The following is a 51,164-nucleotide window of genomic DNA, read 5'->3' on the forward strand; positions in this document are numbered from 1 at the left end:
GGCCATAGGTGTAAAGGCAGCAATGTCATAGCCGAGTGGTACTAATAATCCGTAAAGCTTGATGCGATTCCTGTTATCCCGCAAGGGATAACGGGAGCTTGAATGCTTACCGCAGTGTATCGTTATTTTTTGTTTCTTAAATATGTCAACTTATTAGAGTAGGTAGTTGTAAGTAAAAGAGTAAGCGGTAATAACTGCGAACTTATAGACTGTAAACTTCATACTAAAGATTTAAGGTGGTTATGGCAACGGGGCTCACCTCTTCCCATTCCGAACAGAGAAGTTAAGCCCGTTAGCGCAGATGGTACTGCTATTTGTGGGAGAGTATGTCACCGCCTTTTTTTTAAAGACCCTTACATTAAGTTGTAAGGGTCTTTTTTTTTTGCCTGGAAAGTAAATAAATTGAGATCGTTAAACTCAGTATCGGAAATATGGAGCTTATAAAAGCATTAAGAATTGGTTCAAAATGTTTTAAAATACATATACATCGCTCTTAAGTCTTCTTCTTTTATATTTTTAAAGTTTTGCCAGGGCATAGGTGGTAAAAGGGTACGCCCATTTTCCTGGCCTTTATACTTTCCTTCAACCATGGCTCTTTTAAATTGGTTAAAATTCCAGGAACCTAATCCAGTATCGTGCGGGGTTAGATTAGCGGCATAAGAAACTCACCAGGGACCTATAAAGGCTGTCAAGTCTGAATTCATTAACATCCAGCCCTTCTCTAAAGTTTCTTTATTAAGTTCTGGTAAATTCTTGTTTGCCTGGTATCCTGAAAAGGCTAATTCTGAAATTGCTTCAGGGCCTTTTGCTCCTATTTTCTTAGGAGAATGGCAATCATGACAACCGATTATCTCTACAAGATATTTACCACGGTCTTCATATTCCTTTTTGCTGAACTTTTTCGCTTTAGGTGTTTGTGCAATAAAATCTTTTTCTATGTTTTTTTCCTTCTTTTCCTCACAGGAATTTAAAATGTATACCATTAGGGCAAACATACAAATATGTGTTGCAATTGTTTGCGGACTTAAATTTGATTTTAATAATTTCATAACGCTGTGTTTTATACTATCTAATTTATAGAATCAATAGGATGCAAAATATGGGGCTAACTAGGTATTTTTGATCCTTGAGATGTAGTGGTAGATCAATGATCTAATATGGTATATGTATTTATTAATTTTTCCTTGGATTATTCTAGGGCTATAAATAATAACCAATCCTGGATGCTCCTGGTGGAAATAGATCAAGATATTGGCTGTAACTTTAATAGGTATTATTATTCTACAATTTCCTACAATTGTTGTAGAATATTTTAACAATTGTCTCATTAGTCTACACATTATTTTAAAAGATAGAGAATAGTTCTTTTTCGCCAAAGTCTGTTTGATCAGGATGTTATAGTCTACTTCTTTCTTTTAATAAAAAATTAAGAAATTTTGGGACGTTTCGTGCGTTATTATCTGGGAAATTTGGTAGCCAAAAAAGGGATTAACTACCGCTTCAAATTGAATTATTAAATAAAATGATTAAACTATGTTAAAAAAGAATTTAAACAAATTAGCTTTACTATTAGGTGTTGTATTATTTGCTTCTTGTTCAGAAGATGATAGTATTGATAAATCAGATAACAGTGCTGGTGAAGAAACTTCAGTTTATATTACCGACTCACCCGTAGATCAAGCTAATGTTAAAGCTGTTTTTATAACGGTATCAGAAGTTAAATTAAACGGGAAAGCTATTGAAGGTTTCCAGAAATCTACAATCGAAATTAGTAGCTTAACTAAAGGGAATACAGAAATGTTAGGGAAATTGAATCTTGATGCCGGAACAACTTCCAGTATAGAACTTGTATTGGCAGATTCTGACGATAACAATAATGCTCCAGGTAACTATTTAGTTACTAAAGGTGGTACAAAGCAAGAACTTTCGGGTGCTACTCAGATTCAACTTAACGACCAGGTTGAGATCATAGAAGGTACAAAAAACGATATAGTGCTTGATTTTGACCTTAGGAAAAGTATTAAACAAGAGGGTGATCAGTATACTTTTGTATCTGGTGGTAAACTTCAAAACAGCTTAAGGGCGGTAAATACTTCTAATGCCGGGATACTTAAAGGTAATGTTGAAAATACTTCTGATGCTAATGCTGAGTCAGTAATTGCATATGCATATAAGAAAGGTGAATTCAACGACTCAGAGAAAGAAGGTGACCAGGGTGTAAGGTTTAATAATGCCGTTAGTAGTTCGGTTGTTTCAGAATCTAATGGTGATTTTGAAATTCATTTTCTTGAAGAAGGTGACTACGAGATGTATTTTGCTTCTTACTCAGACGATGATCAGGATGGGAAACTAGAGTTTTCTGGTTTGGTTAATGCTGAAGCTATTGGGGGACTTGACCTCAATGGAGTTTCTGTAGAAGCTAATACTACAGTAAACCTTGAAATTACTTTTAAAGGGATATTAGATTTATAAAAGAGTTAATTAAAGATCATTGAATACTTAATCGGGGTATATACGCCCCGATTTTTTATTTGAAGAATTTCAACCGAAAATATTTCGCACTATTTTTCTTATAAATTCAGGTAATAGAGAAGTCTAAATAACTATTATTTAAACTTCTCTATTTATACTTAAAACCGGTAGTGCATAGTTATTAATTATTTCTTCAGTAATACTAGGGCTAAAGATGGTATCAAAACCTGTACGATGATGGGTGATACTTGTAAAAAGATCGGGTTTTAATTTATTGAGCGCCATACCTATTCCCCTGGCTTCATTGTTTGCATTTAAACATTGTAGTTTTAATTCCTTAATTTCGATTTCGGCTAAGAATTCAATAGCTATATTATCTATTTGGTCAGTTTCTCTAAAATTATATGGGGTGTTTATATAAACTAGTTCTAATCCAGTTTTTAACTTTTCCAGGATTTTATAAACGTGCTTAAACGCTTTTTGAGATTCTTTTTTTAGATCTGTTGCAATTAGGATCTTCTTTAAATCTTCCAAATCGAATTTATGTTTTATAGCTATAACAGGCACTTTTGAATGACGTATAAGTTTTTGAGTATTCGACCCCATTATTTTTTCAAAACCCTTGGCCCCATGTGTTCCCATAACAACTAATTCGTAGTTCTCTGGCTTAACAAAATTTACAAGTTCGTCCATAGCAGTGTTGAAAATTAAGCTATAGTCGGCCTCAACCCCTTTTTTAATCGCTTTTTTCTCCCATTTTTTTAATTGATCTGTGGTATTATTAATCCTTTCTTTAGTTTCAGGGTATTTTTTTTCATCCTGTAGATTTAATTTGCCCCAGTCTACTGGAGTGGGCACACTATGCAGAAAGCGTACAGGAAACTGCAAAGTTTTTGCCATTTGAATCGCAAATTCTGAAGCATTATTGGCAGATTCAGAGAAATCGGTTGGTACGAGTATATATTTCATGACGCTTATTTTCTATAAAGTTAAACTCCATCGGTACAATTTAAAATGATAAATATCAGGTTTAATTCAGGAGGAATTCCGCAGAAAGATTAATTCTATTATTTTTGAAGCACTTATGAAATTAGATAATTTAGAACAGGGTTTTTTTGGAATTGGAATACAAAACGGAAAAACTCCGGAGAATTTGGGCGTGCTTTGGAGATCTGCCCAAAATATGGGAGCAAGTTTTATTTATACTATTGGTAACCGTTATGCCAAGCAGGCTTGCGATACCCATAAAGCGGTAGGTGCAATGCCGTATTTTCATTATGAAACCTTTGAAGATTTCTATGTGCATTTACCAAAAGGAGCTATGTTGGTTGGCGTGGAGCTTACTGATGAAGCCGAACCTTTAGAGACGTTTACGCATCCAAGACGTTGTGTTTATTTGCTGGGTGCAGAAGATCATGGCCTTTCAAAAGAGGCTATTGAAAAATCTCATTTTCTGGTGAAATTTCAATCAACTTTAAGTTTAAATGTTTCAGTTGCAGGGAGTATTATAATGTATGACCGTAGCAGTAAAACCAAATTTTCTACCTGATTTCTGGTCTATTATATTAAAGCTTCAATTTATCAGGGATTATTAAACAGTTTGGTTAAATTAGCAGCAATTATAAAAAAATTTAAAGGAATGAGATACTTATCCAGAGCTATGCTTGGCCTGGCGGTTGCCGGTTTGTTTACTACCGGTACTAAAGCACAGGAGGTTGTGGAGAACAACCAAAAAGATTTTAATGAATTTATGAATCGCAGTGGTAACATGTACCGCGCAGCTTCAGGTAAACCGGGCCCGGAATATTGGCAAAATGAGACTGATTACAAAATTGAAGTAAGCTTAAATGATGAAGAGCATACTATAAAAGGGCATATTGAGCTAACCTATACTAATAATAGTCCGCAAGAGTTAGATTTTATATGGATGCATTTGGAGCAAAACCGTTTTACCGAAGATTCCCGGGGAACATTGACCACACCAATTCAGGGGAACCGCTACAATGGTGATATGGATGGAGGTTATACTATTTCTAACCTGAAAGCTAAAGTAAAGAGAAGTTCTTCTTCCGAATACTTAATAACCGATACCCGCATGCAGGTTTTCTTTGATGAACCCATTCCCGCCAATGGTGGAGAGGCTACGGTTTCTATGAATTTTGAATATAAGATCCCGGTAGATGGTATGGATCGTATGGGAAGACTTGATGTTAAAGATGGTACTATTTACGCTTTAGCACAATGGTTTCCAAAAGCAGCAGTCTTTGATGATGTTGAAGGCTGGAATATAGAACCATATCTAGGTGCTGGTGAGTTCTACTTAGATTATGGAGATTATGACTATAAAATTACTGCTCCTGCAAGTCATATTGTAGTAGCATCAGGAGAACTGCAAAACCCAAAGCAAGTATTATCCTCTAAGGTAAGAGATAGAATGGACAGAGCTTCTAAAAGCGATTCTACTGTTTATTTAATTAAGCCTGAAGAAGTAAACGATATGTCTTTGCGTGCAAAACAGGAGGGTACGCTTACCTGGCATTTTAAGATGGAGAACACTCGTGATATAGCTTTTGGCTCTTCTAAAGCATTTATATGGGATGCGGCTAAAATAGATTTGCCTAGCGGAGAGAAAGCTATGGCGCAATCTGCTTATCCTATAGAGAGCGATGGTCAAGGTGCCTGGGGTCGTTCTACTGAATATTCTAAAGCTTCTGTGGAACACTATTCTAATAAATGGTTTGAATATCCTTATCCCGTGGCTATAAATGTTGCTGCCGATATTGGGGGAATGGAATACCCGGCATTAAATTTCTGTAGTTGGAAAAGTGAAGGTGCTTCTTTATGGGGAGTGACCGATCACGAATTTGGACATAACTGGTTTCCAATGATTGTAGGAAGCAACGAAAGAAGATATGCCTGGATGGATGAAGGTTTTAATACTTTCATTAATTATTACAGTACAGTAGCTTTTAACGATGGGGAGTACCCTGCCAGATTAAATAAAACCAGGAATATGACGGGCTGGTTTACCAGTGAGCAACGTGAAGGTATAGATACTTACCCAGATGTTTCTAATCTTAGAAATCTTGGAATGATAGCTTATTATAAGCCTGCCATTGGCTTATTATTACTTAGAGAGTATATTCTGGGCGAAGAGCGCTTTGACAATGCCTTTAAGTCTTATATTGAAACCTGGGCCTATAAGCATCCGCAACCGGCAGACTTCTTTAACCATATGGAGAATGTTTCGGGAGAAAATCTTTCCTGGTTTTTTAGCAAATGGTTCTATGGTACCGGTAATATAGATTTGGGTATAGAAGGAGTAAGACAGTATGAAGGGAACTATATAATTTCTGTTTCAAACGCTGGAGAAATTCCAATGCCTGTTAAAATGGAAATTACTTATGGAGATGGTTCATCAGAAGAAGTTACACTTCCTGTTGAGATATGGCAACGAGGAGATTCCTGGAACTACCAACATCGTACCGATAAATCTATTGAAAGCGTAGAATTAGATCCTAATAAAATTCTACCAGATGTAAACTCAGGCAACGATTCCTGGCCTAATTCTTTTTACCAGGATTAATAATATTCTAAAAAGGAAAAAAGCCGTTTGAAGTTCATTCAAACGGTTTTTTTTATTCTTTCTATTTCCCTTTAAAAAGTGATTTCTCTTTAATCATTTTGGAGGTGCTCTCCGGAAGCATAGATTCCCAGCCTCCTTTTCCTTCTCTAATCATTTCATGAACCTGTCTTGAATGAATATCTAAACTTTCAGGGTCATAATCTTTAATATCTACCACCCGGCCATTATCTTTAAAATATTGATAAAGCTCCTGCATTCTAGGATGAACTTTTAAGTTCTCACTGGTTGTTATTTCGCCTGTTTCCTCGTTTTTTAGGGGGTAAAGGTAAATTTTAAGGCTTTTAAAGAATAATTTTCCAAATGCCTCCAAAATTCCGCCACTTAGGTGACGATAATATCTTTCGTCAAAAATATCCTGTAGGGTGCTAACTCCCATAGTAAGCCCCATACGTTCTTTGGTGTGTTGCCCAAAATATTCTACAACCTTATAATATTCCTGAAAATTAGAAAGCATTACCGTTTGTCCAAGAGAGCCCAACAAATCTGCTCTATCCAAGAAGTCCTGTTCATCTATTTCCCCTTCCCCTTTAAGGTTAGAAAGGGTGATTTCAAAAATAACCACTGTTTTATCTTCATCTACCTTCCTTTCATTTAAAAAAAGCTTGAGCGATTTTTCGTACATCGCCATATTCACTTTGGTAACCGGTCTAAAACTTCCGCGAAGCGTTAAAATATTTCTTTTATAAAGAATACTGGCTGGTAATACATTATTGCCATCTGGAGCGAACATAATGGCTTCGGTGATGCCATTTTTTACCAGTTCTAAGCTCATTAAACGATTATCTACGTTTTTAAAAGCAGGTCCTGTAAAATTGATGGCGTCAATTTCAATCTTGTCGGTAGAGAGGTGATCAAATAGATGTTTTAGTAGGTTTTTGGGATCGTCATGATAGTAAAATGCGCCGTAAATGAGGTTTACCCCCATAATACCTAAACTAATTTGCTGGTGAACCGCATTGTTTTCGTGAAATTGAACGTGTAGAACAATCTCATTATAATCTTCTCCCGGTGCGGTTTGGAATCTAATTCCCAACCAACCGTGCCCTTTGTATTTTTTAGCCCAATCTATAGTGGCTACGGTATTTGCGTAGCTAAAAAAAAGTTTGTTTGGATGCTTTAGTCGGGAAATACGTTCTTCTATAAGTCCGGTTTCATAGCGCATCATACTGGTTAAGCGCTGTTCTGTAACGTAGCGGCCATCATCCTCAATCCCGTAAATAGCATCACTAAAATCTTTGTCGTAAGCACTTAAAGTTTTTGCTACAGTACCAGAAGCATTTCCCGCCCTAAAAAAATGACGCACAGTTTCCTGCCCGGCACCAATTTCAGCAAATGTTCCGTATATATTTTCATTAAGGTTAAGGCGCATTGCCTTGTTTTGTACGGACGTTATTTCTTTAAACTCCTTTTCTCCTTCAGAAATTATAGACATCGTGTGTGTTTTAGTTGACTATAAAGTTAAGAAACTTAAGCTTTATCTACAGCAACTTTATAGGTAGGATCTTCCAGAATATTTACTTCAATAATAGCATCTGCATTACTTAATAGGCTCCTACAATCTTCACTTAAATGTCTTAGGTGTAATTTCTTGCCTTGTTTATGATACCTTTCGGTAAGTTTATTTAATGCCTCAATTCCCGACATATCTACCACACGACTTTCAGAAAAATCTATAATAACTTCTTCTGGATCTTTTAAAACATCAAATTTATCATTAAACGCCTGAACAGATCCAAAGAAAAGTGGTCCATAAATTTCATAATGCTTTATACCTTCTTCATCTATGCGTTTTCTGGCACGAATACGTTTGGCGTTATCCCAGGCAAATACGAGAGCTGAGATAATTACACCCACAAGTACGGCCAATGCCAGGTTATGCAGAATTATGGTTACTAAAGTTACTAAAACCATGACCAAAACATCAGATTTTGGCATTCTTCTAAAGGTTTTTAAACTAGCCCACTCAAAAGTTCCAACGGCCACCATTATCATAACACCCGTTAGGGCAGCCATTGGTAATTGTTCTATAATATTTGCTCCAAACATGATAAAAACCAAAAGCATAATTGCGGCAACAATTCCCGAAAGTCTAGCTCTTGCACCAGAAGAAACGTTAATTAAACTTTGGCCAAGCATGGCGCATCCGCCCATACCAGAGAAAAAACCGGAAAGCATATTGGCAGTTCCTTGTGCTACGCATTCTTTATTTCCGCTTCCACGGGTTTCGGTAATTTCATCTACAATATTTAAGGTCAATAAACTTTCAATTAATCCAACTCCGGCCATAATTCCTGCATAGGGAAGAATAAGCATAAAGGTGTCCAGATTAAATGGAACCATTGGAATATGAAAAGGAGGGAAACCACCACTAATAGATGCGATATCGCCAACCGTTCTGGTGTCTATTCCAAAACCTATAACTAAACCAAATACGGTTAAAATGGCAACTAAAGAAGAAGGTATAACTTTAGTTAATTTAGGTAAAAGCCAAATAATTAGAATTGCAGTAATAACAAGACCAAGATAAGTATACAAGGGTGCACCGGTCATCCATTCTAAAACACCATTATCATTACGCACTTTAAATTGATCCAACTGAGAGGTGAAAATTATAATTGCCAGCCCGTTCACAAAACCAAAAATTACAGAATGAGGTACAAGCCTAATTAGCTTACCAAGTTTTAAAACTCCTGCAAGAATTTGTATTAAACCGGCAAGTACTACCGTAGCAAAAACATATTCTGGCCCGTGGGAAATTGATAGTGCAACTATAACTACTGCCACGGCTCCTGTAGCTCCTGAGATCATACCGGGTCGGCCGCCTAAAATAGCAGTTATTAAACCCATAACAAATGCGGCATACAAACCGGTAAGAGGTGAAAGTTCAGCAATTAATGCAAAAGCAACCGCTTCTGGAATTAAAGCTAAAGCTACAGTTAGTCCCGCTAAAACTTCGGTTTTGTAATTTACTTTTTGTGAAAAATCAAACAGATTGAAGATTTTTTGCATCAGAATATAATTTTAATAAATTTTGGAAGCGGAATATTTTCCGCAGAAAATAATGTTGGAATATAATAAATGTAAAATCTTAACTACCTAGGGCGGAGTAAGTGGAGACGAATTTTTGTTTATTCCTTGTTTCATAAGAGGCGGCAAAATTAGCCAATTATTTTTAATAGAAAAGTTTAGGGCTACTTAAGTGATAATTTTTAGTGCTTTGCGAATATGAAGCTGCTTGATTATCAATTTAATAATTAATTTTGATAGAGGATTGGGAGAAATACCTTTTTAGAAATAATTTGAACCAAAAGAAGATAACTATTACCTAATCGTCTTACCTTTGCAGCATAAAAATTATTAAAATGGCACATAAAGCAGGATTTGTAAATATTATAGGGAACCCAAACGTAGGGAAATCTACCCTTATGAATGCTTTTGTAGGTGAAAAGCTTTCTATTATAACTTCTAAAGCTCAAACCACCCGCCACCGTATATTGGGAATTGTAAATGGTGAAGATTTTCAGATGCTTCTTAGCGATACCCCGGGAATTATAAAACCGGCGTACGAGTTGCAAGAATCTATGATGGGTTTTGTTAAATCTGCTTTTGAAGATGCCGATGTTTTGATCTATATGGTAGAAATTGGTGAAAAGGAACTCAAGGATGAAGCCTTTTTTAATAAAATAATTGCTACCGATATTCCTGTTATTTTACTGCTGAATAAAATTGATAAATCTAACCAGGAAGAATTGGAAAGTCAGGTGCAAATGTGGACAGAGAAAGTACCTAATGCTGAAATTTTCCCGGTTTCTGCACTTGAGGGATTTAATGTAGCCGAAGTTTTTAACCGAATTATCGAATTGTTGCCTGAATCTCCTGCTTTTTACCCAAAAGATACGCTTACCGATAAACCTGAACGTTTCTTTGTGAATGAAATTATTCGCGAAAAGATTTTAATGCACTACAAAAAGGAAATTCCATACGCTGTAGAGATCGATACGCAAGAATTCTTTGAAGAAGATAAAATTATTAGAATGCGAAGTGTTATTATGGTAGAGCGCGAAACACAGAAAGGAATTATCATTGGGCATAAAGGTGCCGCTTTAAAGCGGGTTGGGGTAGAAGCCAGAAAAGACCTTGAGAAATTCTTCGGGAAACAAGTTCATTTAGAACTTTATGTGAAGGTGAATAAGAATTGGAGAAGTGATCAACGCCAGCTGAAGCGTTTTGGATATAATGACTAACTTTTTATGAATTAGAATTTTAAAGCTTGTTTACAGGGAATTTAATTTAAAAAAACTTCAATTTTCTGTTTAGGAAACTTCCGTTTTCTAAGTATCGGGTAAACCCGAATTTTTACACTAATTTTGCAAACAAATAAAAAAGCCTGGTAGAAAAGTCTTGTTATCGTCAAGCTGAGCTCGTTTTAGCTTCTAATATCTTTATAATTTTAAGAAATTAGATCCCCGAATAAATTTCGGGGCAGGCTCTGAAGTAAATTCAGGATAACGATTAGAATACTTTTTTGATTAGTCTTATAGTTTAGGAATCATATACATTTTCTGAATGTATTCAGGGAATAAAACCTCAATGAGGTATTAAAGAATAAATATTATGGGCAATATTGTAGCCATTGTAGGAAGGCCAAATGTAGGGAAATCTACCTTTTTTAATAGATTGATTCAACGCCGTGAGGCGATTGTAGATTCGGTTAGTGGGGTAACCCGTGATCGTCATTATGGAAAATCTGATTGGAACGGGCGTAATTTTTCTCTTATAGATACCGGTGGTTATGTTGTAGGAAGTGACGATATTTTTGAAGCCGAAATAGATAAGCAGGTTGAACTCGCTATAGATGAAGCTGATGCTATAATTTTTATGGTAGACGTTGAGAGCGGTGTTACTCCAATGGATGAAGATGTGGCACAATTGCTTAGAAAAGTTGATAAGCCTGTTCTTTTAGCTGTAAATAAGGTAGATAATAATAAAAGACTGGAAAATGCAGTTGAGTTTTATTCACTAGGTCTTGGAGAATACTTTCCTATTGCCAGTACCAACGGTAGTGGTACAGGAGATTTATTGGATGCTTTAATTGAAGCCTTACCGGTAAATGAGAATGAAGCAGAAACAGAATTGCCAAGATTTGCTGTAGTAGGGCGCCCTAACGCAGGAAAATCTTCTTTTATAAATGCATTAATTGGGGAAGAACGTTATATAGTAACAGATATAGCAGGAACTACCCGGGATGCTATGGATACCAAGTATAATAGATTTGGTTTTGAATTTAATCTTGTAGATACTGCCGGGATTCGTAGAAAAGCCAAGGTTAAAGAAGACCTTGAGTTTTATTCGGTAATGCGATCTGTTCGTGCCATTGAAAACTGTGATGTATGTTTGGTGATTTTAGATGCTACCCGCGGATTTGACGGTCAGGTTCAGAATATTTTTTGGCTGGCACAAAGAAACCGAAAAGGAATCGTGATTCTAGTTAATAAATGGGATTTGGTTGAAGATAAGGAAACCAATACCATGAAAGAGTTTGAAGCAATGATTAGGCGTGAAATAGAACCTTTTACAGATGTGCCTATTGTTTTTATGTCGGTTCTTACCAAGCAGCGTATTTTTAAAGCTATAGAAACTGCTGTAAAGGTTTTTGAGAATCGTAGTAAGAAAATTAAAACCCGCGAGCTTAACGATATAATGCTTCCAATAATTGAGCAAACTCCGCCGCCGGCTTATAAAGGGAAATATGTAAAGATCAAATTTTGCACCCAATTACCAACGCCGCAGCCGCAATTTGCGTTTTTCTGTAATCTTCCTCAATATGTGAGAGATCCTTATAAACGTTTTATAGAGAACAAGTTGAGAAAAGAATTCGATCTTAATGGTGTGCCTATCTCAGTGTATTTCAGGAAAAAATAGTTTCTTCGTTAAACTTTAGAACAAATCAGTAGTCTAACTATCAATATAGTTTGCGAGACATGCTATTGTCTTGGTTTATTCACAGTTTAACATCTACACTCTAAATGAGAATTCTTTTATCGTTTGCCTTACTTTTCCTGGTGGGAAACCTAACAGCTCAAAATTTTGAAATTAATGGAATAGTAACCAGCCCAGAGGGTGAACCCCTGGAGTCAGCCACGGTTTACCTTGAAAAGCCTGCAGACAGTAGTTTGGTTACGTACACTATTTCAGATAAGTCCGGTAGCTTTCAACTTGCCGGAAAAGGCAAGCCTGAACTTATTAATTTACTCATTTCTTATGCCGGGTTTAAAACTCATAGCCAGAAGGTAGAAATTGCTGAAGAACTCAACCTGGGTACAATAAAAATGCAGGTGGCCGATAATGCTTTAGATGAAATAACAATTACTTCTTCCCGGGCTCCAGTAACAATTAAAAGAGATACCCTGGAGTTTAATGCTGATTCTTTTAATACCCGGCAGGATGCAAATTTGGAGGAGTTAATGCGAAAACTACCCGGCGTAGAAGTAAGTAATAATGGTGAGATTACCATAAATGGCAAGCCGGTATCAAGGATTCTTGTAAACGGAGAAGAATTTTTTGGTGACGACCCTAAAATTGCTACTAAAAATCTTCCGAAAGAAATTATTGATAAAATACAGGTAACCGATACTAAAACCCGTTCAGAAGAATTTACCGGGAAAGCTGGAGATCCAGATAATAAGACCGTAAATATAACCGTAAAAGAAGATAAGAATAAGGGGTATTTTAGCAGGGCAACTGCCGGCGGAGGAACTAATGAGCGTTATGAACTTAGTGCAATTGGCAACTATTTTAAAGATAATCTTAGATTAAGCGTATTAACAAGCTCAAATAATATTAATAGCTCAGGATTTAGTTACGATGAAGTTTATGGTATGATGGGCCGTAGCTCTGGAAGGAATGTTTTTGGCAGCAATGGAGGTGGCATAACAAAAGCCGAAACAGCAGGGCTTAATTTTGTGAATAAATGGGATGATAAAATTAAATTAAGTGCTGATTATTTTTTTGGGAAAAACGATACCGAAAGACGCACTTCAGTTCAGCGGGAAAACATTCTGCCTGATTCCCGATATTTTACTAATTCTAATCAAGAGAGTAATTTAATTAATAACAGTCATCGGGCTAATGTTCGTTTTGAAGTTGAGTTTGATTCGCTTACAAGGCTTTCTATAAGGCCGAATTTCAATATTAATTCAGGGAATTCGTTGCGTAATAGCTTTACAGAATCTTTGGATGGAGACCAGAATCTTATAAATAATACCGAGACTTTTGATAACGAAGAATTACAAAGTGCAAATTTTAATAATGGGATAGATTTTATTAAACGTTTTGGTAGTAGGGGCGCATATCTTCAAATGGAGTTCTCTAATAATCATAGCAGGCAGGAGAATGATAATTTTTATTATTCAGAAAGTGTATTCTTTGAAAATAACGAAGAAGTTACCGAAATTCAAGATCAGTTTATAGACGAAGATCAAGATAGGAACTCCTATAATTTCGAGGCTAACCAACGTAGCGTTTTAGCAGATCAGCTATTTTTCGATGTTTCTTATGATTTTGAATACGAGAACGCAACTAATAAGCGCTATGTATACGAATCTGAAGGAGCAGTGGGAACTTATAATTCTCTTAATCAGCTTTTAAGTAGTGATTTTGAAGTAATCAGTAGAAGGCATATTCCTAGCCTGGGTTTAAATTATGAAGGAGAAACCTGGCGAATTAATACCAATTTTGGCCTATTGCATACCAGTCTGGAAAATAACAATTTTTTAGAATCCACTACTTTTGAGAATACTTATGATAATTTATTTATGCGCGCTGAAGTTCGCTATGAGATAGAACGTTCAAAAAGCTTGTCTATACGGTATGATACTGATGTGAATATTCCCTCAATTAACCAGTTGCAACCGGTAGTAAACCGAACGAATCCTTTAAATATTATTGTAGGTAACCCCGAGTTAAGTCCTACCTATGAGCAAAATATAAGGCTGAATTATCGAAATTATAATTTTGCCACACGAACGGGTGTTTTTAGTTGGCTAAGGGCCAGTTTTACTAATAATAATGTAGTTTCTGTTACAACAATAAACGAAGATTTAGTTAGAAATACCACTTATACCAATGTAGATGGAGCTGTAAATTTAAATCTTGGTTCTTTTTATAGTAAACAATACAAAGTAGATGGCCGGGAGTTTAGGTACAGAGCGGGATTAAATGGTAATTATAATAAAAACATAGGTTTTACCAACGCAGTGCAATATAAAGCAGAGCGTTATTCTGTAAGTCCCAGTATTCGTTTAACCTATGGCATTGAAGAGTTATTTGACCTTAATCCAAGTTACGAACTAACCTATAATAGCACTAAGTACGATATTAATGCTAATAGAAATGAAGATTTTATAAATCATCGTATTGGTTTTGAAGCCACTTCCTATTGGCCAAAAAATGTGGTTTTTGGAAACGATATTTCCTATAATTATTTCGGAAATGTTTCTCCGGGTTTTGATAATACTTCGCTTTTATGGAACATGAGTCTGGGGTACCAGTTTCTAAACGATGATGCTACTTTAAAAGTAACTGTTTTTGATGTTTTAGATCAGAATATTGATACGCGACGCACTATAGGAGACGATTTTATACAAGACTCCAGCAGTCTTATACTAACCCAATATGCAATGCTGAGTTTCACTTACAAGCTTAGCAATTTTGGAGGTGGTAGTATGCCTAACAGTAGAATGAGAAGAAGGTAGAGTTATATATAATTGCTCCCCTCCTTGCAAGGAGGGGAATAAATTCAGCAGCGCTGAAGAAAGGGATGGTTCCATATTCCAATTTGGAATTCCATACGGCTTTTTTAGGAAGTTATTCCTCCAGCCTAGGGCTTCCTCCCTTTGAAAAAAGGGAAGGAGCTTTATGAAATTCTAAATTGAATTTGAGGAAAATTACTTTCCGATTATAACCTCACTAAATTGTAGGACTGAGAACTGCCTATTGGCTTCACACTGCCAACTGAATTACTGCTAACTAAAACTACCAGCTTCCACCGGCACCGCCGCCGCCAAAGCCTCCGCCGCCGAAACCGCCACTAAAGCCGCCTCCACCGCCAAAACCTCCACCAGAGCTGCCTCCGCCAAAAGTACCGCGCCCTAGAGAGCTTAAGATAATAGCATCTAGGAAAGTGTCTCCTGCGCTTCTTCGGCCACCGTTACGACCACCGCCGCCACGCCGTTTAAAAAACGAAATAATAATGACCACAAAAATAATTAGCATAACAATTCCTTGGAGGGGAAAACCTCTTTCTGAATTTTGCGCTTGCGGTGTGCCTTTAAAAGTGCCTGATAATACCTGGAAAATAGCAGTAGTTCCTGCGTCCAGGCCGTTGTAATAACTGCCGTTCCTAAATTCAGGAAGAATTACCTGTTCAATTATTTGTTTACTGCGAGCATCAGTAAGATATTCTTCCAGTCCATATCCTGTGGTAATCCAAATTTTACGGTCGTTCTCGGCAACCAGTACTAAAAGACCGTTATCTTTTTCATTTTGTCCAATTCCCCATTCCTGCGCCCATTCTGCAGCGTAGACACCTTCATATTCGCCTTGTAAAGACGCTATTGTAGCGATTACGATTTGAGTTGAAGTGGTATCGGCATAGTTAATTAGCTTTTGTTCTAACTGTTTTTCTTCAGAAGAAGATAAAATATCGGCTCCATCGTAAACACTGGTTTCTTCTGCCGGTTTAGGTGGAATATCGCGCTGTGCAAATATAAAACCCGAAAAAACGAGGAAAAACAGAAATAGTACTTTGAATCTTTTATTGAAATGTGGCATTTATCCTTTTGAAATTTCGTTGGAGAGTTCGTCTCGGGTGTCATCACTATACGGAAAATGTTTTTTAAGTTGCTGGCCTGCGGTTAGAATACCATTTACCAGGCCTTGCTTAAATTCTCCCTTTTTAAATTTATCTACAATGGCATCTTTGGTGCTTTCCCAAAAATCGTCTGGAACTACATCATTAATACCTTTATCGCCATAGATCACAAAATTGTGATCTTCTACAGCAACATAAATAAGCACGCCATTATCGTGCTTGGTATTATCCATTTTTAGCATATGAAAAACTTCCATAGCGCGATCAAAAATATCTTTTTCGCCGGTGGTTTTTTCCAGGTGAACCCTTACCTCGCCAGAGGTGTGGCTTTCTGCTTTCCTAATGGCTTCAATGATTTCTTCTTCGTCTTTTTTACTTAAAAAATCTTCAACTTTACTCATAGCAATTAAAAATCAAATTCAACATCGGGGGCGTTTTCTGCACCTTCTTCTGCTTCAAATGGTGCTTTTCTTTCAAAACCGAACATTCCGGCAAAAATATTATTCGGGAATTTTCTAATATAGGTATTGTATTGTCTTACCGCTTCGTTATAACGATTTCTCGCTACACTAATACGGTTTTCGGTTCCTTCTAATTGTGATTGTAATTGAAGAAAGTTTTGATTCGATTTTATATCGGGATATCTTTCAACAGAAACTAAAAGTCTTGATAAAGCTGAAGATAATCCGCCTTGTGCCTGCTGGAATTGCTGAATTTGTTCAGGATTTAAATTTCCGGCATCAACATTTACAGAAGTGGCTTTAGCACGGGCTTCAATTACATCGGTAAGCGTCCCACGTTCAAAATCGGCTGAACCTTCTACGGTACTCACCAAATTCGGGATAAGGTCACTTCTACGTTGATAGGCATTTTCAACATCAGCCCAATTCTTTAAAACACTTTCTTCATATTCTACTGCGGTGTTATTTACGCCTGCGGTAAGGCTGTAAACTATAATACCCAGAACTACAATAACTATTACAGGAATTAACCATTTTTTCATTTTATAACTGATTTTTAAGATTGATTAGTTTTGCTTTTACCCCTTCTAGCTTTCGAATTATCTCGAAGTTGCTAAGGGTTTTTTGTTTTTCTTCTTTTAAATGTGTTTTTGCACCTTCCAGGGTAAATCCGCGTTCTTTAACCAGGTGATATATAAGCTCTAAATTCTTAATATCCTCGGGGGTAAATTTGCGATTTCCCTTGGCGTTTTTTTTTGGTTTAATTACATCAAATTCCTTTTCCCAGAAGCGAATTAAGGAAGTGTTTACCTTAAAGGCTTCAGCAACTTCGCCAATTCCATAATATCTTTTATCTGGTAAGTTAAGGTGCATTAATCTAGCGATTGGTTTTCTTGTTGTGCTTTTTCCAGAACCTTGTCAAACTCTTCGGGAGAAAGATGGCCATAGTAAAAGTTAATCGGGTTAATTCGGCGGTCATCCTTAAAGATTTCATAGTGCAAATGTGGTCCCTGGGACCTGCCGGTACTACCTATATAGCCTATAATGTCCCCACGTTGTACGCGTTGCCCAACCCTTACATTATATTTGTATAAATGGGCGTATAGGCTGGTGTATCCATAGCCGTGGTCTATTCTTATATGATTTCCATATCCGGTAGATCTATTGTCGGCTCTGGTTATACGGCCATTTCCGGTAGCATAAATGGGTGTGCCCCTAGGAGCAGTAAAATCCATCCCATGATGAAATTTCCTTACTTTTGTAAACGGATCGGTTCTCCAGCCGTAACCGGAAGCAATCCTGCTTAGATCTTCATTTTTTACAGGCTGTATTGCTGGAACGGCAGATAATAAACTTTCTTTTTCTTTAGCCAATTCGGCAATTTCATCTAAAGATTTAGATTGTACTACCAACTGCTTGCTAAGAATATCCATTCGTTTGCTGGTCTCAATAATCAATTTAGAGTTGTCAAATCCTTCCAGGTCTTTATAGCGGTTTATCCCACCAAACCCTGCAAGCCTTTGCTCTTCAGGAATAGGATTCACTTCAAAATATACCCGGTAAATATTATTATCCCTATCTTCAATATTGGCAAGTACATTCTGGATCTGACTCATTTTTTTATTAAGCAAACCATATTGTAACTCCATATTTTGGAGTTCTCGTTTTAGTGCTTTTTCTTTAGGCGTCTCAATCTGCGGAATATTTAAATAAATAACCAGTAATAGAAAACCGGCAAGGAAAGATCCTAACACACTAAGCAATACAATCCCTATTCGGCGGCCTTTTCGGCGTTCAATTTTTCTGTAGGATTGCGTCTCGCTATCGTAATGATATTTAACCTTCGACATGAGTCAAATTTATGCTATTTTTGCCAACAATACTAAGCAATTACCGTGCTAAGTTAAGTCTGGTAAACGAACAAATATAGGAAATTGTTGCAGCACCAACACAATTAATAATTTAAGATTAGATTAAGTAGATGAAATCTCAGGAAATAAGAAGCCAGTTTTTAGAATTTTTTAAGTCCAAATCTCATAAAATCGTTCCTTCGGCGCCAATGGTGCTAAAAGACGATCCTACGCTTATGTTTACCAATGCTGGGATGGTTCAGTTTAAGGAGTATTTTCTGGGAAATAGTAAGCCTTCCAGTTCTCGTCTTACCGATAGTCAAAAATGCCTTCGTGTAAGCGGGAAACATAACGATTTGGAAGAAGTTGGGATGGATACCTACCATCACACAATGTTTGAGATGTTAGGAAACTGGAGCTTTGGCGATTATTTTAAGAAGGAAGCTATACAGTGGTCCTGGGAATTGTTAACCGAAGTTTTTAAAATTGCTCCAGAAAATCTTTATGTTTCTGTTTTTGAAGGAAGCAAAGAAGATAAATTAGGTTTAGATACCGAAGCCCTGGATCTTTGGAAAGAAATTGTTCCTGAAGATCGTATTGTATATGGGGATAAAAAGGATAATTTTTGGGAAATGGGAGACCAGGGACCCTGCGGGCCTTGTTCTGAAATTCATATTGATATTCGATCTGAAGCTGAAAAAGCTAAAAAACCTGGAAGAGAATTGGTGAATGAAGATCACCCGCAGGTAATAGAGATCTGGAACCTGGTTTTTATGCAATATAATAGAAAAGCCGATGGTTCTCTGGTAGAATTACCTGCTAAGCATATTGATACCGGGATGGGCTTTGAGCGTTTATGTACCGTCTTACAGGCAAAACAATCTAATTACGATACCGATGTTTTTACCCCGTTAATTGCTGAACTTGAAAAAATCACCAACTCCCCATACGGAAAATCAGAAAAAACCGATATCGCGATTCGCGTGATTGCAGATCACGTGAGAGCGGTAGCTTTTTCTATTGCCGATGGCCAGCTGCCTTCAAATACAGGCGCAGGCTATGTAATTAGAAGAATTTTAAGACGTGCCATTCGCTACGGATTTACGTTTTTAGATACTAAAGAGCCTTTTATTTATAAGTTGGTAGCAGTGCTAAGCAAACAAATGGGCGAAGCATTTCCTGAACTTAAATCTCAAAAAACCTTATGTGAAAACGTAATTAGGGAAGAAGAACAGTCTTTTTTAAGGACATTAGATCAGGGTTTGATTTTACTGGAAAATATAATTTCAGAAACCAAAGGAAAAACCGTTTCTGGGAAAAAAGCATTTGAGCTTTATGATACTTTTGGTTTCCCTATAGATCTAACTGCGCTGATTTTACGTGAACGCGGATTCGATCTTGATCAAAAGGAATTTGAAGTTCAACTTAAAGAACAAAAAGACAGGTCTCGTGCGGCAACCCAGGTTACTGCCGGAGATTGGGAGGAAATAAATCCGGTAAATGCTGATGCATTTGTGGGTTATGATCATTTAGAAGCAGAAGCCCAAATTGCACGATACCGAAAAGTGGAAAGCAAAAAAGGGGCATTATATCAGATTGTACTTACGCAAACTCCGTTTTACCCGGAAGGTGGCGGCCAGGTTGGAGATAAAGGTTTCCTGGTAGATAGTGAAAACAATAAGATTGAAATTACTGATACTAAAAAGGAAAACAACTTAATTGTTCATTTTGCTAAATCGCTTCCTAAGAATCCAAAAGGTAAATTTAAGGCGGTTGTAAATTCAAAAAATCGTGCAGCTACGGCGGCTAATCATACCGCTACGCATTTACTGCACCAGGCGCTTCGTGAAGTTTTGGGAACTCACGTAGAGCAAAAAGGTTCTCTGGTTAAAGGAGATTATTTGCGTTTTGATTTTTCTCATTTCAGCAAGGTTAACAAAGCTGAACTTGAGCAAGTTGAAAAACTCGTAAATCAGCGTATTAACGAGCAATTGCCTTTAGAAGAGCATAGAAGTATTCCATTTAAGGAAGCTGTGAACCAGGGCGCTTTGGCGCTTTTTGGTGAAAAATACGGGGATGCTGTTCGTGCCATTCGTTTTGGAGAATCTATGGAGCTTTGTGGTGGGATTCATGTAAAGAATACTTCAGAAATATGGCATTTTAAAATCACCTCTGAAGGCGCTGTAGCTTCTGGAATTAGGAGGATTGAAGCGATTACAGGGGAAGCTGTAAAAGATTATTTTGCTAACCAGGATGAGGTTTTAGAGGAAATAAAAACGCAACTTAAAAATGCAAAAGACCCGGTAAAAGCGGTAAATACTTTACAGGACGAAAATGCAGCATTAAAAAAGCAGGTGGAAGCTTTGCTAAAAGATAAAGCCAAAAACCTAAAAGCCGAATTAAAGTCTGAAATTTCTGAAATAAACGGAGTCAATTTCCTGGCTAAAAAGGTTGATCTTGATGCCGGTGGCATAAAAGACCTTGCTTTCCAGTTAGGGGATGAATTTGATAATTTATTTTTGTTATTTGGGACCGAGCAAAATGGAAAAGCACTTTTAAGCTGCTATATTTCTAAAGACCTGGCAAAAGAAAAAGACCTGCACGCAGGGAAAATCGTAAAAGACCTGGGCAAATATATTCAAGGCGGTGGCGGTGGCCAGCCGTTTTTTGCAACTGCGGGTGGTAAAAAACCGGAAGGAATTAATGAGGCTTTGCAGGAATCGCAGGTTTATGTAAAATAAAGCACGAGGATGTCTGAAAAGTCTATTTTCGTCAAGCTGAACTTGTTTCAGCTTCTAACATATTTTTTGATTACCAGTACGTTAGATCCCCGATAAAAATCGGGACAGGCTATGAAATAAATTCAAGATGACGGTTTTTATACCTTTTCAGACAGGTTCTATATAAATTCTATGGAATTCAGGACCAAAATACCTATAAACGAGGCTGAACCTAAGATAGATTATAAGTCTAAGATCTTTCTTATTGGTTCCTGTTTTGTAGAGAATATTGGAAAAAAACTGGACTTCTATAAGTTACAAAATTCACAGAATCCCTTCGGTATTTTATTCCATCCTTTAGCTATTGAAAAGTTTTTTAAGAAGCTTAGTGAAGACGAGCTTTATACTGAAAGTGATATTTTTGAATATCAGGAACGTTGGCATTGTTTTGATGCTCATTCTTCCTTAAGTGATCCTGATGCTGTGGTTTTACTGAAGAACCTAAATTCAGCATTAAAGAACGCTCTTGAATTCTTAAAACAAAGTTCACATTTGATCATTACTTTGGGTACGGCCTGGAGTTACTATCATTTGGAAAGCAATCAGAGTGTAGCTAATTGTCATAAAGTTCCTCAGAAGAAATTTAGGAAGGAACTACAGTCAGTGGAAGAGATAGAAGTTTCTTTGAGTAATATTATATTCTTCCTCGAAGAAATTAATCCTACAATTACTGTGATTTTTACAGTTTCTCCGGTGCGGCATATCAAAGATGGGTTTGTTGAGAACCAACGAAGCAAGGCGCACTTAATTACCGCAATCCATAATCTATTAGAAAATAAAAAATCAATTTTCCCTTTGGGGATTAGGGAGCTTTATTTTCCATCCTATGAACTGATGATGGACGAGCTTAGGGATTATAGGTTTTATGCTGAAGACATGCTGCATCCTTCACCAATGGCCATAGATTATATTTGGGAACGATTTATACAGACCTGGTTTTCTAAAAATTCTTTTGCAATTTTAAAAGAGGTGAGAAACATTCAAAATGGCCTGGCGCATCGTCCATTTAACCCTAATTCTAAAGCGCATTCCCGCTTTTTAGAGAAATTAAAATCTCAAATTTCTATGCTTAAAAAGCACTACCCTCATTTGGATTTCTAGATTAAATTCGTTAAAAAAATTCTTTAATATTATTTTTCTCTTGACTTTGTATAGAAATATTTTGTATTTTTAATTAGAATTTAAGGTGTAAGTCCTTGAAAATTAAAGGCTGAAAAGTCTGATTTTATTGGATGAATATCTTAATTCGTTTTCTAGAATTTGTTGGGGTAGATTTTAGAAATTTTAAAAACTTATGGACGGGTGGGGCCGTCCATAAGTATTTTATATAGATAAGGTTTTCTTCAGAAACCCCAAAATTTGCAATCTTTGTACCTTTAGAAAAAATTGATAAATGAGAAATTTTCTTATTGGAGCTTTTCTGGTATTACTGGTTGTTTTCGGCTTACGTTATTGTGAAAATAGAAATCAGGAACGGGATGAATTAGAAGAAAGCACCGCCTTGTTACAGCAACAAATAAAAAATGTTGGTAAACTAGTAGTGACTGAGGGTACTTTTTCGCAGGTATATTCCTACAAAAATTCAAAAAAGTTTTATCTCGATATCTTTTCGGCTAGAAAGAAGGCACTTATTATTGTAAATGCAAGCGTAACGGTAGCTTACGATCTTAGTAAGTTGAGGACTGAAATTGATGAAGAAAATAAGATTGTGCGTATTACCGCTATTCCTAAAGAAGAAATCACAATAAACCCCGAGATTAAATATTATGATGTTACCCAGGATTATTTAAACCAGTTTGATGCTGAAGATCATAACAAAATTAAAAACCGAATAGATAAATCTATCAGGGAAAAGGTAGAAGCATCTTCATTGAAGTCTAATGCTAAAAATAGGTTGATTAGTGAATTGCAAAAGATCTATATTTTAACCAATTCTATGGGCTGGACACTGCAATACAACGATCAGAGATTTAATGATTCAGAAGAATTGGAAAAGATAAAGCTTTAACTACTCGATAATCGAGATTAAATTCTATTAGATAATTGATTGAGCCTTCAAATTTTATGGGATCAAGCTTATTTCACCAGTTCTGCATCAATTAGATTAACTCCCCCATCAATTAAATGCGAAATATCGGGTCTCCGGGATTTTACATTCTCTAAATTTTGTAATGCTTCTTTCGCGAGTTTTTCATCTTTTCCTACTGCTAGTTCATAAACTTCAACAGAGAGCAACCAATCTTTTGGATGCCCTTTTTTTACAAGCTCTAAAGCAGCATCCAGAGAGAATTTAGCATTCTTTCCCTCTCTAATATTTCTAACCGAAGCGTACAGAGAAGCAAGTTCTTCACGCTCTGGGGTTACTTTACTCTTAATTGTTGTACTGGAAGTTTTATGCGTAATCAAATCGAACGAAAGACTATCGGCAGGTCCCGCAAATGCCGAAATTACTTCTTTTCCAATAGCCATATCGTACTTGCCCCATTCGGGTTTAAAAAGAACTTCATCGCCATAAGTGACTGTGCAATTTTTAAGACTTATAAGGATTATTTTTCCCTGCAGGTTCCTGGTGCCGGTAATAATTTCTCCAGTTACATTTATACCTCCTTCAAACTCCAACGCTATCTTTTTTCCTTCATAAATTCCATAAGCGCTAAGATCGCGCGGACTCATATCTTCAATGGCTAAATTGATTCCTTTTAAAGCACCAATTGGAGAGCCAAAGCCTTCTTTATGATTTTTTATACCGTGTCCAACCAGTTCTTTTTCCCGGTATGAAAGAGCTGTCTTTCCTGAAGTTTGGATGTAAATAGGCTTGCCTTCATGTTCAATGACTTTAGAAAAATCTCCCGAAATTTGCAAACCAGTACTCAATTCTATAGAGCCAAGATTTTTAGAATTTATCAATTTTTGAATTCCTTCTAATCCGCCCTTTCTTAAAGCCATTTTATTTGCAAATTCTTCTAAAACTAAACTTAAATGAGCAAAATCTGGCGTTACATATAGTTGAGGTTGAGGTTTGGTAATGTCAAACTCCTGTTTGCACGCATCTATAGAATATGGGATTTTCTTCACCTTATCTGTCATGCACCAGGCACTTTCTCCAATAGAGGATAGTAAACCTGCACCATAAATTTTAGGATTTTCAAGTGTACCAATTAACCCGTACTCAACCGTCCACCAGTGCAGATTTCGTATTTGCGCCATTTCACTGAGTTCGGCGATTTCATTTTGAAGTTGATCCACCTTTTTCTCTGCTGCTTCAATTTCTTGTTGCGGTGTATCTTCAGCTTCTTTAATGATAGAAAGATGCCTTATGGCTTCATATATTTCATAATCCCTGGCGCTAGAAATTGCTTTGCAGCCAATTTCACCAAAACGCCTAAGATATTCGGCATATTCGGGATTGGCAATAATGGGTGCGTGGCCTGCACCTTCGTGAATAATATCGGGTGCCGGGGTATATTCTATATGCTCTAGCTGGCGAATATCGCTGGCAATTACCAAAACATTAAACGCCTGAAACTCCATAAAAGCAGCCGGTGGAATAAAACCATCTACAGCTACAGCCGCCCAGCCAATTTCTTTTAAAATTCGGTTCATTCCATACATATTTGGAATATGATCTATAGAAATCCCGGTTTGTTTTAAGCCTTCCAAATAAGATTCGTGAGCAACTTTACTTAGGTAATCAACATTTTTGCGCATTACATAACGCCAAACTGCGTGATTAATAGGGGAATAATCATCGTAATTTTGTGGTTTTATATATTGCTGAAGATGGGCCGGCAAGCGGTCTAAAATAGGATTAGATTCGATTTTATGAAGCATAATTATAATTAACTAAAATTCAATATAAAGATAGGGAATTAAGCTGAAATTCGTAAAATGATAACTAAATGTGCTTAAAAATAAAAACACCCCTGTAAAAGGGGCGTTTTTGTAAAAAAAATCTGTTGGGTTATTTGTTCATTTCTGGAGGATACTTTTCTAGTATTTCCCGAACAATCTCATTTATTCTTTCTTGTTTTTTATTAACGTTGCTTGCTAAAGCAGCAGTACCCATTCCCTGCCAAACCAGTTCTTTTCCTTCAGCATCAATAAGATCTATATAAAGAGTGCCTTCGCTGGTGCGGTTTACGGTATTAAAGCCGGAGCCCCAGTACCATGGGTGCCAACCCCAACCATAACCCCAGCCCATCATGTTGTTCTGGTAGATATTTATATTTTCATTCGTTTTTGTAAAAATACTAACCAAAAGATCTGGATTCTCTGATTTGGTAAAACCTTTACGCTGCATCTCGGATTCTATAGCTCTAAGGATTCTTTTTTTATCCAAATCTGAAATTTCGGCTTTGTCTATTCCGGGTTTAAAGAATGCGTAGCTTTCATATTGGTTAAAGTTTACTTCCCTGTCATAATCTGAAGCAACCCTTACGCTACTACAGGAAGTTAGCAGTATAGCCAACAGTAAGAAAACCGGAGTAATTTTTAAGACTTTCATAAAATATAATTTTAGGTGTTAATGTCAAAAAGAGCTGGATCTACCAGGTTTGGGATTGTTATTTTTAGTTTTGGTTCCATTTGCATAGCCCTTTTTGCAGTGAAAACCGCTTCTTTATTTCGGGCCCAGCTTCGGCGGGCAATTCCATTGTTCACATCCCAGAAAAGCATAGATTTTAAACGCTGCTCTGATGCTTTATTTCCTTCAAGAATCATACCAAAGCCACCATTAATAACCTCGCCCCAGCCAACGCCACCACCGTTATGAATGCTTACCCAGGTAGCACCTCTAAAGCTATCTCCAATTACATTTTGTATAGCCATATCGGCTGTAAATTGAGAGCCATCATAGATGTTTGAGGTTTCGCGGTAAGGGGAATCTGTTCCGGAAACATCGTGATGATCGCGGCCTAAAATGACAGTTCCAATTTCACCTTTACCAATAGCATCATTAAAAGCTTTGGCTATTTTCATGCGGCCTTCAGCATCGGCATAGAGGATCCTGGCTTTAGATCCTACTACCAGTTTATTTTCACGCGCCCCTTTTATCCATTGAATATTATCGGCCATTTGCTGCTGAATTTCCTCCGGTGAATTCTTTTTAAGTTCTTCTAAAACCTGAGTTGCGATCTTATCGGTTTTATCCAGATCTTCTTCTTTTCCTGAAGCACAAACCCACCTAAAAGGCCCAAACCCGTAATCAAAACACATGGGTCCCATAATATCCTGTACGTAACTCGGGTATTTTAAATCCTTGCCGTTTTTAGCTAAAATATCAGCTCCCGCACGTGAAGCTTCCAGTAAGAAAGCATTTCCGTAATCAAAGAAATAGGTTCCTTTAGCGGTATGTTTATTAATTGCCGCAGTTTGTCTTTTTAAACTTTCCTGAACTTTTTCTTTAAATTTTTCAGGCTCCTCAGCCATCATAGTATTGGCCTCTTCTAAACTTAAGCCTGACGGATAATAACCACCGGCCCAGGGATTGTGCAGTGAAGTCTGGTCACTTCCTAAATCGATATAAATATTCTCTTTCTCAAAATATTCCCATACCTCTACAATATTTCCCTGGAAAGCGATAGAAACTACTTCTTTATTGGCTTTTGCTTCCTGAACTCTTTTGGCAAGTTTTTCTAAATCAGAGATCACTTCGTCTACCCAGCCCTGGCTATGTCGGGTTTTTGTTGCTTTGGGATTTACCTCGGCACAAACCGTAATACAACCGGCAATATTTCCGGCTTTGGGTTGCGCACCGCTCATTCCGCCAAGACCGGAAGTCACAAATAATTTTCCTTCCAGGCCTTCTCCCGATCTTGATATTTTTCTTCCGGCGTTTAAGACTGTAATCGTGGTTCCGTGAACAATTCCTTGCGGACCAATGTACATATAACTTCCCGCCGTCATTTGCCCATACTGAGTTACTCCCAGGGCATTAAATTTTTCCCAGTCATTGGGTTTTGAATAATTAGGAATCATCATTCCGTTAGTGACAACTACTCTTGGGGCATTTTCATGAGAAGGGAACAAGCCCATTGGGTGGCCGGAATACATCACTAAAGTCTGATCGTTTTCCATTTCGGCTAAATATTGCAAAGTGAGTAGGTATTGTGCCCAATTTTGAAAAACTGCACCGTTGCCACCGTAAGTAATCAATTCATCGGGATGTTGCGCTACTTTGGGATCCAGGTTGTTTTGAATCATTAACATAATTCCTTTTGCCTGAGTGCTATTTCCCGGATATTCTTTAATATTTCTAGCATGCATATCATAGTCCGGCTTCAGGCGATACATATAAATTCTCCCGTATTTCTCTAATTCCTCTTTAAACTCGGGCAGTAATACCCGGTGATGTTTTTCTTCAAAATACCGCAGGGCATTTTGAAGCGCTAATTGTTTTTCTTCAGCATTTAAAATAGCCTTGCGTTTAGGTGCGTGATTTACCGAGGAGTCATATTCTTTTTTGGGAGGGAGTTCATTGGGTATTCCCTGAAGTATTTTCGCTTTAAAATCCATTTAATTTTTGTTTGCAATAGAGTTCAATATTAGTAAGAAATGTTAAATTAAGAAGTTTTAAAATTCATTTTCTATAAATTTAGTACTCTTTTTTAGATTAAAATTGCGAATGTCTAAAATGAGTGTTTAAAATATCATGACTGTCGTTAACCGCTTTGATATACCAAATCAATAATTTATCAACTTTTATATAGATGAAAAGCCTTATACTGTTACTCGCTGTTTTTTGCTTTATTTCCTGTAAGGATCAAGAGAAAACTCCAGAAAATAATTCGTTAGAAAGTTCTGCGGAAAAAATAGGCACTAAGCCAGATAATGCCCATAATTCTCGAAACTCGCTGGATTGGGGCGGTGTTTATGAAGGTGTTTTACCTTGTGAAGATTGTGATGGCATTGAAACCAGCATTCGGTTAAAACAGAATTTAGATTATGTGTTATCTCAACATTATCTGGGAAAAAAAGAAGCTGAAGAAAGCAACATTAATCAAACCGGAAAATTTGAATGGAATAAGCAGGGGAATACCATTAGTCTGGGAGAGCGGCAAAAACTATATTTTCAGGTAAGTGAAAATTACCTGTTACAGGTTTTTAAAGATGAATCTAAAGTTATGGGAGATTCTGCAATTAAATACAGACTCACCAAGGTGAATAGTTTATGAGTGCTTTCCGGTTTTTTTATTGAAACCATAAGGACAATGCCGGCAACCACTCTCACAGCAATAACCGCGTTTTAAATGATATTGTTCGGTAAAACAACGGTAGCCTTCAGGAGTGGTGTAGTAATCTCCATCCTCTAGCGGAACTCTTTTTTTGAAAAAACTCATAGGGCAAAAATACAATTTCTTAACTTCCACGCATGATTCTAATTGTTAACAAATATCTGCTGGGAAAATCTTTTAAGGGGGTAAGTTTATGGCCTTTTGTGATCTTAAAAAATCCGGAACTTAAAAAGGACGAAACTTTTATAAATCACGAAAAAATTCATCTTAGGCAACAAATAGAGCTGCTTATTATCCCATTTTACCTGTGGTATTTAATAGAGTATCTTTTGCGTTTAGTACAATATAAAGACCGTTTTTTAGCTTATAAAAATATTAGTTTTGAGCGGGAAGCTTACACCCAGGAAATGAAAGAGAATTATATACAGGAGCGTAAATTTTGGGCATTTTTACAATTTGTATAGGTGGTTATTCCTAGAATTTAGACCTTTGCAATATGCCAAAATCCTTAAATTTTAATGCTGAAATTTCTTCGGAAAATCAATTTATAGCTGAATTTCCCAATGAAATTTCTCTTTACTTAAAACGAGAAGATTTACTCCATCCTGAAGTTTCCGGGAATAAATTCAGGAAGCTTAAATACAACATTTTTGAAGCTCAAAAACAGGAAAAGGATACTTTACTAACTTTTGGAGGGGCTTATTCCAACCATATTGCAGCTACTGCAGCCGCGGGGAAACTTTCGGGCTTAAAAACTATAGGAATTATTAGGGGGGAAGAATTGGGAGGAAATCTAGAGAAAACTTTAGCTCAAAACAGAACTTTAAATTTTGCCCATTCCTGCGGAATGCAATTCAGTTTTGTTTCCAGGAATGATTATAGGGAAAAAGAAACCCTGGCGTTTCAGCAGAAACTAACTGAAGAATTTGGAGAATTTTATTTGGTTCCAGAAGGAGGCACTAACAAATTTGCGATAAAAGGATGTGAGGAAATTTTGAGTGAGAAAGATAAAGAATTCAATTTTATAGCCGCTTCAGCAGGAACGGGCGGCACACTTTCGGGCTTGATAAATGCTTCTGCCAAAAACCAGAAAATACTTGGTTTTCCTTCTTTAAAAGGAGATTTCCTTTCCGAAGAAATTAAAAAATACGCATTTAAGAATAATTGGGAATTAATACTAAACTATCATTTTGGCGGTTATGCTAAGATAGATTCGCAGTTGATCAATTTTATTAATAAATTCAACGAAAAATATCAAATTCAATTAGATCCGGTATATACGGGAAAGTTAGTTTTTGGTATTTTTGACCTCATAAAAACTGGATATTTTCCTCCCGGAAGTAAGATCCTGGCAATACATACAGGAGGTTTACAGGGAATTCCGGGAATGAACAGCGTTTTAAAAAAGAAAAATTTGCCTTTAATCAATTAATAAGATGAGACTTAACCGGTTTTTTATTTTGTTTTTCTGTGCATTATTTGCGGTTTCCTGCGGGAGCAAGAAAAAAGTGGTCACCAGTAAAAAAGAAGGAATTATTACCGAATCTTCCGGAAACAGAGAGATTGAGGGCGTAAAACCGTTGGAGGGAGCACCAATATTACCACCTGTAAATCCGCGTTTATACACCGTAGAAGATTATATTAGGGATTTTGCCGCAGTTGCCATGGAAGAAATGCGACTTTACGATATTCCTGCAAGTGTAACTTTGGCACAGGGAATCTTAGAATCTGGCGGAGGGAAAGGCGATCTAACCATGCGCGCTAATAATCATTTTGGAATAAAATGTCACGACTGGAAAGGAGCCCGGGTTTATCACGATGATGATGCTCGTGATGAATGTTTTAGAAAATATAAGGATGCCAGATATTCGTATAGAGACCATTCTCTTTTTCTAACCGAAAGAAAACGCTATGCAGCACTTTTTGATTTAGATAAAGACGATTATAAAGGCTGGGCAAGAGGTTTAAGAAAAGCAGGTTATGCTACAGATAGAAGATATCCAGATAAATTGATAAGCTTAATAGAGCGTTACCGGCTTTATCAATTTGATGCCGATGTTTTAAAAAGGCCATCTCCAAGTTACACTTACACTCCAGAAGAGCCGGAATCTGTAACTTACAGGGTTAAAAAAGGAGATACCTTGTATGCAATTGCCAAAAAACACAATACAACTGTAGAAGAGTTACAGCGATTTAATAATTTAAGAGATACCAATATAGCCGTTGGGCAAATGTTGGTAATTATCTCTCCAGAATAAAAAAATATGATCTATAAGAGAAGTAGCGAATTGTTCGCTTTGGCACAAAAAGTAATTCCCGGTGGAGTAAACTCCCCGGTAAGGGCATTTAAAGCGGTGGGAGGTGATCCCATTTTTATAAAAAAAGCTGAAGGACCTTATTTGTATGATGAAGACGGAAATAAATTAATAGACTATATAAATTCGTGGGGACCATTAATTTTAGGTCACGCCCATAAACCGGTGATTGATGCGGTAATAGATATCGCGAAAAAGGGAACTTCTTTTGGAACTCCTACCGAGATTGAAACCAAAATCGCTGAATTAGCGGTAAAGATGGTGCCAAATATCGATAAGATAAGGATGGTGAATTCCGGAACCGAAGCCACCATGAGTGCGGTAAGACTTGCTCGCGGATTTACCGGAAAGGAAAAGATCATCAAGTTTGCAGGGTGTTATCACGGGCATAGCGATTCTTTTCTAATCCAGGCCGGGAGTGGTGCCGTTACTTTTGGAACCCCAAACAGTCCCGGTGTTACTCAAGGCACGGCAAAAGATACCTTGCTTGCTAAATACAACGACCTTGATAATGTAAAGGAGCTGGTAGAAGCGAATAAAGATGAGATCTCCTGTATTATTCTCGAACCTGTTGCCGGAAATATGGGATGTATCCCACCTGCTGAAGGTTTCCTGGAAGGATTAAGAAAGATCTGTGATGAAACAGGGATTCTACTTGTTTTTGATGAGGTAATGACCGGATTTAGACTTGCCCCAGGAGGAGTTCAGGAAAGAATGGGAGTGAATGCCGATATTGTATGCTTCGGAAAAGTGATTGGTGGTGGTTTGCCGGTTGGTGCTTTTGCGGCCAGGAATGAAATTATGGAGTACCTGGCTCCCGTTGGGCCGGTTTACCAGGCAGGTACCTTGAGTGGGAATCCGCTGGCGATGGCTGCAGGTTTAGCGATGCTTACTGAACTGGATAGCAAAAGAGAGATTTTTGAAAGTATAGATAAAAAGACTGCCTACCTCCACGAAGGCATGGAAAAAGTGCTAACGGAAAATAATATTGATTTTACTATAAATAGGGTGGGATCTATGATCTCTGTACACTTTGGGAAAGAACCCGTAACCGATTTTGCTTCCGCAGCAACATCTGCAAATCTTGGTACTTTCAATAAATTCTTCCACGGAATGCTGGAAAACGGAATTTATATTGCGCCAAGCGCCTATGAAACCTGGTTTATAAGCGATGCCCTTTCTTATGAGGATTTAGATAAGACGATTGAGACCGTAGATAAAGTTTCAAAAACATTGTAGAGTAATTAAACCTCACAGTCCCGATAGCTATGCGGGACTGTGAGGTTTTTATCTTTATGTCATTGAGGAGGCGATAGCCGACGTGGCAATCTATATATTATGTGATTTTCCTTTACTAAGAATTCATCCCTAATAACTCTTCAACATAATCCCTGGAGTTAGAAAGTCTGGGAATTTTATGTTGTCCGCCAAGCTTATCATTTTTCTTTAGCCAGTCGTAAAAAAGCTTTTCACGTGCCTGGTGAATTTTCGGCATATTCAGCGTCATATTATTATAACGTTTAGCTTCATAATCACTGTTTACTTCTTGTAAGGCCGAATCTAGCTCATGCTTAAATTTTTCAAAATCCTTAGGCGGATTCTTAAATTCTATAATCCATTCGTGCGCACCTTTTTCTTTGCCTTCCATAAAAATAGGTGCTGCGGTATAATCTACAATTTCGCAATTAGTTACCAAAGAGGTCTTTTTTAAAGCTTCTTCAGCATTTTCAATGATCAACTCTTCGCCAAAAGCATTTATGTGGTGTTTGGTTCTACCAGTAACTTTTATGCGATAAGGATTGGTAGAAGTGAATTTAACGGTATCACCTATTTTATATCTCCATAAGCCCGCATTGGTGGTGATTACCACCGCATAATTTTTCCCGGTTTCAACTTCAGCGAGGGGGATTGCTTTTTCATTTTCAGTTCCGTAGCTATCCATAGGAATAAACTCGTAGTAAATTCCGTAATCCAGCATCAGTAAAAGTTCTTTGGAATCGTTTTGATCCTGGCAGGCAAAAAATCCTTCCGAAGCATTATAGATCTCGTAAAACCTAAAATCTTCTTTGGGTAAAATCTTTTGATATTGTGGCGCATAAGGATCAAAACTTACCCCACCGTGAAAATAAACTTCCAGGTTTGGCCAGACCTCAAAGAGATTTTCTTTACCGCTGGTCTCCAGAATATTATTGAGTAGAACAAGCATCCAACTGGGAACACCGGCCAGGCTGGTCACGTTTTCTTTAATGGTTTCGTTTACAATCGCCTGCATTTTTACTTCCCAATCGTTCATTAGGGAAACCTCGTTGCTTGGCGTGCTGCTAAACTCCGCCCAGAAAGGCATATTCGCAATTAAAATAGCCGAAAGATCTCCGTAAGCCGTGCCGTTATTCTTATAAATTTCCTTACTCCCGCCCAATCTTAAGCTTTTCCCTGTAAAAAGTTGTGACTGCGGATTATTATTTAAATACATACAAAGCAGATCTTTTCCGGCATTATAGTGACAATCTTCCAGGGAGTCTTCACTCACCGGTATAAATTTACTTTTAGCACTGGTAGTTCCGCTGGATTTTGCAAACCATTTTATAGGAGTGGGCCAAAAAATATTGTTTTCTCCCTGCCGGCTACGTTCAATACAAGCTTCGTAATCTTCATATTTTTGAATAGGAACCCGGCCTGCAAACTGGCTCTGGTTTTTAATCTCACTAAAGTTATATTTTCTGCCAATTTCAGTGTTTTTGGCTTTGGAAAGCAAGTTTCTAAGCAACTCATGCTGAACTTCGTGAGGGTATTTTATAAACAACTCCATTTGGTGAATTCGCTTCTTAAGGAACCAGGAGGCCACGGAGTTTACTAATGGAATTGGCATTATTCTTTATATCTTTATGCGCTGAGAATGCTTCAGCTGGTTGGCTGGATAAAAATAATTCAAACTTCGAAGCTTGCAAATCAACTTCGGTTAAAAATAGGGAAAAAAAGATGAGATACGAAGGAGTGTTTAGAAAAATGAGGACCGAGATCACCGATAAAGTGCAGTATTACCTGGTTTTTGAGGACGATTTTATAAATATGAATCAAATTCTTGGTAAAAAAATAAGTCTTAATTTTCTTCGTTTTCAATGTTTAAACTGCGGGCTGCAGAAGAAAATATTCCGCCAGGGTTATTGTTATGATTGTTTTACTTCTATCCCACAAGCCGGAGACTGGATTATGAAACCAGAGCTTAGTAAGGCTCATTTAGATGAAGAAGACCGCGATTTAAAATTTGAGAAAAAATCGCAATTACAGCCGCATATAGTTTATTTGGCGAATTCCAGTAATGTAAAAGTTGGTGTGACCCGAAAAACTCAAATTCCCACACGATGGATAGACCAGGGAGCGCACGAAGCTATTGAAATAGTTGAGGTGCCTAACAGGTATTTGGCCGGAATAACCGAAGTGGCTCTTAAGGATCATGTTTCAGATAAAACCAATTGGCGAAAAATGTTGACCAACGAGATTTTAGATCTTAATCTTGCCGAAGAACGCGATAAACTAAAAGAATTTATTCCTGAAGAAGCTAAAGAATATTATTTAGGTGATAGAAAGGAGCTTGAAATTGATTTTCCGGTTTTGGAGTTTCCTAAAAAGGTAAAAACTCTTAACCTTGGAAAAAGTCCTTTTTATGAGGGAATATTAAAGGGGATTAAAGGGCAGTATTTAATTTTTGAAGACGGTACCGTTTTTAACGTTCGCGCACACGAAGGTTTTGTAGTGGAGTTAGGGATAAAATAGAATTATTTAAAGTTTTAAATGTCATTACGATCCCGATTTTTGTCGGGAGAAGTAATCTCTAGATCGAATCCATCAATTTACAGATTGCCGCGTCGACTATAGTCTCCTCGCGATGACGAAGAAATTATAAACCCTCACAATTTCCAAAAAATACTTGAAAGTGTGAGGGCTTCTTTTTTAGTTGCTTGTAGTATCTTTTTTCTTCTTGCTTTTTCCGAAAATTCCGCCTAAAATATCTTTTGCTGCGTCTTTAACCTGCTCTTCCTGGCTTTTAGGTTTATCTTCGGTTTTTGGAGCTTGAGTTTGTATGGAATCCTGAGAGCTTATGCTATCATTTTGTGGCTTTTGATTTCCACCTGTTTGCTTATTGATTATATCTCTAATCGCATCCTGCCCACGTTCCTGAAGGTTTTCTTTTTGTTTTGCAACGATCTTCTGAGTAAGGTTACTAACTGCCTGCTCCATATTTATATTGATTTGCGGACTTTGGAAAGTTCCTTTTAAACCTATAGGCAGGGCTACCATCATATTTTGAAGTTCATCTCCACTTAACTTGCTCAGTGCGCTCCCTACCTGGCTGCCCAACATTTTGGCAGGAACATCTAAATCCAGTGTGTAATTCATATTCATATCAAATCCGTGGCTTCCGGAAACCTTTACATTGACCCCTTTTACATCAAAGTTGAAAGGTTCTATATGTACCATTCCGTCTTTGAATGTTAAATGAGTTTTAAGCTTATCCAGGTTAATATCTTTTAAGTTAATAAAATCCAATTGCTGATCCAGGCTTGAGAGCAAGGCTAATTTTTCAGGATTTACCTCTGCAGTAAGAATTTCAGCAAGGGCATCTCCGGCAAGTGTAGAAAGTTGTGGAGTAAGATCTTCATTTAAATTTCCATTTAATTTAAGATTGGTTTGCAATTTCCCCTGTAATGCCTGGGCTACCGGTGCTAATCCCTGCAACATCTCCAGGCCGTTAAAAGATTCAGCGATATTTAGTGCGTTTAATGCCAAATCCATATCAAAAGTTGGCGTTGATCCTTTTGTAGAAACATTCCCTGCCAGGTTAATATTTCCGCCAAAAATATCAGTACTAATGTTTTGTAAAGTCGCCGTTTCATCCCTTAGAATAATAGTTCCTTTAGCATTTTTAAGCTCCAGGTTGTCATAGATCACCGTATTTACATCAAAAGCCAGTTCTGTATCTAAAAACGAAGGTATTTTAACTGCTTCTTTTGTAGATGTGGTAGAACTTTTCGTAGTGGTTTCTCCAGTTCCGGTTTCAGCTTCAGCAATCATAAAATCGTTGATCGCGAATACATTCGAATTCACTTTAAAGCTTCCTTTTAAATTTTGATCGGTAAATAAGAAGCCCATTAGGTTTTCAATATTTCCCGAAGCTGTAATATCGGTTTGCCCGGTGGTAAGTTTTAATTCAGGTACACGAACATTACCCTGATTAAAATTCAATCTCGCATTAGCGATTCTCACCTCGTTAGGAATTTCTGGCGATTTATAACTAAAGTTTCTAATGCTTGCCGTACCGCTACTTTTCACATTCTGATATTGCTCTTTTTCTATAGAATTCATATCAAATTGTGTAGTAACATCGGCAGTCAATATACCGTTAAGTTCCTGCTCCAGTTCCAAGGGATAAGCTTTATCAAGGTTCGCTAAGTTTAAAGTTCCCTGAAGTGCCATATCTACCAACATATTCCCCATTAGATTTTTTACGCTTCCGTTGGTTGCAAATTTATCCTGGTCTATTCTGAAAGTCACATTATTAAAAGTGAGGTAAGTATCTTCAAGTATCCCGGTTTCGTTTAATATCTGGAGATCTATGTTGATGTCCTGAACACTTTTTGGTAGCTCCGGATATTTAAAGGAGGCATTGTCTGAACTCACTTTAATATCCATTTTAGGAATATATGTTTCGTCTACAATTCCCTGTATTTTTCCATTTACAATGAAATCACCACTGGTTTCTACATTTTCAATGTTTTTTGCATAGGTCGCAGGAATTACGGCTAAAAAGTTTTTAAAGTCTGAAGAAGGTGTTTGGAAGCTTAGATCTATCTCGTTATTATTTTCATTTACTTGTATAAAACCTTCAAAAGTAAGTGGTAACTGATTGATCGTTGCTTCATTCTCCAGGAAGGTGTAACGCATATTTTCCAGGTCCATCTGGATAACAGCATCGAGGGAGACTTTATTTCGGTTCAGGTAATTTGTACCATCGTAATCTAAAGAAACCAGCGCATTAGATTTGGTATCCAGTTCGCTTTCGGCTAAAGAAAAATCGCCGGTTCCCTGGTGGTTCAATTCTTCTACATCCAGCAGCAATTTTTGTCCTTCATCTAAATATTTTACCCTGGAATTGTTGATCTCATAATGTTTAAGATCAAAACTAAATCCCGTAGATGTAGAATCTGCGGTGTTAGCGGTAGTGTCTTCAACTGCAATATCGTAGTTAGCATTTCCCAATGAATCTACCTTAATATTTAGATACGTGTTATTTACTTTTATGTTGTCTAAAACTTTTGGTTCATTGGTGCCTTTAAACAATTCTTTAATAGACATTTCCAGTTGAGCTTCTTCACCAATGGCAAGTGTATCGCCTTTAAAGGGTTCATTATTAATCACGCTAAAATTCTCAATTACCACGGTAGCTTGCGGAAAGCTTCTAAAAAAGCTAAGGCTGATGTCTCTAAATTCAATTTGCGCATCTACACTTTCGTTGGCGGTTTTTCGCACATAATCTTTTATTTGAGATTCGAATAAAAAAGGTGCGGCAACAAGGGTAATTACAGTTACCAGTAATAAAATTCCAATTATTTTAAATGCTTTTTTCATTTCTTAAAAATTTTTATCCCAACCCTGGAGTTAAGCACAGGCTTATAATTATATCCTGTAAGTTACCAATTTTTGGGTCCAGTAACATGCTGGTTTTATTTCTATATTATTTAATTCAAACCAATTAAGTAGGTTTATTAATCATATTTTATCTCTTCGCCCTGTTTCAGTTTAAAACGCTTTCTAAAGGCAAAAACCGAAGCGTAGAGTAGTGGAGTATCCAGTGCGGCAACTATTACTTTAAATAAAAATCCGCTAAGTAAAAGTGCGCCAAATAAGTCCCATTCAATTTTATTAAAACTACAGAGCAAAAACAAGACCGAAAACGTATCTACAAACTGCGAGAGAAAGGTAGAAAAGTTATTCCTAAGCCATAAATGTTTTCCTTTGGTTAATCTTTTCCAAAAATGGAATAAGTGAATATCTATATACTGCGCTAGTAAATAGGCAACCATAGATGCGAACACGGCAATAGTGGTGGCACCAAAAACCTGGGTAAACAAGGCGTTGCCAATTGGTGACCATTCGGTCGCCGGCACTGCATCTGCCGTGTAGACAATCAATAAAGAAAAGAACGAGGCGAAGATACCCGTAGTCACTACCTGGTTCGCTTTTTTCTTCCCGTAGATCTCGCTAATAATATCGGTGATTAAAAACGTAAGAGGGTAGGGTAAAACCCCCACAGAGATTTCAAACGTATAAATTCCAAAAAAATCCCAGCTAAAGAATTTCTGGAATATTAGATTTGAAACAACTAAAGAGGCGATAAAAAGCCCTGCCAGGATTAAATATATGCGTTGTGCTGCAAGTTTATCTTTTAGTAATAGTTTAGCCAAATTTTTTTTTTAAGTCTTGCTGCTAAATTAGGGGTATGTGATTTTGTTTTACTTAATTTGCTGTGAAATTTACAGGATAAGCTTTAATAATTTTTCTTCAGTTAGTTTGAATTCCCCAAAAACAGTACATATCGCCCTGGGAAGCAATGTGGGCAACCGCTTTGAGCTTCTACAAAATGCATTGCATAAAATATATTTAGAAATTGGCGAGGTGCAACAGGTTTCGCAGGTTTATGAAACACCTGCCTGGGGTTTTGAGGGAGATGCTTTTTTAAACGCCTGTATAGCTGTTTCTACAAGATTTTCTGCGGAAGAAGTGCTTCGGAAATTGTTGAAAATTGAAGCTGATTCAGGCCGGGTACGCTCTGATGCTAAAAATTACCAAAACCGAAGCCTGGATCTGGATATTCTTCTTTTTGAAGATGAAGTTCTAGAAACTATAGATCTAATAGTGCCGCATCCTTCAATGCAAAATCGAAAATTCGTATTGCTTCCTTTGGTAGATATTGCTGCAAAAGAGAACCATCCTGTTTTTAAAGTTTCTATTGAAAAATTACTGAAACAGGTTGAAGATGATTCGCCAATAAAAGCGATTTCTGAAAGGCTTGAAGTTCCTAAAAAAGCTTTCAATTTAAATAAGCTAAACTATATCGCAGTAGAAGGAAATATTGGTGCCGGGAAAACTAGTTTCTCAACTATGATTTCCGAAGATTTTAATGCAAAACTTATTTTAGAAAGATTTAAGGACAATCCATTTTTACCAAAATTCTATGAGCATAAAGAGCGTTATGCATTTCCGTTAGAAATGTCTTTCCTGGCCGATCGCTACCAGCAGTTATCAGATGATTTGGCTCAGTATGATCTTTTTAAAGATTTTGTGATCTCAGATTACGATGTTTTTAAGTCGCTTATATTTGCTAAAATCACGCTGCATGAAGATGAATATGCCTTGTATCACAAGCTTTTTCATTTAATGTATAAGGAATTGGTGAAACCAGACCTTTATATTTATCTCTACCAAAATACAGATCGATTACTGGAAAATATCAAGGCTCGGGGTCGTGATTATGAGCAAAATATTCAGCCCGATTATTTGATGGAAATCAATAAAAGCTATCTGAATTTTATAAAGACCCAAACCAATATGAAGGTGCAGATCATAGATATTTCAGGGAAAGATTTTGTAAACAACCGTGCCGATTATCTTTCTATTTTGGAGGAGATAAAAAAGGCCCCCTAGCCCCCAAAGGGGGGGTAAACAAGATTAAAACTCCCCCTTTGGGGGTTGGGGGGCTTGTATTTTTGAAAATAGATCCCATAGAACCACGCCTACACTAACCGCAATATTTAAAGAATGTTTGGTGCCTAATTGTGGAATTTCAATAATACCATCACTCGCCGAAACTACTTTTTGTTGTACTCCTTTTACCTCATTCCCAAATACCACAGCGATTTTTTCACCCGGTTGGGCTTTGAAATCGTTTAGCATCACCGAGCCTTCCGCTTGTTCAATAGAAAAAACCTTTGTTTTCTCTTGTTGAAGTTTTTCCACTACCTCCAGCGTGTTTTCAAAATATTCCCAGGCTACGGTTTCGGTAGCGCCTAAAGCAGTTTTTTGAATATCTTTATGTGGGGGTTGGGCGGTGATGCCGCAGAGATAAATTTTTTCGATTAAAAAAGCATCGGCACTTCTAAAAACCGAACCAATATTATTCAAGCTCCTAATATTGTCAAGTATCACAATTATAGGCGTTTTTTTAGCTTCCTTAAACTCTTCAATAGACTTACGGTCTAATTCGCTGTTTTTTAACTTTCGGTTTTCCATAGCGGCAAAATTAATAAGAATGCAAGGAAATAAATTAATTTAAGTTTAAAAATGACTTGAATTGATCAGTATTGAAAAGCCCAGGATTGGTATTTGAAACTTTTTTAGGAACCACGAAGCACTGTAGGTTATTTGTATTTTAGTTTTATATTAGTAATTGATAAAATATTCCTCTACAATGATTTACAAAACCACCTCCCTGCTCATCTTTTTGTTCCTGTCTTTTAACCTTGTAGCCCAGGACATTAATAAAGAAGATACCCGTTTACTTGCAAAACCCGCGATGAGTGATTCTCAAATCGCTTTTATCTATGCCGAAGATCTTTGGGTGGCTGATAAGGATGGCTCTTCGCCAAAACGTCTCACGGTAGACGATGGAATTGAGTCTAATCCCGTTTTTTCACCCGACGGAAGCCTTATAGCTTTTAATGCTGAGTATGACGGCAATACCGATGTGTATGTGGTTTCCGCTAATGGTGGCGTGCCTGAGCGCCTTAGCTGGCATCCAGGAAGCGACTGGGTTCGTGGTTTTACACCAGATGGTTCTGCTGTTCTTTTCATATCGCAACGCAATGTTTTTACCAGGCGGTTTGCAGAGCTCTTTGAGGTTTCAGTAAACGGTGGCCAGGTTAAGGAACTGGAAATTCCAAATGCTTTTTGGGCAGATTATTCAGATGATGGAAAGTATATTGCTTATACGCCTCTTTATGAAGCCTTTAATCAATGGAAATATTATCGCGGTGGTACGGCCTCCAGAATCTGGATTTATGATACGAATGATCATTCTGTTACAGAAATTCCAAAGCCAGAAAGCGGAAGCAATGATACCAGACCGCAATGGCTGGGAGATAAAGTTTACTTTAGGAGTGACAGGGACGGGGAATTCAATTTGCACAGTTATGATTTGAATTCCAAAGAGGTTAGCCAACATACCAATTTTAAAGATTTTCCGGTTTTAGATCTTTCCGCAGGAAAAGATGAAATAATTTTTGAACAGGCCGGATATCTGCATACCTACAATCCGGAAATTGATAATTCTAAAAAAATCGAGGTCGGGATCGCGACAGACCTTCTTGAACTTCGCCCCCGATTTGTAAAAGGTGATGAATACATACGTAGTGCCTCTGTTTCGCCTACCGCCGCAAGGGTGGTAATGGATTTTAGAGGAGAAATAGTGACCGTGCCCGCTGAAAAGGGAGATGTGGTTAACATAACCGCAACCCAAGGAGTGCACGAACAAGACCCCGCATGGTCTCCAAATGGAAAATTTATCGCCTATTTTAGTGATGAGAGTGGGGAATATGCAATACATGTACACGATCAAGGCGAACAAAAGGAGGCTAGGAAATTTAAACTTGATGGTACAGGTTTTTATGCCTATCCAAAGTGGTCTCCCGATAGTAAAAAGATAAGTTTTGTAGATAATGGTCGTAATCTTTATGTGCTAAACATTGATTCTGGAAAGGTGAAAAAAGTCTCACAAGATGAAAGATATATGCCTGGCGTTTTCCGGGACCTATTTGGCAGCTGGTCTCACGATTCCAACTGGATAAGTTATACCGTAGTTACAGGAACCAGTTTTGAACAGGCCTATGTGTACTCGCTTTCAGAGGATAAATCCTATCCAATTTCAGATGGCTTTTCCAGCGTTTCTAGTCCGGTTTTTGATCCTAGCGGGAAATACCTCTATATGTTGGCTTCTACGGATGCCGGGCCGGTGGTAAATTGGTTTGATCAATCTAACCAGGATATGGAAATGACCAGCTCTATTTACCTGGTGACTTTACAAAAAAATGTGGAATCTCCTTTTGCAAGGGAAAATGATGTTGAAAAAATAGAGCAGAAAGAGAAAGAGGAAGAAAAAAAGAAGAAGGCTGAGGCAGAAGACAAAGAAGTTAAAGCCCCAGACCTGAAAATTGATTTTGATGGGATAGAAAACAGGATCGTGGATGTTCCACTTCCTGCCGGTAAATATGCTAACCTAAGTTCGCCAAAGGAAGGAAATCTCTATTATTTAGCTTATCCTCCTCACCAGCAGAATAAAGGAACTTTAAATATGTATGATCTCAAAGAAAGGGAGAATAAGGAAATAATGCCTGCCACTTCTTACGAGATATCTGCCGATGGCAAAAAGATACTTTATAAGGCAGAAGAAAAATGGGGCATAGCAGAAATTGGAAAAATAGAAGGAAAACGAACGCTTAATACCGGCGATATCCAGGTGAAAATTGACCCTGTAGCAGAGTGGCCAAATATTTTTGATGAGGCCTGGCGAGTTAACAGAGACTACTTCTATGATCCCGGAATGCACGGTGTGGACTGGGATAAAATGAAGGAAAAATACGAGCCTTTTATAGGAGATGTTACTTCCCGAAGCGATCTCTACCGGGTAATGGAATGGATGTTTAGCGAACTTGGAGTTGGACATCACCGGTTCTCCAGTAGAGGTGACAGGCTTCATTCTAAAGAATCTGTAAAAGGAGGCCTCCTGGGAGCAGATTTCAGCATAGAAAATGACAGATATAGGTTCAAAAAGATCTATGGCGGACTTAACTGGAATCCTAATCTACGCTCTCCACTTACCGAACCGGGAGTAGATGTGAAAGAAGGAGATTATCTTTTGGCAGTAGATGGAGAAGAAGTGAAGGCTAGTGATAATATTTACAAGTTATTTGAAAATACTGCAGGTAAAATAGTGATGCTCACCGTAGGTCCTAATCCTAATATGAGAAATTCACGGAAGGTTAAAGTAACTCCGGTAGAAAATGAAATGGCTTTAAGAAATCGCGATTGGGTAGAAAGCAATATTAAAAAAGTACACGAAGCCACCGATGGCCGGGTTGCTTATGTCTACGTGCCAAATACTGCGACGGCAGGGCACGAGTATTTTAAACGTTACTTCTTTCCGCAAGCGAACAAGCAGGCAATTATAGTAGATGAACGTTTTAATGGCGGTGGCCAGTTGGCAGATTATGTTATAGATATTCTTAAAAAACCAGAGCAGGCGCATTGGAGGTTTCGCTACGGAAAAGATCTAAAATCGCCAAGTGCCTCTATACAGGGACCGAAAGTGATGATTACAGACGAAACTGCTGGTTCAGGTGGAGATTATCTGCCGTGGATGTTTAGGAAATTTGATTTGGGCACCATCGTTGGAAAAACTACCTGGGGAGGCCTGGTAGGTGTTTTGGGATATCCTGAATTTATAGACGGCGGCTCTGTTACCGCGCCAAATGTTGCTTTTTATACCGAAGAAGGTTTTAGGGTGGAAAACGAAGGATTGGCACCAGATGTTGAAGTAGAACAATGGCCGGAAGAGGTTATTGAAGGTAGAGACCCTCAACTGGAAAAGGCTATTGAGATTGTGCTAAAACAGTTGGAGGCCAACCCGCCGGGAGAGGTGTCTTCCCCGGTTTATCCTGATAAAACTGACAACTAATATTCTTGCGACTAAACTTAAACACAGAAAGCGGGAATTTGGAGGTGCAAATTCCTGTCTAAAAGTCTTATAAAAATGAATAAACTCATTTGTTTCTTATTACTGCCGATTACCCTGTCATCTTGTAAGAATAAAGAAAGCAAAGCATACGACCTTGTTATTTATAATGCTCAAATTATAGATGTAGAGAATGAAAGTATAAGTGAGGACCAATCAATTTTTATTTCTGACGGAAAAATTGTGGAGGTTCGGAAAGGCATTGATAAAGAAGAATTTGTTGTCGATCGCCTCATTGATGCTGATGGAAAATTTGTGATGCCGGGACTTTGGGATAATCATGTTCATTTTAGAGGCGGTGATACCTTAATAGGCGAAAATAAAGACTTGCTGCCACTTTTTTTAGCCTACGGAATTACAACAATTAGGGATGCCGGTGGCGATATCACTCCGAGTGTCATGGAATGGAAAGATCAAATTGCAAAGGCTGAATTAGATGGTCCCAGGATCTTTAGTTCCGGTCCCAAACTAGATGGCGATAAACCGGCCTGGCCTGGATCTATAAAAGTCACCAGTAAAGCTGAAATTGTTGCTGCACTAGATTCGCTGGAAAAACTTGAGGTAGATTACGTAAAGACCTATGATGGAAATCTTTCCGCAGAAAATTATTACAAGATCATCGAAGAAGCCGAAAAACGCGGCCTAAAAGTCACCGGGCATATGCCAATGAGTGCCGATTTTATGAAAGCGGTATCCCTTGGCCTTGATGGAGCCGAGCATATGTATTATCCGCTAAAACCCTGTTCTCCCGTTGCCGACAGCCTTACTGAACTCGATCTTGGCTACGGAATGATAGAACCGCTAATAGATACTTACGATCCAGAATTAGCTGAGGAGGTTTTTGCTAAAATGAGTGAAGAAAATGTATATGTAACACCCACACTTTATATAGGAAAAACCCTTTCCGAAATTTTAGAGGTAGATCACCGGCAGGATTCATTGCTAAACTATATTGGTCCCGGAATTCAAAAAACTTACCAGGGCAGGATAGAAGGAGCAAAACGAGCAAAAGCTTCCGGTAGTAAGATGCGTGAAAAAATGGAAGAAATAAGTGCCCAAATGATCGAGCCAATGCAAAATGCGGGAGTTAAGCTTTTAGCAGGTTCAGATTGCGGAGCCTTTAATTCTTATGTTTATCCCGGCGAATCTTTGCACGGGGAATTGAATGCCCTTTCTAAAGCAGGCTTAAGCAATGCCCAGGTTATAAAAACTTCTATAATTAATGGGCCGCAATTTCTTGAACTTGAAAATGAGTATGGAAGTATCACTTCAGGAAAAGTGGCCGATATTTTAATTTTGGATAAAAATCCGCTGGAAGATATCGATAATTTGAAAAAAATAAACTCGGTGATCAAAAGCGGTGAAGTTTATGATAGGGAAAGACTGAATAACATGTTAGAAAACTTACGCTAGTATTTGCTGATATACTTTTAGATTTTCATCCGTAACTTGCAAAGAAAAAAGCCTCCTTGCCAAGACCCAAAAAATCATTAGAAGCCAATAAAGTTTCATTTAAGGGAAGTTTCGACTCCCTGAAATTTGTACCGCGATTTTTTAAAGAGATCAGGAAGGTAAATCCCATGCTGTTTTACGCTAATTTATTAGCGAGAACGGTAAATGCCGTACTACCGGTAATTATCCTGGTTGTAGGGAAGTTGATTATTGATGAGGTGGTTTTGCAAATTTCTGCTGAAACCAAAGACCTGGAAAGACTTTGGTGGCTCGTAGCCGCCGAATTTGGTCTGGCTATTTTATCAGATCTAATGAGCAGGGCGATAAGTTTAACTGATGGTTTACTGGGAGACCAATATAGTATAGATACTTCAGTTCGAATAATTAAAAAAACATCAGAGTTAAATTTAGATCAGTTGGAAGACGCTGAATTCTATGATAAACTGGAACGTGCCCGCCAGCAAACTACGGGTAGGGTTGGGTTAATGTCTAATATTCTTACCCAGGCCGAAGACCTAGTGGTGATCTTTACCTTACTTGCCGGGGTAGTAGCCTTTGAACCCTGGCTTATTATATTATTAGTAGTATCAGTAGTGCCCACAATTATCAATGAAATTAAGTTTAGCGGTACCAGTTATTCCCTGGCCCGAAGCTGGACGCAGGAACGTCGGGAGCTGGATTATTTGCGCTATGCCGGTGCCAGTGATGTCACCGCGAAAGAGGTGAAACTGTTTGGTCTTTCAAATTACCTTGCAGACCGATTTAAAAATCTTTCTGATACTTATTATTTAATGAGTAAAAAACTGGCAAAACAGCGTGCCGGTTGGGGCTCGTTATTTAACGTAATAGGGACAGGAGCCTATTATTCGGCTTATCTTTTAATAGTTTTTAGAACGGTAGCGGGAATTTTTAGCCTGGGTGATCTTACTTTCCTTTCCGGGTCTTTTAACAGGTTGAGATCTAAATTGCAGGGCTTTTTCACTCGTTTCACAGCCATTACTGAAAGTGCACTTTATCTTCAGGACTATTTTGAATTCCTGGATCTAAAATATTCTGATGAATCGGAAAAAGAAAAATTACCGCTTCCGAAGAAAATAGTAAAAGGATTTGAGTTTAAAAATGTAGGTTTTAAATACCCTAAATCTGAAGCCTGGGTGGTACGCAATATCAATTTTGAGCTAAAAGCAGGAGAAAAACTGGCTTTTGTAGGCGAAAATGGTGCCGGTAAAACCACGCTTATCAAATTATTACTTCGGTTTTATGAACCTACCGAAGGAGAAATTCTATTAGACGATATTCCGGTAAAACAATATAATCAAACTCAATATCAGAAATACTTCGGAGTTATTTTTCAGGATTTTGTAAAGTTTGAGCTAACGCTGCGGGAAAATATTGCGATGGGTGAAATTGAAGAAATTCAGAACCAGGAAAGAATAGATAGCGCTGCCGAGAAAAGTTTGGCTAAGGAGGTGATTTCTGATTTGCCCGGAGGCTACGACCAGCAGTTGGGTAAACGCTTTAAGCAGGGAAAAGATCTTTCGGGAGGGCAGTGGCAAAAAATTGCCATTGCACGTGCTTATATGAAAGATGCTGAGGTCTTAATTTTAGATGAACCTACTTCGGCCTTAGATGCAAGAGCCGAAACCGAAGCTTTTGACCGGTTTATTAAATTAACCGAAGGTAAAACAGCAGTTATTATTTCACATCGCTTTAGTACGGTAAGAATTGCCGATAGAATTATGGTCTTAAAGAATGGAGCAGTACTGGAAATTGGCACTCACAAAGAGCTGATGGAAAACGATAAACTTTATGCTGAATTATTCAATTTGCAGGCGCAGGGTTATCAATAAAAAAATAGAATGAAAATTAAACACTACGGCATATTTGGAACTGACTTTTCGGTGAAAGGGCAATGGATACAACAACTCTTAATTGGTAATGCTCCGGTTGAATTACAAGAACTGCAGGGAAAAAAAGGATTGCTTTTTTCAAGAGTGGTTTTAAATAAATTTATTGAAGAAGACGCTAAACACGGAAATTCTGTTTTAGTTTTGGATGAAAATCGTTCGTTAAGAACTTTTTCCAGTGGAGAAAAACGAAAAGCTTTACTAAATTATTTACTGGATCAAAAACCGGATTTTCTGGTTTTGGATAATGCATTTGATAGTTTAGATGGAACTTCGGTTAAGGCATTACTTTCAACATTAGAAAGAGTTTCAGCTGAAACCAGCATAATACAATTATTTAAGCGGCAGGAAGATTTATTGCCATTTATAGGTTTAATCTTAAACATCGAGAACGAAGAAATCACAAATTTGATGTCTGTTTTTGAATTCCGGGAAGCTCGGGAACAAATACCTTTTTCAACAATAACAACAATTCCACCGGCACCCGATGTTCTTTCTAAAATCTCCGAGGTTTTAGTGAAAATGAATGAGGTATCTGTTTGGTATGAGGAAAAACCAATCTTAACAGATATCACCTGGGAAATTAGGAAAGGTGACTTTTGGCAACTTATTGGGCCTAACGGATCGGGGAAAACCACCTTGCTTTCTATGATCTATGGTGACAATCCAAAGGCTTATGGTGTAGATTTATATCTTTTTGGAAGTAGAAAAGGTAGTGGTGAAAGTGTATGGGAAATCAAGAAAAAAATCGGTTATTTCTCTCCTTCGCTTACCGAGCTTTTTACCCGAAGGAATACCGTTCTGGAAATGTTAATTTCAGGATTACAAGACAGCATAGGCCTATATCAAAGACCCAGGGATAAAGAAGTTAGACTTGCAAAAGCCTGGTTGGAAGTATTGGAAATGGAATCATTCTCCAAGGCTATTTTCACTGATTTATCTGAGCTTCAGCAAAGAATAATTTTAATTGGGCGCGCTATGATTAAGCATCCGGCTTTGCTTATTTTAGATGAACCCACCACTTCGCTAGACGATAAGAGTGCCTTAGAAATTACTTCGCTCATTAAACTAATTGCTCGAGAAAGTGAAACTGCAATAATTTTTGTCTCACATAGAAAAGAAAAAGGCCTGGAACCAAAAATGGTTTATCAATTAATTCCTACAGAAAATGGATCGAAGGGGGAAATACTACCAGTATAATTGTGGAAAAAATTATATAACTTATATGTGATAATTTCCTTTAAAAAGTGGGATTCTGTACTTTAGCAGGAAATTAAAATCAAGCATTTTGGCAGCCAAAAAATCCGCAAAGGTCACTCCGTTAATGAAGCAATACAATGCCATCAAGGTAAAGTATCCTGATGCCTTATTGTTATTTAGGGTGGGCGATTTCTATGAAACTTTTGGAGAAGACGCGGTAAAAACAGCCAGAATCCTCAATATTATTTGCACCAATAGGAACAACGGAAGCGAGCGCACCGAGCTTGCCGGATTTCCACACCATTCTTTAAATACCTATTTGCCAAAACTGGTAAAAGCCGGGGAGCGGGTGGCTATTTGCGACCAGTTGGAAGATCCTAAAATGACCAAAACCATTGTTAAACGTGGTGTAACCGAGCTAGTGACTCCGGGTGTGGCTTTAAGCGATGAGGTACTTCAGAGTAAATCGAATAATTTTTTGTGCGCTGTTCACTTCGGAAAGAAAATCTTTGGAGTTTCGTTTTTAGATGTTTCTACAGGCGAATTTCTTACGGCACAGGGAAATTCAGAATATATAGATAAATTACTTCAGAACTTTAGCCCTAGTGAGGTCTTGATTCCGAAGAAAAATAAGAAAGATTTTACCCAAATATTCGGTGAAGATTTTCATACGTTCTACCAGGAAGATTGGGTGTTTAAACAGGATTTCGCTTACGAAACCTTAAACGAGCATTTTCAAACCAAATCTTTAAAAGGTTTTGGAATAGAGCATTTGGATGAAGGGATTATAGCTTCCGGGGCTATTTTGCATTATCTGGCAGAAACCCAGCATCGAAAACTGCAGCATATTACCGCCATAAATCGTATTGCGGAAGAGGAATATGTATGGATGGACCGGTTTACCATTAGAAACCTGGAATTGTATCATTCTACTGCCGCCAATGCCGTAACCTTGCTGGATGTGATCGATAAAACAATCTCTCCAATGGGAGGCAGGTTGTTAAAACGCTGGCTCGCGTTGCCTTTAAAGAATGCCGATAAAGTAAAGAAACGCCACGAAGTAGTTGGGTTTTTACTTGAAAATCCTTCGGTTTTAGCTGAAATTCAGCAAAACGTCAAAAAAATAAGTGACCTGGAACGGCTTATTTCTAAGGTCGCTACAGGAAAAGTAACACCTCGGGAAGTCATTCAGCTTAATCACTCCTTGCAAGCCATTATTCCTATAAAAGAGCTTGCGCTAAAAAGTGAAAACGAGGCCATTAAAGTGATTGGGGATAATTTGCATTCTTGCGAGGTGCTTCGGGGCAAAATAACCGAAAGCTTGCACGAAGATGCACCGGTAAATATTTTGAAGGGAAACTGTATAGCCGAAGGTTTCTCAGAAGAACTGGATGAACTTAGAAATATAGCTTTTTCAGGAAAAGATTACCTCGATAATATGCTGAAGCGTGAAACCGAAATTACCGGGATTTCTTCGCTTAAGATAGGCAGTAACAACGTTTACGGTTATTATATAGAAGTTCGCAATACACATAAAGACAAAGTCCCCGATAGTTGGATTAGAAAGCAAACTTTGGTAAACGCCGAGCGTTATATTACCGAAGAATTAAAAGAATATGAAGCCAAGATTCTAGGGGCCGAGGAAAAAATATTGCAGCTGGAGCAGCAGCTTTTTGGCAAGCTGGTAATTTGGATGAACGATTATATTCAGCCCGTACAACAAAACGCGCAACTTATTGCCCAGTTAGATTGTTTATGTTCTTTTGCCGAACAGGCTAAAGCCGAAAATTATTGCAAACCTGAAATTGAAGAAAATCACGATCTAAATATTGAGGAAGGCAGGCACCCGGTTATTGAAAAGCAATTGCCTATTGGCGAATCTTATGTAACCAATAATCTTAGTTTAGATCGCGAAAATCAGCAGGTGATTATGATCACCGGGCCTAACATGAGTGGTAAGTCGGCTATTTTGAGGCAAACCGCGCTTATTGTATTAATGGCACAAATGGGAAGCTTTGTACCGGCAAAGGCGGCAAATATAGGTTTGGTAGATAAAATTTTTACCCGCGTTGGCGCCAGCGATAATATTTCTATGGGCGAGTCGACTTTCATGGTAGAAATGAACGAAACCGCCAGTATTTTGAATAATATTTCTGATCGCAGCCTTGTACTCTTAGACGAAATTGGCCGTGGTACCAGTACCTACGATGGTATTTCTATTGCCTGGGCTATAAGCGAGTATTTACATGAACATCCCGCAAAACCTAAAACACTTTTCGCTACCCATTACCACGAGCTAAATGAGATGTGTGATACTTTTGAACGGATCAAGAATTTTAATGTTTCGGTAAAAGAATTAAAAGATAACGTGCTTTTTCTTCGGAAACTGGTACCGGGAGGTAGCGAGCATAGCTTTGGGATTCACGTAGCTAAAATGGCCGGAATGCCGCAACAGGTTTTACACCGCGCGAATAAAATTCTGAAGAAGCTGGAGAAATCTCATAAAATGCAAGATTCTGGAGAGCTTTTAAAGAAATCGGCCGAGGAAGAGATGCAGCTTAGTTTCTTTAACCTTGATGATCCTATTCTACAAGAATTAAAAGAAGAGGTTTTACATATAGACATAGATACGCTTACGCCTGTAGAAGCTTTAATGAAGTTAAACGAGATTAAAAGAACCTTAGTTGGAAAAGAAAAAGCTAAAACGAAAGCCTAAGCTATTTTCAAAATCGTCATTGAGGAAGGTGTTAGCCTAACGTGGCAATCTGTTCTTTTAAACTTCTATTTACTGGCAAACAGTTAGTTATAAATACGTGGTTTTCTCAGGATTTTATTGAAATAATTTTTTATTTAAGTTTTTCTTTATTTTTTTAAAAAAGCCTTTGACATTATAAGATTTATATTAAATTTGCATCCGCAATACGCTATTGCAGCCACGTTAAATGTGGAAGTTCTTTTAAACACGCGAAAATAGCTCAGTTGGTAGAGCGCCACCTTGCCAAGGTGGAGGTCGCGGGTTCGAATCCCGTTTTTCGCTCATACATAAAATTACCACGCTCGGGTGGTGGAATTGGTAGACACGTTGGACTTAAAATCCAATGGACAATGTGTCCGTACGGGTTCAAGTCCCGTCCCGAGTACTCTCGAAAACCTCTGTATTTACAGGGGTTTTCGTGTTTTTGGACTTCTTTTTT

At 37.7% G+C, this 51,164-nt stretch carries 39 protein-coding genes, 2 tRNA genes and 1 rRNA gene; 24 read left to right on the top strand and 18 right to left on the bottom strand.

All coding sequences use genetic code 11. The annotated features are described in order from the left end of the window. The first annotated feature begins 232 nt into the window (after positions 1–232). A 5S ribosomal RNA gene (gene rrf, locus B5X51_RS15250) occupies positions 233–341 on the top strand. A 120-nt stretch (positions 342–461) separates the two neighbouring features. Here the strand turns inward: rrf and B5X51_RS16065 are convergent. Together B5X51_RS16065 and B5X51_RS15255 are read right to left on the bottom strand one after the other, a co-directional pair. Further along, on the bottom strand, positions 462–590 hold the full coding sequence (locus B5X51_RS16065; protein WP_262506838.1) for a hypothetical protein: 129 nt from the start codon (positions 588–590) through the stop codon (positions 462–464). A gap of 75 nt (positions 591–665) precedes the next feature. Then, the gene (locus tag B5X51_RS15255) at positions 666–1,049 is read right to left on the bottom strand and encodes a hypothetical protein (protein ID WP_079722059.1); all 384 of its coding nucleotides are present in this window, start codon (positions 1,047–1,049) and stop codon (positions 666–668) included. Positions 1,050–1,533: 484 nt separating this feature from the next. On the opposite strand from B5X51_RS15255, the gene B5X51_RS15260 reads away from it, so the two are divergent. Beyond that, positions 1,534–2,472, top strand: a complete 939-nt coding sequence (locus B5X51_RS15260) for a DUF4382 domain-containing protein (protein WP_079722060.1) — start codon at positions 1,534–1,536, stop codon at positions 2,470–2,472. Positions 2,473–2,610: 138 nt separating this feature from the next. Here B5X51_RS15260 and B5X51_RS15265 read toward each other — a convergent pair whose 3' ends face one another. After that, positions 2,611–3,441, bottom strand: coding sequence for a universal stress protein (locus B5X51_RS15265; RefSeq protein ID WP_079722061.1), 831 nt, complete (start codon positions 3,439–3,441; stop codon positions 2,611–2,613). A 115-nt stretch (positions 3,442–3,556) separates the two neighbouring features. Here B5X51_RS15265 and B5X51_RS15270 point away from each other — a divergent pair, with 115 nt between their 5' ends. Both B5X51_RS15270 and B5X51_RS15275 read left to right on the top strand, forming a co-directional pair. Further along, positions 3,557–4,021, top strand: coding sequence for an RNA methyltransferase (locus B5X51_RS15270; protein ID WP_079722062.1), 465 nt, complete (start codon positions 3,557–3,559; stop codon positions 4,019–4,021). 90 nt (positions 4,022–4,111) lie between these two features. After that, positions 4,112–6,058: a M1 family metallopeptidase gene (locus B5X51_RS15275; protein ID WP_079722092.1), complete on the top strand. Its 1,947-nt coding sequence runs from the start codon at positions 4,112–4,114 to the stop codon at positions 6,056–6,058. A gap of 61 nt (positions 6,059–6,119) precedes the next feature. Here the strand turns inward: B5X51_RS15275 and B5X51_RS15280 are convergent, their stop codons facing one another. Both B5X51_RS15280 and B5X51_RS15285 read right to left on the bottom strand, forming a co-directional pair. Beyond that, positions 6,120–7,550, bottom strand: a complete 1,431-nt coding sequence (locus B5X51_RS15280) for a nicotinate-nucleotide adenylyltransferase (RefSeq protein ID WP_079722063.1) — start codon at positions 7,548–7,550, stop codon at positions 6,120–6,122. A 35-nt stretch (positions 7,551–7,585) separates the two neighbouring features. After that, on the bottom strand, positions 7,586–9,127 hold the full coding sequence (locus B5X51_RS15285; RefSeq protein ID WP_079722064.1) for a SulP family inorganic anion transporter: 1,542 nt from the start codon (positions 9,125–9,127) through the stop codon (positions 7,586–7,588). 353 nt (positions 9,128–9,480) lie between these two features. Between B5X51_RS15285 and era the strand changes: the two genes are divergently transcribed. The 3 genes from era (at position 9,481) to B5X51_RS15300 (ending at position 14,871) form a co-directional block, all read left to right on the top strand. Further along, on the top strand, positions 9,481–10,362 hold the full coding sequence (gene era, locus B5X51_RS15290; protein WP_079722065.1) for a GTPase Era: 882 nt from the start codon (positions 9,481–9,483) through the stop codon (positions 10,360–10,362). A gap of 370 nt (positions 10,363–10,732) precedes the next feature. Further along, positions 10,733–12,040: a ribosome biogenesis GTPase Der gene (der, locus tag B5X51_RS15295; RefSeq protein ID WP_079722066.1), complete on the top strand. Its 1,308-nt coding sequence runs from the start codon at positions 10,733–10,735 to the stop codon at positions 12,038–12,040. Between the two features lie 104 nt (positions 12,041–12,144). Further along, the gene (locus B5X51_RS15300; protein ID WP_079722067.1) at positions 12,145–14,871 is read left to right on the top strand and encodes an outer membrane beta-barrel protein; all 2,727 of its coding nucleotides are present in this window, start codon (positions 12,145–12,147) and stop codon (positions 14,869–14,871) included. Positions 14,872–15,151: 280 nt separating this feature from the next. Here the strand turns inward: B5X51_RS15300 and B5X51_RS15305 are convergent, their stop codons facing one another. From B5X51_RS15305 to B5X51_RS15325, 5 genes are read right to left on the bottom strand one after another with little or no spacing between them, the layout of a single operon-like run. Continuing rightward, a complete protein-coding gene (locus tag B5X51_RS15305) occupies positions 15,152–15,949 on the bottom strand; it encodes a TPM domain-containing protein (protein WP_079722068.1) in 798 nt (265 codons plus the stop codon). Next, positions 15,950–16,390 (bottom strand): TPM domain-containing protein, encoded by a 441-nt coding sequence (locus tag B5X51_RS15310; RefSeq protein ID WP_079722069.1) that lies wholly within the window; start codon positions 16,388–16,390, stop codon positions 15,950–15,952. A gap of 5 nt (positions 16,391–16,395) precedes the next feature. Further along, the gene (locus B5X51_RS15315) at positions 16,396–16,992 is read right to left on the bottom strand and encodes a LemA family protein (RefSeq protein ID WP_079722070.1); all 597 of its coding nucleotides are present in this window, start codon (positions 16,990–16,992) and stop codon (positions 16,396–16,398) included. 1 nt (position 16,993) lies between these two features. After that, entirely contained in the window at positions 16,994–17,323 is a 330-nt protein-coding gene (locus B5X51_RS15320) for a MerR family transcriptional regulator (RefSeq protein ID WP_079722071.1), read from the bottom strand. Beyond that, positions 17,323–18,300: a M23 family metallopeptidase gene (locus B5X51_RS15325; RefSeq protein ID WP_079722072.1), complete on the bottom strand. Its 978-nt coding sequence runs from the start codon at positions 18,298–18,300 to the stop codon at positions 17,323–17,325. The genes B5X51_RS15320 and B5X51_RS15325 overlap by 1 nt, the downstream gene beginning before the upstream one ends. Positions 18,301–18,431: 131 nt before the next feature. Here B5X51_RS15325 and alaS point away from each other — a divergent pair, with 131 nt between their 5' ends. From alaS to B5X51_RS15340, 3 genes are all read left to right on the top strand, one after another. After that, entirely contained in the window at positions 18,432–21,041 is a 2,610-nt protein-coding gene (alaS, locus tag B5X51_RS15330; RefSeq protein WP_079722073.1) for an alanine--tRNA ligase, read from the top strand. Positions 21,042–21,212: 171 nt separating this feature from the next. Continuing rightward, the gene (locus B5X51_RS15335; RefSeq protein WP_079722074.1) at positions 21,213–22,181 is read left to right on the top strand and encodes a GSCFA domain-containing protein; all 969 of its coding nucleotides are present in this window, start codon (positions 21,213–21,215) and stop codon (positions 22,179–22,181) included. A gap of 292 nt (positions 22,182–22,473) precedes the next feature. Next, complete coding sequence (locus B5X51_RS15340; RefSeq protein ID WP_079722075.1) at positions 22,474–23,088, top strand: DUF4230 domain-containing protein; 615 nt, start codon at positions 22,474–22,476, stop codon at positions 23,086–23,088. A gap of 68 nt (positions 23,089–23,156) precedes the next feature. On the opposite strand, the gene B5X51_RS15345 is transcribed toward B5X51_RS15340, so the two are convergent. From B5X51_RS15345 to B5X51_RS15355, 3 genes are all read right to left on the bottom strand, one after another. Then, on the bottom strand, positions 23,157–24,911 hold the full coding sequence (locus B5X51_RS15345; RefSeq protein ID WP_079722076.1) for an aromatic amino acid hydroxylase: 1,755 nt from the start codon (positions 24,909–24,911) through the stop codon (positions 23,157–23,159). Between the two features lie 130 nt (positions 24,912–25,041). Continuing rightward, complete coding sequence (locus B5X51_RS15350; protein ID WP_079722077.1) at positions 25,042–25,584, bottom strand: DUF4136 domain-containing protein; 543 nt, start codon at positions 25,582–25,584, stop codon at positions 25,042–25,044. 11 nt (positions 25,585–25,595) lie between these two features. Beyond that, positions 25,596–27,593, bottom strand: coding sequence for a urocanate hydratase (locus tag B5X51_RS15355; protein ID WP_079722078.1), 1,998 nt, complete (start codon positions 27,591–27,593; stop codon positions 25,596–25,598). A 194-nt stretch (positions 27,594–27,787) separates the two neighbouring features. Between B5X51_RS15355 and B5X51_RS15360 the strand changes: the two genes are divergently transcribed. Then, complete coding sequence (locus B5X51_RS15360; RefSeq protein WP_079722079.1) at positions 27,788–28,252, top strand: copper resistance protein NlpE; 465 nt, start codon at positions 27,788–27,790, stop codon at positions 28,250–28,252. Here the strand turns inward: B5X51_RS15360 and B5X51_RS15980 are convergent. Next, a complete protein-coding gene (locus tag B5X51_RS15980; protein ID WP_176132772.1) occupies positions 28,247–28,417 on the bottom strand; it encodes a C1orf53 family protein in 171 nt (56 codons plus the stop codon). The genes B5X51_RS15360 and B5X51_RS15980 overlap by 6 nt on opposite strands. Before the next feature lie 32 nt (positions 28,418–28,449). Here B5X51_RS15980 and B5X51_RS15365 point away from each other — a divergent pair, with 32 nt between their 5' ends. Genes B5X51_RS15365 through hemL form a run of 4 tightly spaced genes read left to right on the top strand, consistent with a single transcriptional unit; the run spans position 28,450 to position 31,866 of the window. Beyond that, on the top strand, positions 28,450–28,776 hold the full coding sequence (locus B5X51_RS15365) for a hypothetical protein (RefSeq protein ID WP_079722080.1): 327 nt from the start codon (positions 28,450–28,452) through the stop codon (positions 28,774–28,776). Positions 28,777–28,808: 32 nt separating this feature from the next. Beyond that, positions 28,809–29,744 carry a 1-aminocyclopropane-1-carboxylate deaminase/D-cysteine desulfhydrase gene (locus tag B5X51_RS15370; RefSeq protein ID WP_079722081.1) on the top strand — a complete coding sequence of 312 codons (936 nt, stop codon included), beginning with the start codon at positions 28,809–28,811 and terminating at the stop codon, positions 29,742–29,744. A gap of 4 nt (positions 29,745–29,748) precedes the next feature. After that, positions 29,749–30,570 carry a glucosaminidase domain-containing protein gene (locus B5X51_RS15375; protein WP_079722082.1) on the top strand — a complete coding sequence of 274 codons (822 nt, stop codon included), beginning with the start codon at positions 29,749–29,751 and terminating at the stop codon, positions 30,568–30,570. A 6-nt stretch (positions 30,571–30,576) separates the two neighbouring features. Continuing rightward, positions 30,577–31,866 carry a glutamate-1-semialdehyde 2,1-aminomutase gene (gene hemL, locus B5X51_RS15380; RefSeq protein WP_079722083.1) on the top strand — a complete coding sequence of 430 codons (1,290 nt, stop codon included), beginning with the start codon at positions 30,577–30,579 and terminating at the stop codon, positions 31,864–31,866. Positions 31,867–31,981: 115 nt separating this feature from the next. On the opposite strand, the gene B5X51_RS15385 is transcribed toward hemL, so the two are convergent. Then, the gene (locus B5X51_RS15385; protein WP_079722084.1) at positions 31,982–33,496 is read right to left on the bottom strand and encodes a GH3 auxin-responsive promoter family protein; all 1,515 of its coding nucleotides are present in this window, start codon (positions 33,494–33,496) and stop codon (positions 31,982–31,984) included. 110 nt (positions 33,497–33,606) lie between these two features. Between B5X51_RS15385 and B5X51_RS15390 the strand changes: the two genes are divergently transcribed. Beyond that, positions 33,607–34,401, top strand: coding sequence for a DUF2797 domain-containing protein (locus B5X51_RS15390; RefSeq protein ID WP_079722093.1), 795 nt, complete (start codon positions 33,607–33,609; stop codon positions 34,399–34,401). Between the two features lie 177 nt (positions 34,402–34,578). Here B5X51_RS15390 and B5X51_RS15395 read toward each other — a convergent pair whose 3' ends face one another. Beyond that, positions 34,579–37,254, bottom strand: coding sequence for an AsmA family protein (locus tag B5X51_RS15395; RefSeq protein WP_079722085.1), 2,676 nt, complete (start codon positions 37,252–37,254; stop codon positions 34,579–34,581). Between the two features lie 137 nt (positions 37,255–37,391). Then, positions 37,392–38,090, bottom strand: coding sequence for a queuosine precursor transporter (locus tag B5X51_RS15400; protein WP_079722086.1), 699 nt, complete (start codon positions 38,088–38,090; stop codon positions 37,392–37,394). Between the two features lie 106 nt (positions 38,091–38,196). Between B5X51_RS15400 and folK the strand changes: the two genes are divergently transcribed. After that, the gene (folK, locus tag B5X51_RS15405; protein WP_079722094.1) at positions 38,197–39,330 is read left to right on the top strand and encodes a 2-amino-4-hydroxy-6-hydroxymethyldihydropteridine diphosphokinase; all 1,134 of its coding nucleotides are present in this window, start codon (positions 38,197–38,199) and stop codon (positions 39,328–39,330) included. Between the two features lie 24 nt (positions 39,331–39,354). Here the strand turns inward: folK and B5X51_RS15410 are convergent, their stop codons facing one another. Then, positions 39,355–39,915, bottom strand: a complete 561-nt coding sequence (locus B5X51_RS15410) for an RNA methyltransferase (protein ID WP_079722087.1) — start codon at positions 39,913–39,915, stop codon at positions 39,355–39,357. A 178-nt stretch (positions 39,916–40,093) separates the two neighbouring features. On the opposite strand from B5X51_RS15410, the gene B5X51_RS15415 reads away from it, so the two are divergent. The 7 genes from B5X51_RS15415 (at position 40,094) to B5X51_RS15445 (ending at position 51,110) form a co-directional block, all read left to right on the top strand. Next, positions 40,094–43,354: a S41 family peptidase gene (locus B5X51_RS15415; protein ID WP_079722088.1), complete on the top strand. Its 3,261-nt coding sequence runs from the start codon at positions 40,094–40,096 to the stop codon at positions 43,352–43,354. Positions 43,355–43,429: 75 nt separating this feature from the next. Beyond that, positions 43,430–44,824 carry an amidohydrolase family protein gene (locus tag B5X51_RS15420; protein WP_079722089.1) on the top strand — a complete coding sequence of 465 codons (1,395 nt, stop codon included), beginning with the start codon at positions 43,430–43,432 and terminating at the stop codon, positions 44,822–44,824. A 56-nt stretch (positions 44,825–44,880) separates the two neighbouring features. Then, complete coding sequence (locus B5X51_RS15425; RefSeq protein ID WP_079722090.1) at positions 44,881–46,713, top strand: ABC transporter ATP-binding protein; 1,833 nt, start codon at positions 44,881–44,883, stop codon at positions 46,711–46,713. Positions 46,714–46,722: 9 nt separating this feature from the next. Beyond that, complete coding sequence (locus tag B5X51_RS15430; RefSeq protein WP_079722091.1) at positions 46,723–47,970, top strand: ATP-binding cassette domain-containing protein; 1,248 nt, start codon at positions 46,723–46,725, stop codon at positions 47,968–47,970. A 124-nt stretch (positions 47,971–48,094) separates the two neighbouring features. Further along, entirely contained in the window at positions 48,095–50,686 is a 2,592-nt protein-coding gene (gene mutS / locus B5X51_RS15435) for a DNA mismatch repair protein MutS (RefSeq protein ID WP_079722095.1), read from the top strand. A gap of 248 nt (positions 50,687–50,934) precedes the next feature. Beyond that, positions 50,935–51,007 (top strand) — tRNA-Gly (locus B5X51_RS15440). An 18-nt stretch (positions 51,008–51,025) separates the two neighbouring features. Beyond that, positions 51,026–51,110, top strand: a tRNA-Leu gene (locus B5X51_RS15445). The last annotated feature ends 54 nt before the right edge of the window (positions 51,111–51,164 follow it).

It is taken from the genome of Salegentibacter holothuriorum, from assembly GCF_900168045.1.
Taxonomy (GTDB): domain Bacteria; phylum Bacteroidota; class Bacteroidia; order Flavobacteriales; family Flavobacteriaceae; genus Salegentibacter; species Salegentibacter holothuriorum.

Bases quoted from the DNA above. Each gene is read 5' to 3' on its own strand.
- B5X51_RS15980 (WP_176132772.1), bottom strand. From the start codon at position 28,417: ATGAGTTTTTTCAAAAAAAGAGTTCCGCTAGAGGATGGAGATTACTAC.
- B5X51_RS15335 (WP_079722074.1), top strand. From the start codon at position 21,213: ATGGAATTCAGGACCAAAATACCTATAAACGAGGCTGAACCTAAGATA.
- B5X51_RS15305 (WP_079722068.1), bottom strand. From the start codon at position 15,949: ATGCCACATTTCAATAAAAGATTCAAAGTACTATTTCTGTTTTTCCTC.
- B5X51_RS16065 (WP_262506838.1), bottom strand. From the start codon at position 590: ATGGTTGAAGGAAAGTATAAAGGCCAGGAAAATGGGCGTACCCTTTTA.
- B5X51_RS15390 (WP_079722093.1), top strand. From the start codon at position 33,607: ATGAGATACGAAGGAGTGTTTAGAAAAATGAGGACCGAGATCACCGAT.
- B5X51_RS15360 (WP_079722079.1), top strand. From the start codon at position 27,788: ATGAAAAGCCTTATACTGTTACTCGCTGTTTTTTGCTTTATTTCCTGT.
- B5X51_RS15375 (WP_079722082.1), top strand. From the start codon at position 29,749: ATGAGACTTAACCGGTTTTTTATTTTGTTTTTCTGTGCATTATTTGCG.
- hemL (WP_079722083.1), top strand. From the start codon at position 30,577: ATGATCTATAAGAGAAGTAGCGAATTGTTCGCTTTGGCACAAAAAGTA.
- B5X51_RS15345 (WP_079722076.1), bottom strand. From the start codon at position 24,911: ATGCTTCATAAAATCGAATCTAATCCTATTTTAGACCGCTTGCCGGCC.
- era (WP_079722065.1), top strand. From the start codon at position 9,481: ATGGCACATAAAGCAGGATTTGTAAATATTATAGGGAACCCAAACGTA.
- B5X51_RS15410 (WP_079722087.1), bottom strand. From the start codon at position 39,915: ATGGAAAACCGAAAGTTAAAAAACAGCGAATTAGACCGTAAGTCTATT.
- B5X51_RS15300 (WP_079722067.1), top strand. From the start codon at position 12,145: ATGAGAATTCTTTTATCGTTTGCCTTACTTTTCCTGGTGGGAAACCTA.
- B5X51_RS15265 (WP_079722061.1), bottom strand. From the start codon at position 3,441: ATGAAATATATACTCGTACCAACCGATTTCTCTGAATCTGCCAATAAT.
- mutS (WP_079722095.1), top strand. From the start codon at position 48,095: ATGAAGCAATACAATGCCATCAAGGTAAAGTATCCTGATGCCTTATTG.
- B5X51_RS15350 (WP_079722077.1), bottom strand. From the start codon at position 25,584: ATGAAAGTCTTAAAAATTACTCCGGTTTTCTTACTGTTGGCTATACTG.
- B5X51_RS15255 (WP_079722059.1), bottom strand. From the start codon at position 1,049: ATGAAATTATTAAAATCAAATTTAAGTCCGCAAACAATTGCAACACAT.
- B5X51_RS15315 (WP_079722070.1), bottom strand. From the start codon at position 16,992: ATGAAAAAATGGTTAATTCCTGTAATAGTTATTGTAGTTCTGGGTATT.
- B5X51_RS15275 (WP_079722092.1), top strand. From the start codon at position 4,112: ATGAGATACTTATCCAGAGCTATGCTTGGCCTGGCGGTTGCCGGTTTG.
- der (WP_079722066.1), top strand. From the start codon at position 10,733: ATGGGCAATATTGTAGCCATTGTAGGAAGGCCAAATGTAGGGAAATCT.
- B5X51_RS15395 (WP_079722085.1), bottom strand. From the start codon at position 37,254: ATGAAAAAAGCATTTAAAATAATTGGAATTTTATTACTGGTAACTGTA.
- B5X51_RS15365 (WP_079722080.1), top strand. From the start codon at position 28,450: ATGATTCTAATTGTTAACAAATATCTGCTGGGAAAATCTTTTAAGGGG.
- B5X51_RS15325 (WP_079722072.1), bottom strand. From the start codon at position 18,300: ATGTCGAAGGTTAAATATCATTACGATAGCGAGACGCAATCCTACAGA.
- B5X51_RS15370 (WP_079722081.1), top strand. From the start codon at position 28,809: ATGCCAAAATCCTTAAATTTTAATGCTGAAATTTCTTCGGAAAATCAA.
- B5X51_RS15340 (WP_079722075.1), top strand. From the start codon at position 22,474: ATGAGAAATTTTCTTATTGGAGCTTTTCTGGTATTACTGGTTGTTTTC.
- B5X51_RS15355 (WP_079722078.1), bottom strand. From the start codon at position 27,593: ATGGATTTTAAAGCGAAAATACTTCAGGGAATACCCAATGAACTCCCT.
- B5X51_RS15310 (WP_079722069.1), bottom strand. From the start codon at position 16,390: ATGAGTAAAGTTGAAGATTTTTTAAGTAAAAAAGACGAAGAAGAAATC.
- B5X51_RS15320 (WP_079722071.1), bottom strand. From the start codon at position 17,323: ATGCACCTTAACTTACCAGATAAAAGATATTATGGAATTGGCGAAGTT.
- B5X51_RS15260 (WP_079722060.1), top strand. From the start codon at position 1,534: ATGTTAAAAAAGAATTTAAACAAATTAGCTTTACTATTAGGTGTTGTA.
- B5X51_RS15430 (WP_079722091.1), top strand. From the start codon at position 46,723: ATGAAAATTAAACACTACGGCATATTTGGAACTGACTTTTCGGTGAAA.
- B5X51_RS15420 (WP_079722089.1), top strand. From the start codon at position 43,430: ATGAATAAACTCATTTGTTTCTTATTACTGCCGATTACCCTGTCATCT.
- B5X51_RS15280 (WP_079722063.1), bottom strand. From the start codon at position 7,550: ATGTCTATAATTTCTGAAGGAGAAAAGGAGTTTAAAGAAATAACGTCC.
- B5X51_RS15285 (WP_079722064.1), bottom strand. From the start codon at position 9,127: ATGCAAAAAATCTTCAATCTGTTTGATTTTTCACAAAAAGTAAATTAC.
- B5X51_RS15270 (WP_079722062.1), top strand. From the start codon at position 3,557: ATGAAATTAGATAATTTAGAACAGGGTTTTTTTGGAATTGGAATACAA.
- B5X51_RS15415 (WP_079722088.1), top strand. From the start codon at position 40,094: ATGATTTACAAAACCACCTCCCTGCTCATCTTTTTGTTCCTGTCTTTT.
- B5X51_RS15385 (WP_079722084.1), bottom strand. From the start codon at position 33,496: ATGCCAATTCCATTAGTAAACTCCGTGGCCTCCTGGTTCCTTAAGAAG.
- alaS (WP_079722073.1), top strand. From the start codon at position 18,432: ATGAAATCTCAGGAAATAAGAAGCCAGTTTTTAGAATTTTTTAAGTCC.